Annotated in this window: 55 protein-coding genes and 1 tRNA gene (1 of these 56 only partly in view); 36 read left to right on the forward strand and 20 right to left on the reverse strand. The window is 71.6% G+C overall.

Going from position 1 to position 55,705, the window contains the following annotated elements; all coding sequences use genetic code 11:
* Positions 1-355, forward strand: the 3' end of a protein-coding gene (locus AC6EI4_RS14305; RefSeq protein ID WP_498421783.1) for a glutamate synthase subunit beta. The gene continues 1,112 nt to the left of window position 1, outside the view; 355 of the gene's 1,467 nt are visible here — the last part of the coding sequence; its start codon lies beyond the left edge, outside the window; its stop codon occupies positions 353-355.
* A 145-nt stretch (positions 356-500) separates the two neighbouring features.
* On the forward strand, positions 501-1,946 hold the full coding sequence (gene pyk / locus AC6EI4_RS14310) for a pyruvate kinase (RefSeq protein WP_498451849.1): 1,446 nt from the start codon (positions 501-503) through the stop codon (positions 1,944-1,946).
* A 68-nt stretch (positions 1,947-2,014) separates the two neighbouring features.
* Here the strand turns inward: pyk and AC6EI4_RS14315 are convergent.
* Positions 2,015-2,087: transfer RNA gene (locus AC6EI4_RS14315), tRNA-Leu, on the reverse strand.
* Between the two features lie 71 nt (positions 2,088-2,158).
* On the opposite strand from AC6EI4_RS14315, the gene AC6EI4_RS14320 reads away from it, so the two are divergent.
* Positions 2,159-2,794 (forward strand): ANTAR domain-containing response regulator, encoded by a 636-nt coding sequence (locus tag AC6EI4_RS14320; RefSeq protein ID WP_498421781.1) that lies wholly within the window; start codon positions 2,159-2,161, stop codon positions 2,792-2,794.
* Positions 2,795-2,982: 188 nt separating this feature from the next.
* Positions 2,983-4,257 carry an ABC transporter substrate-binding protein gene (locus AC6EI4_RS14325; RefSeq protein WP_498451850.1) on the forward strand — a complete coding sequence of 425 codons (1,275 nt, stop codon included), beginning with the start codon at positions 2,983-2,985 and terminating at the stop codon, positions 4,255-4,257.
* Positions 4,258-4,366: 109 nt separating this feature from the next.
* On the opposite strand, the gene AC6EI4_RS14330 is transcribed toward AC6EI4_RS14325, so the two are convergent.
* From AC6EI4_RS14330 to AC6EI4_RS14350, 5 genes are all read right to left on the reverse strand, one after another.
* Positions 4,367-5,200, reverse strand: a complete 834-nt coding sequence (locus tag AC6EI4_RS14330; protein ID WP_498451851.1) for an ABC transporter ATP-binding protein — start codon at positions 5,198-5,200, stop codon at positions 4,367-4,369.
* Positions 5,193-6,158, reverse strand: a complete 966-nt coding sequence (locus tag AC6EI4_RS14335; RefSeq protein WP_498451852.1) for an ABC transporter ATP-binding protein — start codon at positions 6,156-6,158, stop codon at positions 5,193-5,195. The genes AC6EI4_RS14330 and AC6EI4_RS14335 overlap by 8 nt, the downstream gene beginning before the upstream one ends.
* Positions 6,148-7,140, reverse strand: a complete 993-nt coding sequence (locus AC6EI4_RS14340; protein ID WP_498421777.1) for a branched-chain amino acid ABC transporter permease — start codon at positions 7,138-7,140, stop codon at positions 6,148-6,150. The genes AC6EI4_RS14335 and AC6EI4_RS14340 overlap by 11 nt, the downstream gene beginning before the upstream one ends.
* A 9-nt stretch (positions 7,141-7,149) precedes the next feature.
* The gene (locus AC6EI4_RS14345) at positions 7,150-8,547 is read right to left on the reverse strand and encodes a branched-chain amino acid ABC transporter permease (protein ID WP_498451853.1); all 1,398 of its coding nucleotides are present in this window, start codon (positions 8,545-8,547) and stop codon (positions 7,150-7,152) included.
* A 200-nt stretch (positions 8,548-8,747) separates the two neighbouring features.
* Positions 8,748-9,494, reverse strand: a complete 747-nt coding sequence (locus AC6EI4_RS14350; protein ID WP_498451854.1) for a DUF554 domain-containing protein — start codon at positions 9,492-9,494, stop codon at positions 8,748-8,750.
* Between the two features lie 139 nt (positions 9,495-9,633).
* Between AC6EI4_RS14350 and AC6EI4_RS14355 the strand changes: the two genes are divergently transcribed.
* Complete coding sequence (locus tag AC6EI4_RS14355) at positions 9,634-10,209, forward strand: GNAT family N-acetyltransferase (RefSeq protein ID WP_498421774.1); 576 nt, start codon at positions 9,634-9,636, stop codon at positions 10,207-10,209.
* A 57-nt stretch (positions 10,210-10,266) separates the two neighbouring features.
* On the opposite strand, the gene AC6EI4_RS14360 is transcribed toward AC6EI4_RS14355, so the two are convergent.
* A complete protein-coding gene (locus tag AC6EI4_RS14360; RefSeq protein WP_498421773.1) occupies positions 10,267-10,737 on the reverse strand; it encodes a hotdog fold thioesterase in 471 nt (156 codons plus the stop codon).
* Positions 10,738-10,801: 64 nt separating this feature from the next.
* Between AC6EI4_RS14360 and polA the strand changes: the two genes are divergently transcribed.
* Positions 10,802-13,513 (forward strand): DNA polymerase I, encoded by a 2,712-nt coding sequence (gene polA, locus AC6EI4_RS14365; RefSeq protein WP_498421772.1) that lies wholly within the window; start codon positions 10,802-10,804, stop codon positions 13,511-13,513.
* A 42-nt stretch (positions 13,514-13,555) separates the two neighbouring features.
* Here polA and AC6EI4_RS14370 read toward each other — a convergent pair whose 3' ends face one another.
* Complete coding sequence (locus AC6EI4_RS14370) at positions 13,556-14,800, reverse strand: lipopolysaccharide biosynthesis protein (protein WP_498451855.1); 1,245 nt, start codon at positions 14,798-14,800, stop codon at positions 13,556-13,558.
* Between the two features lie 89 nt (positions 14,801-14,889).
* On the opposite strand from AC6EI4_RS14370, the gene AC6EI4_RS14375 reads away from it, so the two are divergent.
* The 6 genes from AC6EI4_RS14375 (at position 14,890) to pgfA (ending at position 23,916) form a co-directional block, all read left to right on the forward strand.
* Entirely contained in the window at positions 14,890-18,945 is a 4,056-nt protein-coding gene (locus tag AC6EI4_RS14375) for an alpha-(1->3)-arabinofuranosyltransferase domain-containing protein (protein ID WP_498451856.1), read from the forward strand.
* On the forward strand, positions 18,929-20,599 hold the full coding sequence (locus tag AC6EI4_RS14380; RefSeq protein ID WP_498451857.1) for an MmpA family trehalose lipid delivery protein: 1,671 nt from the start codon (positions 18,929-18,931) through the stop codon (positions 20,597-20,599). The genes AC6EI4_RS14375 and AC6EI4_RS14380 overlap by 17 nt, the downstream gene beginning before the upstream one ends.
* Before the next feature lie 37 nt (positions 20,600-20,636).
* Positions 20,637-20,777, forward strand: coding sequence for a hypothetical protein (locus tag AC6EI4_RS14385; RefSeq protein ID WP_498421768.1), 141 nt, complete (start codon positions 20,637-20,639; stop codon positions 20,775-20,777).
* Between the two features lie 96 nt (positions 20,778-20,873).
* A complete protein-coding gene (locus tag AC6EI4_RS14390) occupies positions 20,874-21,653 on the forward strand; it encodes a glycosyltransferase (protein ID WP_498421767.1) in 780 nt (259 codons plus the stop codon).
* A gap of 8 nt (positions 21,654-21,661) precedes the next feature.
* Positions 21,662-22,816, forward strand: coding sequence for a glycosyltransferase family 4 protein (locus tag AC6EI4_RS14395; RefSeq protein ID WP_498421766.1), 1,155 nt, complete (start codon positions 21,662-21,664; stop codon positions 22,814-22,816).
* A 122-nt stretch (positions 22,817-22,938) separates the two neighbouring features.
* Complete coding sequence (gene pgfA, locus AC6EI4_RS14400) at positions 22,939-23,916, forward strand: cell envelope lipid trafficking protein PgfA (protein ID WP_498451858.1); 978 nt, start codon at positions 22,939-22,941, stop codon at positions 23,914-23,916.
* A gap of 39 nt (positions 23,917-23,955) precedes the next feature.
* Here the strand turns inward: pgfA and AC6EI4_RS14405 are convergent, their stop codons facing one another.
* The 3 genes from AC6EI4_RS14405 to AC6EI4_RS14415 are packed head-to-tail and all read right to left on the reverse strand — an operon-like array spanning position 23,956 to position 26,509.
* Positions 23,956-24,984 carry a hypothetical protein gene (locus AC6EI4_RS14405; protein ID WP_498451859.1) on the reverse strand — a complete coding sequence of 343 codons (1,029 nt, stop codon included), beginning with the start codon at positions 24,982-24,984 and terminating at the stop codon, positions 23,956-23,958.
* Entirely contained in the window at positions 24,981-25,814 is an 834-nt protein-coding gene (locus AC6EI4_RS14410; protein WP_498421763.1) for a class I SAM-dependent methyltransferase, read from the reverse strand. The genes AC6EI4_RS14405 and AC6EI4_RS14410 overlap by 4 nt, the downstream gene beginning before the upstream one ends.
* On the reverse strand, positions 25,811-26,509 hold the full coding sequence (locus AC6EI4_RS14415) for a class I SAM-dependent methyltransferase (RefSeq protein WP_498421762.1): 699 nt from the start codon (positions 26,507-26,509) through the stop codon (positions 25,811-25,813). The genes AC6EI4_RS14410 and AC6EI4_RS14415 overlap by 4 nt, the downstream gene beginning before the upstream one ends.
* 339 nt (positions 26,510-26,848) lie before the next feature.
* Here AC6EI4_RS14415 and rpsA point away from each other — a divergent pair, with 339 nt between their 5' ends.
* Entirely contained in the window at positions 26,849-28,321 is a 1,473-nt protein-coding gene (gene rpsA / locus AC6EI4_RS14420; RefSeq protein ID WP_498421761.1) for a 30S ribosomal protein S1, read from the forward strand.
* Positions 28,322-28,412: 91 nt separating this feature from the next.
* Here the strand turns inward: rpsA and AC6EI4_RS14425 are convergent, their stop codons facing one another.
* A complete protein-coding gene (locus tag AC6EI4_RS14425) occupies positions 28,413-29,654 on the reverse strand; it encodes a PucR family transcriptional regulator (RefSeq protein WP_498421760.1) in 1,242 nt (413 codons plus the stop codon).
* A 178-nt stretch (positions 29,655-29,832) separates the two neighbouring features.
* Between AC6EI4_RS14425 and AC6EI4_RS14430 the strand changes: the two genes are divergently transcribed.
* The 6 genes from AC6EI4_RS14430 to AC6EI4_RS14455 are packed head-to-tail and all read left to right on the forward strand — an operon-like array spanning position 29,833 to position 36,361.
* Positions 29,833-30,708, forward strand: a complete 876-nt coding sequence (locus AC6EI4_RS14430) for an ABC transporter ATP-binding protein (RefSeq protein WP_498421759.1) — start codon at positions 29,833-29,835, stop codon at positions 30,706-30,708.
* Positions 30,705-31,415: an ABC transporter ATP-binding protein gene (locus AC6EI4_RS14435; protein ID WP_498421758.1), complete on the forward strand. Its 711-nt coding sequence runs from the start codon at positions 30,705-30,707 to the stop codon at positions 31,413-31,415. Before AC6EI4_RS14430 ends, AC6EI4_RS14435 begins: the two co-directional genes overlap by 4 nt.
* A 12-nt stretch (positions 31,416-31,427) precedes the next feature.
* Positions 31,428-32,306 (forward strand): branched-chain amino acid ABC transporter permease, encoded by an 879-nt coding sequence (locus AC6EI4_RS14440; protein ID WP_498421757.1) that lies wholly within the window; start codon positions 31,428-31,430, stop codon positions 32,304-32,306.
* A gap of 2 nt (positions 32,307-32,308) precedes the next feature.
* A complete protein-coding gene (locus AC6EI4_RS14445; RefSeq protein ID WP_498451860.1) occupies positions 32,309-33,415 on the forward strand; it encodes a branched-chain amino acid ABC transporter permease in 1,107 nt (368 codons plus the stop codon).
* A 44-nt stretch (positions 33,416-33,459) separates the two neighbouring features.
* Complete coding sequence (locus AC6EI4_RS14450; RefSeq protein ID WP_498421755.1) at positions 33,460-34,809, forward strand: ABC transporter substrate-binding protein; 1,350 nt, start codon at positions 33,460-33,462, stop codon at positions 34,807-34,809.
* A 28-nt stretch (positions 34,810-34,837) separates the two neighbouring features.
* The gene (locus AC6EI4_RS14455) at positions 34,838-36,361 is read left to right on the forward strand and encodes a long-chain-fatty-acid--CoA ligase (RefSeq protein WP_498451861.1); all 1,524 of its coding nucleotides are present in this window, start codon (positions 34,838-34,840) and stop codon (positions 36,359-36,361) included.
* A gap of 9 nt (positions 36,362-36,370) precedes the next feature.
* Here AC6EI4_RS14455 and AC6EI4_RS14460 read toward each other — a convergent pair whose 3' ends face one another.
* On the reverse strand, positions 36,371-36,514 hold the full coding sequence (locus AC6EI4_RS14460) for a hypothetical protein (RefSeq protein WP_498421753.1): 144 nt from the start codon (positions 36,512-36,514) through the stop codon (positions 36,371-36,373).
* 93 nt (positions 36,515-36,607) lie between these two features.
* Between AC6EI4_RS14460 and AC6EI4_RS14465 the strand changes: the two genes are divergently transcribed.
* Both AC6EI4_RS14465 and AC6EI4_RS14470 read left to right on the forward strand, forming a co-directional pair.
* Positions 36,608-37,558 (forward strand): GlxA family transcriptional regulator, encoded by a 951-nt coding sequence (locus AC6EI4_RS14465; protein ID WP_498421752.1) that lies wholly within the window; start codon positions 36,608-36,610, stop codon positions 37,556-37,558.
* A gap of 31 nt (positions 37,559-37,589) precedes the next feature.
* A complete protein-coding gene (locus AC6EI4_RS14470) occupies positions 37,590-38,258 on the forward strand; it encodes an SIMPL domain-containing protein (protein ID WP_498451862.1) in 669 nt (222 codons plus the stop codon).
* Between the two features lie 226 nt (positions 38,259-38,484).
* Here the strand turns inward: AC6EI4_RS14470 and AC6EI4_RS14475 are convergent, their stop codons facing one another.
* Positions 38,485-39,837: a class I adenylate-forming enzyme family protein gene (locus AC6EI4_RS14475; protein WP_498451863.1), complete on the reverse strand. Its 1,353-nt coding sequence runs from the start codon at positions 39,835-39,837 to the stop codon at positions 38,485-38,487.
* A 68-nt stretch (positions 39,838-39,905) separates the two neighbouring features.
* Here AC6EI4_RS14475 and coaE point away from each other — a divergent pair, with 68 nt between their 5' ends.
* Positions 39,906-40,496 (forward strand): dephospho-CoA kinase, encoded by a 591-nt coding sequence (gene coaE, locus AC6EI4_RS14480; RefSeq protein ID WP_498451922.1) that lies wholly within the window; start codon positions 39,906-39,908, stop codon positions 40,494-40,496.
* Positions 40,497-40,519: 23 nt separating this feature from the next.
* Here the strand turns inward: coaE and AC6EI4_RS14485 are convergent, their stop codons facing one another.
* The 3 genes from AC6EI4_RS14485 to AC6EI4_RS14495 all read right to left on the reverse strand — a co-directional run bounded on the left by AC6EI4_RS14485 (position 40,520) and on the right by AC6EI4_RS14495 (position 45,313).
* Positions 40,520-41,482 carry a sigma-70 family RNA polymerase sigma factor gene (locus tag AC6EI4_RS14485; protein ID WP_498421749.1) on the reverse strand — a complete coding sequence of 321 codons (963 nt, stop codon included), beginning with the start codon at positions 41,480-41,482 and terminating at the stop codon, positions 40,520-40,522.
* 224 nt (positions 41,483-41,706) lie between these two features.
* Positions 41,707-43,917: a S9 family peptidase gene (locus tag AC6EI4_RS14490; RefSeq protein WP_498451864.1), complete on the reverse strand. Its 2,211-nt coding sequence runs from the start codon at positions 43,915-43,917 to the stop codon at positions 41,707-41,709.
* Between the two features lie 34 nt (positions 43,918-43,951).
* Positions 43,952-45,313, reverse strand: a complete 1,362-nt coding sequence (locus AC6EI4_RS14495) for a DNA polymerase IV (protein ID WP_498451865.1) — start codon at positions 45,311-45,313, stop codon at positions 43,952-43,954.
* Between the two features lie 148 nt (positions 45,314-45,461).
* Between AC6EI4_RS14495 and AC6EI4_RS14500 the strand changes: the two genes are divergently transcribed.
* Genes AC6EI4_RS14500 through AC6EI4_RS14510 form a run of 3 tightly spaced genes read left to right on the forward strand, consistent with a single transcriptional unit; the run spans position 45,462 to position 49,142 of the window.
* Entirely contained in the window at positions 45,462-46,487 is a 1,026-nt protein-coding gene (locus AC6EI4_RS14500) for a DUF4192 domain-containing protein (RefSeq protein WP_498451866.1), read from the forward strand.
* A 48-nt stretch (positions 46,488-46,535) separates the two neighbouring features.
* Positions 46,536-47,666 carry a carboxylate-amine ligase gene (locus AC6EI4_RS14505; RefSeq protein ID WP_498421745.1) on the forward strand — a complete coding sequence of 377 codons (1,131 nt, stop codon included), beginning with the start codon at positions 46,536-46,538 and terminating at the stop codon, positions 47,664-47,666.
* A gap of 9 nt (positions 47,667-47,675) precedes the next feature.
* Positions 47,676-49,142, forward strand: a complete 1,467-nt coding sequence (locus AC6EI4_RS14510) for a glutamate-cysteine ligase family protein (protein ID WP_498451867.1) — start codon at positions 47,676-47,678, stop codon at positions 49,140-49,142.
* 5 nt (positions 49,143-49,147) lie between these two features.
* Here AC6EI4_RS14510 and AC6EI4_RS14515 read toward each other — a convergent pair whose 3' ends face one another.
* Positions 49,148-49,624 carry a hypothetical protein gene (locus tag AC6EI4_RS14515; protein WP_498451868.1) on the reverse strand — a complete coding sequence of 159 codons (477 nt, stop codon included), beginning with the start codon at positions 49,622-49,624 and terminating at the stop codon, positions 49,148-49,150.
* A gap of 129 nt (positions 49,625-49,753) precedes the next feature.
* Between AC6EI4_RS14515 and AC6EI4_RS14520 the strand changes: the two genes are divergently transcribed.
* A complete protein-coding gene (locus AC6EI4_RS14520; RefSeq protein WP_498421742.1) occupies positions 49,754-50,155 on the forward strand; it encodes a universal stress protein in 402 nt (133 codons plus the stop codon).
* A gap of 31 nt (positions 50,156-50,186) precedes the next feature.
* Positions 50,187-50,756, forward strand: a complete 570-nt coding sequence (locus tag AC6EI4_RS14525; protein WP_498451869.1) for an HhH-GPD-type base excision DNA repair protein — start codon at positions 50,187-50,189, stop codon at positions 50,754-50,756.
* Positions 50,757-50,765: 9 nt separating this feature from the next.
* On the opposite strand, the gene AC6EI4_RS14530 is transcribed toward AC6EI4_RS14525, so the two are convergent.
* Together AC6EI4_RS14530 and AC6EI4_RS14535 are read right to left on the reverse strand one after the other, a co-directional pair.
* Complete coding sequence (locus AC6EI4_RS14530; protein WP_498451870.1) at positions 50,766-51,851, reverse strand: tyrosine-type recombinase/integrase; 1,086 nt, start codon at positions 51,849-51,851, stop codon at positions 50,766-50,768.
* Positions 51,844-52,584 (reverse strand): hypothetical protein, encoded by a 741-nt coding sequence (locus AC6EI4_RS14535; RefSeq protein WP_498451871.1) that lies wholly within the window; start codon positions 52,582-52,584, stop codon positions 51,844-51,846. The genes AC6EI4_RS14530 and AC6EI4_RS14535 overlap by 8 nt, the downstream gene beginning before the upstream one ends.
* Positions 52,585-52,692: 108 nt before the next feature.
* Between AC6EI4_RS14535 and AC6EI4_RS14540 the strand changes: the two genes are divergently transcribed.
* The 9 genes from AC6EI4_RS14540 to AC6EI4_RS14580 all read left to right on the forward strand — a co-directional run bounded on the left by AC6EI4_RS14540 (position 52,693) and on the right by AC6EI4_RS14580 (position 55,514).
* Positions 52,693-52,905, forward strand: a complete 213-nt coding sequence (locus AC6EI4_RS14540; protein ID WP_498451872.1) for a helix-turn-helix transcriptional regulator — start codon at positions 52,693-52,695, stop codon at positions 52,903-52,905.
* 121 nt (positions 52,906-53,026) lie between these two features.
* The gene (locus tag AC6EI4_RS14545) at positions 53,027-53,296 is read left to right on the forward strand and encodes a hypothetical protein (protein ID WP_498451873.1); all 270 of its coding nucleotides are present in this window, start codon (positions 53,027-53,029) and stop codon (positions 53,294-53,296) included.
* Positions 53,293-53,649, forward strand: coding sequence for a DUF2742 domain-containing protein (locus AC6EI4_RS14550; protein ID WP_498421735.1), 357 nt, complete (start codon positions 53,293-53,295; stop codon positions 53,647-53,649). Before AC6EI4_RS14545 ends, AC6EI4_RS14550 begins: the two co-directional genes overlap by 4 nt.
* Positions 53,646-54,032 (forward strand): hypothetical protein, encoded by a 387-nt coding sequence (locus tag AC6EI4_RS14555; protein ID WP_498451874.1) that lies wholly within the window; start codon positions 53,646-53,648, stop codon positions 54,030-54,032. The genes AC6EI4_RS14550 and AC6EI4_RS14555 overlap by 4 nt, the downstream gene beginning before the upstream one ends.
* A 164-nt stretch (positions 54,033-54,196) precedes the next feature.
* A complete protein-coding gene (locus AC6EI4_RS14560; RefSeq protein WP_498451875.1) occupies positions 54,197-54,337 on the forward strand; it encodes a hypothetical protein in 141 nt (46 codons plus the stop codon).
* On the forward strand, positions 54,337-54,471 hold the full coding sequence (locus AC6EI4_RS14565; RefSeq protein WP_498451876.1) for a hypothetical protein: 135 nt from the start codon (positions 54,337-54,339) through the stop codon (positions 54,469-54,471). The genes AC6EI4_RS14560 and AC6EI4_RS14565 overlap by 1 nt, the downstream gene beginning before the upstream one ends.
* Positions 54,468-54,671 carry a hypothetical protein gene (locus AC6EI4_RS14570; RefSeq protein ID WP_498451877.1) on the forward strand — a complete coding sequence of 68 codons (204 nt, stop codon included), beginning with the start codon at positions 54,468-54,470 and terminating at the stop codon, positions 54,669-54,671. Before AC6EI4_RS14565 ends, AC6EI4_RS14570 begins: the two co-directional genes overlap by 4 nt.
* A gap of 1 nt (position 54,672) precedes the next feature.
* Positions 54,673-54,843: a hypothetical protein gene (locus AC6EI4_RS14575; protein WP_498451878.1), complete on the forward strand. Its 171-nt coding sequence runs from the start codon at positions 54,673-54,675 to the stop codon at positions 54,841-54,843.
* Positions 54,840-55,514 (forward strand): hypothetical protein, encoded by a 675-nt coding sequence (locus AC6EI4_RS14580; protein ID WP_498451879.1) that lies wholly within the window; start codon positions 54,840-54,842, stop codon positions 55,512-55,514. Before AC6EI4_RS14575 ends, AC6EI4_RS14580 begins: the two co-directional genes overlap by 4 nt.
* Positions 55,515-55,705 lie beyond the last annotated feature (191 nt).

A 55,705-nucleotide genomic window follows, 5' to 3' on the forward strand; every position in this document is an offset into this window, starting at 1 on the left:
CCTGGTCGACGTCCGGTTCGAGGGCGGCAAGCTGGTCGAGCTCGAGGGCACCGAGCGGGAGATCCCGGCCGACCTGGTGCTCTTCGCGATGGGCTTCACCGGACCCGAGCAGGGCGGGCTCCTCGACCAGCTCGGCGTCGAGCTCGACGCCCGCGGCAACGTCCAGCGCGACGGGAGCTACATGTCGTCGGTGGACGGCGTGTTCGTGGCCGGTGACGCCGGCCGCGGTCAGTCGCTGATCGTCTGGGCGATCGCGGAGGGGCGCGCCGCCGCCGCCGCGGTCGACGAGTTCCTGACCGGAACCACGGCCCTGCCGGTTCCGATCCCGCCCACGGAGCGTCCGCTCGTCGTCTGATCGGGCCCGCTCCACACGGCGCAACCACCCTCTCGATCGAGAGGGTGGTTGCGTCTTTTCTGCTCCGGGACACGATCCGGTGACATTCGTTGGAACGTTCCAGAAGAAGCGCGTCCATGTGGCGGCGGCCAGTAAGGTCGAGGGTGTGAGGAAAGCGAAGATCGTCTGCACACTCGGCCCTGCCACCGCCAGCCCCGAGCGGATCCGTGAGCTCGTCCATGCGGGGATGGACGTCGCCCGCCTGAACATGAGTCACGGCTCCCGCGAGGACCACGCCACGTCGTACCGGCTGGTCCGGGAGGCCTCCGACCTCGAGGGACACGGCGTCGGCATCCTCGCCGACCTGCAGGGTCCCAAGATCCGGCTGGAGACCTTCGGCGACGGCCCGGTCCGGCTGGAGGCCGGCCAGCCCTGGACCATCACCACCCGCGACGTCTCCGGCGACGCCGAGATCTGCGGCACGACGTACAAGGGCCTCCCCGGTGACGTGAAGCCCGGCGACCCGATCCTGATCGACGACGGGCGGGTCCGGCTGCGGGTCACCGAGGTCCAGGGCAGCGAGGTCCGCACCGAGGTCGTCGTGGGCGGCAAGGTCTCCAACAACAAGGGCATCAACCTGCCCGGCGTGGCCGTGTCCGTCCCGGCCCTCTCGGAGAAGGACGTCGCGGACCTGCGCTTCGCCCTCCAACTCGGTGTCGACTTCGTGGCGCTGAGCTTCGTGCGCTCCGCGGCGGACGCCGCCGACGTACGCAAGATCATGGACGAGGAGGGCATCCACCTCCCGATCATCGCCAAGATCGAGAAGCCGCAGGCGATCGAGAACCTCGACGAGATCATCAAGGCCTTCGACGGCTTCATGGTCGCCCGCGGGGACCTCGGCGTGGAGTGCCCGCTCGAGGACGTGCCGTTCCTGCAGAAGCGGGTCGTCGAGAAGGCCCGACGCAACGCCAAGCCGGTCATCGTGGCCACCCAGATGCTCGAGTCGATGATCTCCTCGCCCTCGCCGACGCGGGCCGAGGCCTCCGACGTGGCCAACGCCGTGCTGGACGGGGCCGACGCGGTGATGCTCTCCGGCGAGACCAGCGTGGGGGAGTACCCCATCCAGACCGTCGAGACGATGGCCCGGATCATCAACTCCACCGAGACGCAGCGACTCAAGAGCATCTCGCACATCGAGTGGAACCCCCGCACGCCCGGCGGCGTGATCGCCAAGGCCGCCGAGGAGGTCGCCGAGCGGGTCGGCGCCAAGTACGTCGTGGCGTTCACCCAGAGCGGCGACTCCGCGCGCCGGATGTCGCGGCTGCGGGGCTCGATCCCGATCCTGGCCTTCACCCCCGAGGACGCCACCCGCTCGCAGCTCTCGCTGAGCTGGGGGGTCGAGACCTTCCGTACCGAGCCGGTCATCCACACCGACGAGATGGTCTACCAGGTCGACGAGGCGCTGCTGCGCATCGGGCGCGTCGAGGAGGGCGACCTGGTGGTGATCGTCGCCGGCGCGCCCCCCGGCATCCCGGGCACCACCAACGCGCTGCGCATCCACAAGATGGGCGCCGCGACCTTCGAGTTCGCCCGCAGGACGCACACCTCCTGAGCGGCGGCCTGCGTCCGGACGCCGCGGCGTCCGGACGCTGGCCCGCCTGCGGCGCTGCCGCGCGAGGGTGCCCCGGGTGGGATTCGAACCCACACTGAATGGTGTTTGAGACCATCGCCTCTGCCGTTGGGCTACCGGGGCCGGCGCCCCAAGGTACCGGATCGTGACTCCCGCTCTCACCGGGCCCGCCCGCTGCGGCTAGCCTGTCTCCCGTGAGTCAGCCCGCCGCCACCCGCAGCCGTCGCGTCGTGATCGCCGAGGACGAGGCGCTGATCCGGATGGACCTCGCCGAGATGCTCGCCGAGGAGGGCTACGACGTCGTCGGTCAGGCCGGCGACGGCGCCCGCGCGGTCGAGCTCGCCGAGCAGCTCCGCCCCGACCTGGTCATCCTCGACGTCAAGATGCCCGTCCTCGACGGGATCACCGCGGCCGAGCGGATCGCCGCCCAGCGGATCGCCCCGGTGGTGATCCTGACCGCCTTCTCCCAGCGCGACCTGGTGGAGCGGGCCCGCGACGCCGGCGCGATGGCGTACCTGGTCAAGCCTTTCTCCCGCAACGACCTGGTGCCGGCGATCGAGATGGCGGTGAGCCGGTTCACCGAGGTGCAGCTGCTGGAGAAGGAGGTCCTCGACCTCGCCGAGCGGCTCGAGACCCGCAAGTCGGTGGACCGCGCCAAGGGAGTGTTGCAGCAGCAGCTGGGGCTCTCCGAGCCGGACTCGTTCCGGTGGATCCAGAAGACCGCGATGGACCTGCGCCTGTCGATGCGCCAGGTCGCCGACGGCGTGGTCACCCACGGTCCCGGCATCGCCACCGCCGCGCCGGCGGAGCCGACCGAGCCGACCGGCTGAGCAGCGCTGGGGGAGCGGGTCGCGCCCGCGCGGTGCGACGCAGATCACGAATCGGCAACGAGAACACACATTTTCGCGCTGTCCTAAGGCCCTCGACCCCCTGGAGGGGCTAGGTTCACCTGCATCGAAAGTCGATGCCCCGGCGGTCCCGGCTGCCGGCAGGTGCAACATATCTCCACGGAGGCCCCATGATCCGCCAGAACCGTGCCATGCGCACCGCAGCGGCCCTGGCCGCAGCCGCGCTCTTCCTCAGCGCCTGCGGCGGCGAGGACAGCGACGACGAGACCCAGGGGTCCGACGACGCCTCGTCCGAGGCCGCCGCGCCCCAGGGCGACGGGTCGCTGACCATCGGCTCCCTGCTGCCCCAGACCGGCGACCTCGCCTACCTCGGCCCGCCGGAGTTCGCCGGCGTCGACCTCGCGGTCAAGGAGATCAACGCCGCGGGCGGCGTGATCGGCAAGCCGATCCAGAGCTTCAAGGCCGACTCGGGCGACGGCACCCCTGACATCGCCGGCGCCTCGGTCGACAGCCTGCTCGGCAAGAACGTCGACGTGATCATCGGCGCGGCCGCCTCGGGCGTCTCGCTCAGCGTCATCGACAAGATCACCGGCGCCGGCGTCGTGCAGTTCTCGCCGGCCAACACCTCGCCGGCCTTCGACGACTACGACGACAACGGGCTCTACTTCCGCACCGCGCCCTCGGACCGGCTCCAGGGCCAGGTCCTCGGCAACCTCGCGGTCGAGGACGGCTTTACCAACGTGGCCGTCGTGGCCCGTCAGGACTCCTACGGCGAGGGCCTCGCCCAGCAGGTCGTGGACACCCTCGAGGACAAGGGCGCCGACGTCGCGGAGCACATCCTCTACGCGGCCGACGCCCAGAACTTCACCGCCGAGGTCAACAAGGTGGCCGCCGCGAAGCCGGACGCGATCGTCCTGATCGGCTTCAACGAGACCACCAAGATCGTTCCGCAGCTGGTCTCCAAGGGCGTCGGCCCGCAGGACGTGCAGCTGTACTTCGTGGACGGCAACATGGCCGACTACTCCTCGGAGAACTTCGACCTGAGCGGCGTCAAGGGCACGTTCCCCGCCCCGGCCGAGGTGGACGAGAGCTTCAACAAGAAGCTGCTGTCGATCAACCCGAAGCTGAAGGACTTCACCTACGGTCCGCAGTCCTACGACGCCGTCATGCTGACCGCGCTCGCGGCGACCGCGGCTGAGAGCGACAACGGGGAGGCCATCGCCAAGGAGCTGGTCAACGTCTCCAAGGGTGGCACCAAGTGCACCACCTACGAGGAGTGCACCACGCTGATCGAGCAGGGCGAGGACATCGACTACGACGGCGTCTCGGGTCCGTGCGACCTGAACGACAACGGCAGCCCGAGCACCGCCACGATCGGCATCCAGCTCTACGACAAGGACAACAAGTACAAGCAGGTCGACGCGGTCTCCGGAACGCTGGAGTGACCTGCACCGCCTGAACCACGAAGGGCCCGGCTTCCTCTCGGAAGCCGGGCCCTTCTGTGTGCCGCCTGGATGCCTTCTGGGTGCCGTCTGGGGGCCGGCGCGGAGCGGATCAGGCCTTGGCCAGGGTCCCGAGGTAGAGCTCGATCACCTTGGGGTCGTTGCCCAGCTCCTTGCCGGTGCCGGTGTAGGCGTTGCGGCCCTGGTCGAGCACGTAGCCGCGGTCGCAGATCTGCAGACAGCGCCGGGCGTTCTGCTCGACCATCACCACCGAGACGCCGGCCCGGTTGATCCGCCGGGTCTGGACGAACACCTCGTCCTGCATCACCGGCGACAGGCCCGCGGAGGGCTCGTCGAGCAGGAGCACCGAGGGCTCCATCATCAGCGCCCGGCCCATCGCCACCATCTGGCGCTCCCCGCCGGAGAGGCTGCCCGCGCGCTGCGCGCGCCGGTCGACGAGCGCGGGGAACAGGTCGCCGACGAACTCGAAGCGCTTGCGGAACGTCGAGGGGCGCTGGTAGACGCCCATCTCGAGGTTCTCCTGGATGGTCAGCGACGGGAAGACGTTGTTGGTCTGGGGAACGAAGCCGATCCCCTTGCTGACCAGGGCGTCGGCCCGCAGGTTGGTGATGTCCTCGCCCTTGAGCTTGACCGTCCCGGTGCCCACCTTGACGAGTCCGAAGAGCGCCTTGAGCAGCGTGGACTTGCCGGCCCCGTTGGGCCCGATGATGCCCACCAGCTCGTTCTCGCGGCAGTAGAGGTCGGCGCCGTTGAGGATGTTCACCCCGGGGAGGTAGCCGGCGATGAGGTTGTCGGCGCGCAGCACGGCTCCCTCGGCCGCGGCCAGGTGCACGCGGCGTACCTCGTCGAAGTCGCCGGCGGCGTCGCTCGGGCGGGACCCGGCGGGCGGTTGCGCGGAGGAGGGCTTGGCGAACGGGTCAGTCATGGGGCGTCTCCCTGCTCTGCTGGGCCTGGTCGAGCTCGGTCTCCGCGGCGGCGAGGATGCGCTCCTCCTCCTCGAAGTCCAGGACGGTGTCGTGGTGGGCGCCGAGGTAGGCGTCGATCACGCGGGGGTCGCTCATCACCGAGTCGGGCGGGCCCTCGGCGATGATCCTGCCCTGGGCCATCACGATCACCCAGTCGGAGATGTCGCGGACCATGTCCATGTCGTGCTCCACGAAGAGGACCGTGCGGCCCTCGTCGCGCAGCGCCTTCACGTGACCCAGCAGCGACTGCTTGAGGGCCGGGTTCACCCCGGCCATCGGCTCGTCGAGCATCACCAGCTCGGGGTCCGCCATCAGGGCGCGGGCCATCTCCAGCAGCTTGCGCTGCCCACCGGAGAGCGAGCCGGCGAAGTCCTCGCGCTTCTTGATCAGCAGGAACCGCTCGAGCAGGGCGTCGGCCCGCTTCGTGTTGGCCTCCTCCTGCGAGCGCCAGAGCGGGGCGAACATCGCCTTGAACAGGTTCTCCCCGGACTGGCCGGTGGCGCCGACGCGCATGTTCTCGATCACCGTGAGCTTGGAGAGCACCTTGGTCAGCTGGAAGGTGCGCACCATCCCCAGCCGGGCCACCCGGTAGGCGGGCACCTTCGCCAGGCTCTTGCCGTTGAAGGCCCACTCGCCCGAGTCCGGCCGGTCGAAGCCGGTCAGCAGGTTGAAGAACGTGGTCTTCCCGGCGCCGTTCGGGCCGATCAGGGCGGTGATCGCGCCGCGCTGGATCTCGACGTGGTCGACGTCCACCGCGGTCAGGCCACCGAAGGTGCGGACCACGTGCGAGGCCGTGAGGATCGGGTCCGGCTTGGCCGCGCCCGGCTCGTGCTCGACCCCGACGAACATCTCGCGCGGCGTCAGCCTGCCGCCCGGGGGCACCGGGGCCCCGGCGTCCTTGGTCATGTCAGCGGCCATCGATCGCCAGCTCCCTTCGGTCCCCGAAGATCCCCTGGGGCCTGTAGATCATCAGCAGCATCAGTGCCAGGCCCATGAAGATGAAGCGCATCAGGCTGGCCTGGTTCTCGGTCATGATCCAGTCCGGGATCAGGTCGTTGCGGGTGGCCTGCTCGAAGAACACGTCGAGGAAGGTGAGCAGGAACCAGAAGATGATCGAGCCGACCACCGGTCCCAGCACCCGCGCCGCCCCGCCGAGCAGGAGCACGGTGTAGGCGAAGAACGTGATGTCGGTGGCGAAGAACGACGGGTTGATCGCCGCGCTGCGCAGGGCGGTGATGAAGCCGGCGAGAGCTCCGAAGAGTCCGCCGATCACCAGGGCCTGCATCTTGTACGCGTAGACGTTCTTGCCGAGGCTGCGTACGGCGTCCTCGTCCTCGCGCACCGACTTCAGCACGCGTCCCCAGGGACTGCGCATCAGCAGCCACACCACCAGGCAGGACAGGGCGACCAGGGTCCACCCGACCAGCATCACCCACGCGTCGTTGGCGCGCCAGGTGACCAGGCCGGGGATGCCGACCTCGTCGCTGAAGGGGTTCAGCGAGCGGAACGCCTGACTGAAGCCGGTCAGGCCGTCCTGGCCTCCGAAGTACTCCATCAGCGTCACCGAGCCGACCGTCTGGCGGATCATCTCCGCGGCGGCGATGGTGACGATGGCCAGGTAGTCGGCGCGCAGGCGCAGGGTGGGGATGCCGAGCAGGAGAGCCAGCAGGACCGTGAGCAGCAGGCCCACCACGATGCCGAGCCAGAACGGCAGGCCCCAGGTGGACACGATGGAGGCCATCGCATAGCCGCCGACGGCCATGAAGCCGGCCTGGCCGAAGTTGAGCAGTCCGGTGTAGCCGAAGTGCACGTTGAGGCCGATGGCGGCCAGGCAGTAGATGATCGCCGAGGGCCCCAGGCCCTGTTGGAGCGACCGGCTGATCAGGTCGAGTACGTCCACGGTGTGCTCCTAGCCGATTCGCTGTGCCCGGCCGAGGAGGCCTTGGGGACGGAACATCAAGACCACGATCAGGACGGCCATCGCGCCGACGAACTTCAGCTCGGCGGGGATGAACAGCGTCGAGACCTCGATGAAGATGCCGATGATGAACGCGCCGAGCATGGCTCCCCAGATGGTGCCCAGGCCGCCCAGCACGGTGGCCGCGAAGACCAGCAGCAGGATCTTGAAGCCGAGCTGATAGTCGAAGCCCTGGGTCAGCCCGAGCAGGGCGCCGGACAGCGCGGCCAGCGCCGCTCCGCCGGTCCAGACCACGGCGATCACGCGCTGCACGTTGATCCCCGAGGAGGCCGACAGCGCCGGGTTGTCGGCGACCGCCCGGGTCGCCTTGCCGGTGCGGGTGTACTGCAGCAGCAGCGAGACCGCGACGAGCACGAGGAGTCCGACGACCATCACGATCGCGTCCTTGGGCGTGAGCAGGATCGGACCGATCTCCCACGGCTGGACTGCGGAGAACTGCGAGTAGTTGTGGTTCTGGCCGCCCGCGAAGTACTGGAAGATGTTGCGCAGGAAGATCGACAGGCCGATGCTCACGATCATCATCGCGATCACGCCGGTGCCGCGCATCCGCAGCGGCTTCCACAGCGCCTTGTCGTTGAGCAGGCCGAAGAGGCCGCCGACCACGAACGCGGTGATCACCGCGACGACCACCGTCACGTCGGTGCCGAACACCCGGATCGCGCCGGGCAGCTGGTCCACGGCGTAGGCGACCAGCGCCCCGAACGTGATCAGCTCGCCGTGGGCGAAGTTCGTCAGGCCGGTGGTGCCGAAGATCATCGAGAGGCCGAGTGCGGCCATCGCCAGCAGTACCGAGAAGACGATTCCGCCGACGGCCAGCTGCAGGCCCTGGGTGAGCGTGCCCGCGTTCTCGGGCAGCGCGTCGCCCACCGGGAAGGCCACGTACACGTCCGAGTCGAGCTGGATCTGCTGCTCGAGCTCGACCTGGTCGGGGTCGCGCAGGTCCGAGCCCTCGGGGAGGGTGTCGGTGTCGATCTTGATGACGTAGGTCTGGCCCAGGTTGGTGATCGCCGTGCCGGGCAGGGCCACGTCGAAGATGCCGGACTCGTCGGTCGTGGTCTCACCCACCACGGTGCCCTCGCTGTCCTCGACGGTGATCGAGACGTCGGGGACCGGGCTCGCCGGCTGGTCGCGGGTGTCGGTGAGGCAGCCCTTGATGTGGATCGTGTCGTCGTCGCGCGGCGGGGGCTGGACGCAGGTCTTCGTGTCCTCGGCCTGGGCTGCGCCTGCCCCGGGCCCGAGGATCGCCAGCAGGGCGATCGCCAGTGCGCCGAGCACGGCCACCCACGGAGCGCGCGGCGCGGCCGTGAGGAGAGGTGAGCGGGGGTGCATGGGCCTCCTGTCGCAAGGACAGACTCGAACGTGGTGCGGTGACTCCGACGACTGCGTCGCTGGACCGACCGACTCACCGCACGGCCGGGTGGCCGGGGTTTGGGGGAACACAGTAGGGCCGCAGGGCCCGTCGTGGGGGTCCGCGCGGCAACAATGGGATTACAGATGTGCTCGCACTCCGCGCGCGACGCGCCGCGGCGTCAGCGCGCCAGCACCACCAGCTGGGTGAGCGCCGGTGCCAGCAGCAGCGCCGGCAGCAGGTCGGCGACCGGGATCTCGCGGATCCGCAGCAGGCGCAGCGCGACCCCCACCAGCAGCAGGCCGCCGACCGCGGAGATCGCGGCCAGGTGCGCGTCGGGGAGCACCTCGCCGATGCCGACGCCGGCGAGGGTGAGACCACCCTGGACGACGACGATCGTGACGATGCTGGCGCCCACCCCCCAGCCGAACGACGCCGCGAAGGCGAGGGCCGCGAAGCCGTCCAGGGCGGACTTGAGGAAGAGCTGGTCGGCGCCGTTGCCCAGCCCGTCGTTCAGCGAGCCCAGGATCGTCAACGGTCCGGTGCAGAAGAGCAGCGAGGCGGCCACGAACCCCTCGACGAAGCGCTGGCGCTCACCCGAGTCGCTGCTCGCCCGCAGCCGCCGCTGCAGCCAGCTGCCGAGCTGCTCGACACGCTGCTCCAGGCGCATCGCCGACCCCCAGATGCCGCCGGCGAGCAGTGCGGCGAGCACGATCAGCAGGGGAGCGTTGTCGCCGACCGCCGAGCTGAGGGCCCCGTCGAGCACGGCGAGGGCGGTGGTGGCGGCGATGAGCAGCGTGACCAGGCCGAGGCCGTCGGTGACCACGTCGCGGGTGCGGGCCGGCAGCCGGTTGCCGAGCAGGACCCCGAGCAGGGTCCCGAGCGCGACGGCGAGCACGTTGACCACGGTGCCGATTCCGACGAACACGGGACTCCTCTGTCAGCGAAGGTGGCCTGAGCGTAGTGTGATCGCCCGGACTGCACTCGGGGGAGGTTGGCGTGGTCTTATTTCCCTTGAGGCAGCAGACCGTGGTGTCTGCGCGGACCGAACCCCAGGAGGCGCTGCGATGACACGGTCGACCGTGATCCTGCGTGATGCGACACCGGCGGATGCAGTCGCGCTGGCCGAGCTGTGGGCCGACACCCTGCGCCGCGGCGAGCGCGTCGAGCGCGCCGCCGACCTCGACGTGCTGCTCGCCCGGGCGGCGGCCGACCCCGACTTGCGCATCGTCGTCGCGGAGTGCGAGGGGCACCTCGCCGGCGGCGTCCACCTGCAGGCCACCACGCTGTCGGCGCTGAACCTCGAGCCGGTCGTGCAGGCGCTCTCGCCCCAGGTGTTCCCCGAGTTCCGCCGCCGCGGCGTCGGCCGGGCGCTGATGGAGGCCGCGGTCGTCTTCGCCGAGGAGAAGGGGATCTCGCACATCGCCACCGCGTCGTTCAGCAGCTCGCGCGACGCCAACCGATTCATGGCCCGCCTCGCGTTCGCCCCCCAGGCGGTGCTGCGCATCGCCCCCACCGCCGCGGCCCGCGCCAAGCTGACCGCCCAGCGGCCGGCGTTCGCCCGGACCACGACGAACCGCCCGCTGGGCCAGCTGCTGGCCGCGCGACGCTCGATGCGCCGCTCCGAGGTCACCCAGGGCTGAGCGCCGCGCGCGAATCGGCGACGCGCTCGGCCGCCGACGTGCACAGCCGTGCCGGGCTCAGCCGTTGAGGCGCTCGGTCGGGATCAGCGCGCAGGTGATGCGCGAGGTGCAGATCCGCTTGCCGCGCTCGTCGCTGACCACGATCTCGTAGGCGGTGCTGGTCCGGCCCAGGTGGATCGCGGTGGCCACGGCGGTCACCGTCCCGGAGGTCGCGGAGCGGTGGTGGGTGGCGTTGATGTCGACGCCCACCGCCAGCCGGTCCGGGTACGCGTGGATGGCCGAGCCGATCGAGCCCAGGGTCTCGGCGAGCACCACCGAAGCGCCGCCGTGCAGCAGGCCGTACGGCTGGGTGTTGCCCTCGACGGGCATGGTGGCCACCACCCGCTCGGCGGAGACCTCCTGCAGCTCGATGCCCATCTTGTCGTTGAGGCCGCCCATGCCGTGCGGCATGGAGGCGAGGTAGGCGTGCACGTCGAGGTGGCCGTCGGCGTCGGGCGCGGGCTGGGCGGGGGGAGTGGCGTGGCTCATGGCCGCCATTGTGGCCGACCCCATCGTCGCCGGGAGCGGGGGTGGTCCCCGATAGAGTCGGCGGGTGCCCGAGATCGCCCCTTCGCCCGACGCCCCCGCCGACCGTCCGCGGCTGCTGCTGCTCGACGGCCACTCCCTGGCCTACCGCGCGTTCTTCGCGTTGCCGGTGGAGAACTTCTCCACCAGCACCGGCCAGCACACCAACGCGGTCTACGGCTTCACCTCGATGCTCATCAACGTGCTGCGCGACGAGGAGCCGACCCACGTCGGGGTCGCCTTCGACAAGTCGCGCCAGACCTTCCGCCTCGAGGAGTACCCGGAGTACAAGGCCAAGCGGAACAAGACCCCCGACGAGTTCAAGAGCCAGCTCCCGCTGATCCAGGAGGTGCTGGACGCGCTGCACATCCCGCACATGGAGCTCGACGGCTACGAGGCCGACGACATCATCGCGACGCTGACCACCCAGGCGGTGGCGCAGGGCTTCGAGGTGCTGATCCTCACCGGCGACCGCGACTCCCTGCAGCTGGTCGGACCGACCTCCACCGTGCTGTACCCGATGCGTGGCGTGAGCGAGCTGGCCCGGATGACGCCGGAGGCGGTCCAGGACAAGTACGGCCTGCCGCCGCACCGCTACCCCGAGCTGGCGGCGCTGGTCGGTGAGGACTCCGACAACCTGCCCGGGATCCCGGGCGTGGGCCCGAAGACGGCCGCGAAGTGGATCAACACCTACGACGGCCTCGACAACGTCATCGCCCGCGCCGACGAGGTCAAGGGCAAGGCCGGCGAGAGCCTGCGCGCCCACCTGGGCGACGTGATCCGCAACCGTCACCTCAACCGCCTGGTCTGCGACCTCGCCCTGCCGGCGTCGCCCACCGACCTGCTGCGTCGTCCCTGGGACCGTCAGCAGGTGCACACCCTCTTCGACGGCCTGGAGTTCCGGGTCCTGCGCGACCGGCTCTTCGAGACCCTCGAGTCCGAGGAGCTGGTCGAGGAGGGCGGCTTCGAGCTCGACGGCAGCAGGCTAGCCCCCGGCGAGGTGGCCGGCTGGCTCGAGGCGCACGGGCGCGCCACGGACGGGGCGCGGGTCGGCGTCGCCGTACAGGGCAGCTGGCGTGCCGGGACCGGGGAGATCTGGTCGGTGGCGCTGGCCGCCTCCGACGGCACGGCCGCCTGGGTGGACACCGCCGCGCTGAGCCCCGAGGACGACGCCGCGCTGGCGGCGTGGTTCGCCGACGCCGAGGTCGCGAAGGTCCTGCACGACGCCAAGGGGCCGATGCTCGCCCTGGCCGCACGCGGCTGGCCGCTGCGCGGCCTGGTCAGCGACACCGCGCTCGCGGCGTACCTGGTCCGCCCCGACCAGCGCTCCTACGATCTCGCCGACCTCACCCTGCGCTACCTGCGCCGCGAGCTGCGCCAGGAGTCCGCCGACAGCGGTCAGCTCAGCTTCGACAGCGTCGACGACACCGGCGCCTCCGACACCGCGATGCTGCACGCCCGGGCGGTGCTCGACCTGGCCGAGGCGCTGGACGAGGCCGTCGAGGAGCACGGCGGGACGCGCCTGCTCGCCGAGGTCGAGCTGCCCCTGGTCGACCGGCTCGCGGCGATGGAGCAGACCGGCATCGCCGTCGACGTCGAGCACCTGGAGAGCCTGGAGTCGCACTTCGGCGACGAGGTGCGCACGGCGGCGCAGGACGCCTACGACGTCATCGGCAAGGAGATCAACCTCGGCTCTCCCAAGCAGCTGCAGGTGGTGCTCTTCGACGAGCTGAACATGCCGAAGACCAAGCGCACGAAGACCGGCTACACCACCGACGCCGACGCGCTGCAGCAGCTGTTCGAGAAGACCGAGCACCCGTTCCTGCAGCACCTGCTGCGCCACCGCGACGTGATCCGGCTGCGCCAGACGGTGGAGGGGCTGCTCAAGACGGTGGCCTCGGACGGGCGCATCCACACCACGTTCAACCAGATGATCGCGGCCACCGGCCGGCTCTCCAGCACCGACCCGAACCTGCAGAACATCCCGGTGCGCACCGAGGAGGGGCGGCGCATCCGCGAGGCGTTCGTGGTCGGCGAGGGCTACGACTGCCTGCTGACGGCCGACTACAGCCAGATCGAGATGCGGATCATGGCGCACCTGTCCGAGGACGAGCTGCTCATCGAGGCGTTCCGCTCGGGTCAGGACTTCCACTCCATCACCGCCGCGCGGGTCTTCGACGTCGAGCCGGACGCGGTCGGGCCCGAGATGCGCGCCAAGATCAAGGCGATGAACTACGGCCTGGCCTACGGCCTCTCGGCCTACGGGCTGGCCCAGCAGCTGCGGATCCGGCCCGGCGAGGCCCAGGGCCTGATGGACGAGTACTTCGAGACCTTCGGCGGGGTGCGCGACTACCTCGGCGGCATCGTCGACGAGGCACGGCGCTCGGGCTTCACCGAGACGATCATGGGGCGCCGTCGCTACCTGCCCGACCTGACTAGCGACAACCGCCAGCGCCGCGAGATGGCCGAGCGGATGGCGCTCAACGCGCCGATCCAGGGCTCGGCCGCCGACCTGATCAAGGTCGCGATGCTCAACGTCGACGCCGCCCTCGCCGAGCAGGGGCTGCGCTCGCGGATGTTGCTGCAGGTCCACGACGAGCTCGTGCTCGAGGTGGCGCCCGGCGAGCGCGAGAGCCTGGAGGCGCTGGTGCGCGAGCAGATGGGCCGCGCCGCGGACCTGACCGTGCCGCTGGACGTGTCGGTGGGCACCGGACGCAGCTGGCACGAGGCGGCTCACTGAGCGGGGCGGCTCACTGAGAGGGTGGCTCAGTGAGCGCGCTGCTCACTGGGTGGGCGGCGCGTCAGCCGACTCCGGCGCGTTGCGGCGGCGCAGGTTGACGGCGAGGAGCATCGCCAGCAGCAGCACGTCGGCGCCGACCACCACCGCGAGCAGGGCGCCGAGACCGGTGGTGGACAGGCCGGCCGCGACCAGGACCGCCAGCGCCGCCCAGACCAGGTAGACCGAGCGCTGCCCCTGGCGGGCCAGCACGGCGTAGACGAGGAGCTGGAGCATGGACAGCACCGTGCCCAGCACCGAGAAGAGCCACAGCCGTGACTCGACGTCGGCGTAGTCCACCCCGCCGACGAAGACCATCGCCAGCCCGGGCAGGAGCGCGACAGCCAGCGTGCACAGGGCACCCAGCGCGGCCACCAGTCCCAGGCTGCGGGTCAGCGCCCGGCGACGCTCGTGCGGCGAGGACATCTCGGGGAAGGCCACCACCACGACGAACTGGGGCAGGAACAGCACGGCCTTGGTGAGGATCAGACCGCCGGCGTACAGGCCGGCGTCGTGGTCGTCGAGCACGTTGCGCGCCACCACCACGTCGATGTTGGACAGGGCGTAGAACGCCAGCAGCGCCTGGGAGTTGTGCACGGTCTCGCGCACCACCGCGCCGGCCGCGTGGAGGCTGCTGCGCCCGCCGGTCCGGCGACCGCGCAGGACGTACCAGCCGACCAGCACCGGGGCGACGGCCCCGAGGGTCACGCCGAGCATCGCGCTGGTCGCGCTCGGCTGCCACAGGATCAGGGCGATGCCGAGGAGCAGGCGCGGAACGCCGCTGGCGACGTACATCAGGGCCAGCGGGAACCAGCGCCGCTCGCCCTGGAGGATCCCGGCCTGGCCGCCCATCAGCGTGAGCGGTACCGCGGCCACCGCGACCAGCATCGCGGTGGGCAGGTGGTCCAGGCGCAGGACCAGGTTGACCACCGGTGAGAGCACCAGCATCACGACGCCGAGCGCGATCGCGCCGCGCACGGTCACCCGCATGATCACGTCCTCGATCTGCGCGACGTGCTCGGGGTCGGCGGAGATCCGGCGCGCGGCCGTGGCCTGCAGCCCGAGCTGGACCACGCTGACCACGAGCAGGGTGGCCATCAACCCGGCGAGCGCGCCGTAGGAACGGGGCCCGAGGAGGCGAGCGGCCAGCATCGTGAAGCCGTAGGTGGCGAGGTTCATCACCGCCATCGCGACGGCGATGGAGCCGCCGCTGCGCATGAACGCCCCCACATTGCGCCTGGTGTTCACCACGGGCCGGAGTGTGTCACAGGACCCCGGCGCCACCGCGTCCGGACGACTCCCAGCGGTGGCACGCCCGGCCCTCTACAGTGGGTCCCCACATGAGCGTCCGAAAGCCCTGGCACCCGAGTTCCTGGTGGTGCCTCTTCGTCTATGTCGTGCTCGGTCTCTCGATCTTCATCGAGCAGTTCGGCTCCACCACGTCGGACACCAGGCTCGACCTGACCGGCAACCCGAGCGGCTTCCTGCAGTCGAGCTTCTCGCTGTGGAATCCCCGGGTCTCGCTGGGCGAGCTGCAGAACCAGGCCTACGGCTACCTCTTCCCCCAGGGGCTGTACTTCGCGGGCCTCGACGCGCTGGGGCTTCCGGACTGGTTCTCCCAGCGGCTCTGGTCCCTGCTGGTGCTGGTCCTGGCCTGCGAGGGAATGCGCTGGCTGTGCCGCGCCATGTCGCTGCCGCCCGGCGCCGCGGCGCTGGCGGGCCTCTTCTACGGGCTGAGCCCGCGTATCGTCTCCGAGCTCGGGGTGCGCTCGGCAGAGATCCTGCCGACCGCGGTCGTGCCGTGGGCGATGCTTCCCGTGGTGCTGGTGGCCACCCACCGGATGGGGCCCAAGTCCGGTGCGATCCTCTCCGCGGCGGCGTTCGCCACCGCCGGCGGGGTCAACGGGACCGCGACCGCCGCCGTGCTGCCGGTGGTGGCGATCTTCGTGCTGTGGGCGGTGCTGCGCGGCCGCACCCGCTGGACCTTCCTGCTGTGGTGGGGAGGCGCGATCGCGGCGGTCAGCCTGTGGTGGGCCGTCTCCCTGCTCACCCTCGGGCAGTACAGCCCGGCCTTCTTCGACTACGTCGAGGACGCTCCGACCACGACGTCCACGGCAGGCTTCGCCTCCTCGCTGCGCGGGGGGAGCAACTGGGTCAACTACATCGTCGTCGCGGGACGTCCCTGGTGGCCGGCCGGCTGGGAGGTCTCCTTCAACCCCTGGATCGTGTTGGCGAGCGGGGCGCTGGCGGCACTGGGCCTGCTGGGGCTCAGCCGGTACCGGGGCGCCTATCGCATGCCCCTGGTGCTGTCCGCCGCGCTCGGACTGATCTGCCTGACCTTGGCGCACACCGGGACGGGGTCGGGCTGGCTGAACCCCGTCGTGCAGGACCTGCTCGACGGCGCGCTGGCCCCGCTGCGCAACGTCCACAAGGTGGACGCGGTGCTGCGTGTCCCGTTGGCCTTCGGCGTCGGGGTGATCGCCGGCGAGCTGATCGCGGCGCTTCCACGTCGACGACCCCGCCCCAGCACGGGGCGAACCGTGCTGGCAGGGGCCCTGTGCCTGGCCATGGTGGCGTCCCTGACCGCGATGGCGTGGCCGATCGTGCGCGGAGAGACCAGGACACCGGGCTGGCGCGCGGTCCCGTCGTACTGGACCGAGGCATCGGACTACCTCGATGAGCGTCGTGACCAGGGCGCGGCCTGGGTGGTGCCCGGGGCCGGCTTCGGTATCCAGTCGTGGGGCTGGACCATGGAGGAGCCTCTTCAGGTGCTGGGCACGGCGCCGTGGGTGACCCGATCTCAGGTCCCGCTCACCCCCGCCGCGTCCATCCGGATGATGACGTGGCTCGAGGAGCTGCTCGAGACCGGCACCGGCTCGCCGTACCTGGGCACCATCCTGCAGCGGGTCGGGATCGGGCGCATCGTCGTTCGCCACGACCTCGACCAGGAGCTGTCCGAGGCGCCGCTCTCGTCGATGGTGGCGATCGCGCTCGCACGCTCTCGTGGCATCACGCGTGCCGCGCACTTCGGTGCCGGCGACCTCGGACCGATGGTCGAGATCTTCGAGGTCGACGGCGGCGCCCCGGCGCGCTACCAGCTGCGCGACGCCGACGACGCGGTGACCGTGACCAGCAGCGTCGAGGACGCCCTGGCCGCAGTGGGCGCGGGCCTGGTGGACGACGACCAGGCGGTGATGGTGCAGGGCGACACCGGCTGGGACGAGCAGGCCGAGGTCGTGGCCGACGGCTATCGCCTCAGGGAGAGGAACTTCGGGCGGGTCCACGACGCGGAGAGCGCCGTGATGACCCCGCAGGACCCGGTCCAGATCGGCCGGGTCGTGGGCAACTATCCCGCCGCCGACGGGGCCGAGCCCGTGATCGCGCGCTACCGCGGCTTCGGCGGCATCGTCGCCTCGACCTCGAGCGGCTACGCCCAGGTGTTGGGCCCCGTCCGCCCCGAGGTGGCGCCGTTCGCGGCGCTGGACGGGGACCTCACCACCCAATGGCAGTCCGGGTACCTCGTGGAGGCGACCGACCAATGGCTGGAGCTCGACCTGGGGCGCAAGCGGACGGTGCCCTCGATCACGGTGACCTCGCCACTCGACGATCCCGCGTCCAACGCGGTCACCCGGTGGGGTGTCCGGGCCGGTGGCCGGGTGTTCTCCGCAGAGGCCGACCCGATCACCGGGATCACCCGCATCGACCTGGACGGCGTGCGGGCTCGGACCGTGCGCCTGGAGGTCGACGCCGTGGCCAGGCCCGACTCCAGTGCGCCGGTCGGGGTGGCGGAGATCGAGGTCCCGGGTGTGGTCTTCGACCGGACCCTCGAGATGCCGGCGGACCGGGCGCGGGGGGACGCGAGCTACCTGTTCAGGGCTCGTCCCGAGACCCGCTCCTGCATCACGACGCTGCTCAACGCGGACTGCTCGCTCTTCCGCGGGCGGGGCAGCGAGGAGTCCGGGGGGATCGACCGGACCTTCGTGGTGCCCGAGCGGGGCACCTGGGAGATCAACGGGCTGGCCGTGGCCAGGTCGCGCCGGGGCACCGCCAACCTGTTGGAGCCGATGACCGGCCTCTCGGGCACGGGGACGTCGTGGTTCGAGTTCGAGCCCGCGGTGTCACCGCGGATGGCCTACGACGGGGACGTGTCGACTGCGTGGCTTGCTTCGCCGGCCGACCGGACTCCCACCCTCACGCTGACCTGGCCCAAGGCCCGCACCTTCGACCGGATCTCGGTGGACGCACCGCCCGCGCCGGGGCGGGCGCCGACGAGCGTCACGATCCGTGGTGGCGGACAGCGTCGGGTCGTCGACCTGACCGAGTTCGCGATCTTCGAGCCCCTCACGGCGAAGCGGCTGGAGATCACCTTCTCGCGTCCCGACGACGAGTCCGCGATCGCGCTGGGCGCCTCGGAAGTGCGGTTGAGCGGCCCGGACGGTGCGCGGTCAGGTAGCGCGCCCGTCGACGGCGCGGTGCGCAGTGGTGCGGTCTGCGGCTGGGGACCGATCCTCGAGATCGACGGCCGGGAGTACCCGACCCAGGTCGACGGCTATCTGGGAGACGTCGTCTCGGGTGGGCAGCTCTCCGTGCAGCCGTGCGAGGGCCCGGTGCGGCTGACCCCGGGCGAGCACCGCGTCAAGCTGCGCTCGACCGAGCAGTTCCAACCGGTCTCCCTGCAGCTGCTGGCGCAGGATCGCAGGCGCACCGCGGTGTCGCCGACCAGGGATGTGGAGGTGCTGGACACCGGTTCGGTCCAGGACCGGATCAGGATCAGCGACGGACCCGAGGCGATCCTCTCCACCCCGAGGAACTTCAACGCGGGGTGGGTGGCGAGGGTCGACGGGCGAGAGCTGGAGCCCCTGCGGGTGGACGGCTGGTCGCAGGGCTGGCGTGTGCCCGAGGGCGTGCGTGGCGAGGTCGACATCACCTTCGCCCCCCAGCAGTCGTACCGGACGGGGCTCGTCGGCGGACTCGTGCTGTTGGCGGCCGTCCTCCTCGCAGCCCTGGTCGTACTCGTGCGGCACCTGGTGGCGCCCCGACCCGCGTCGGGCACGACGCGGCCGGGGCGCAGGAGGAGCAGCCGACGCCGCGGGCGCGGCAAGCGTGGCGGCGTCGCGGCCCTGGCGTGTGTGGCGATCGCAGCGGTGCTGGGCGGTCCGGCTGCACTGGGCGGTGCCCTGTTCGCGGTCGTCCTCGCCGGAGCCCCCCGCACGCGTCTGGCAGTGCTGGTGGCGGCCCTGTTCACGGGGGTCGTGATCGGGGCGGTCGCGGTGGCGAACGAGCCTGCCTACCCACCGGGCGTCGCTGACGTCTTCACCGGCTTCGGGGCGGCCCTCGCCCTCACCATCGCCGTGCTCCCGCTCGGATTCCGGCTTCGGCGTGCTCCCCTCGGCTAGGACCCTCGGCGGGCTCGTCACCGGCATCATCCTGGCGGTGGCGGTCCTGGGCCCGGTGCTGCTGCTCGAGGGCTACACCCTGCGCGGCGACATGGTCTTCGTCCCGCGCCAGCCGTGGAAGGACGCCTGGCTCGGGCTGGACGGCTCGGTGCCGCGTGCGGTGCCGATGGACGCGGTGATCTCGGTGCTGACCCAGGTGGTGCCGGGGTGGCTGGTGCAGCGGCTGCTGCTGGGGGGCGCTGTCGTGGCCGGGGTGCTCGGGGTGCACCGGATGCTCCCTGCGTATCCCTGGTACGCCCAGGCCGGGGCGAGCGTGCTCTTCGTGTGGAACCCCTGGGTGGCCGAGCGCCTGCTGATCGGCCAGTGGGCCACCGTGCTGGGCTACTGCCTGCTGCCGTGGGTGGTGCTGGCGGCCCTGGCGCTGCGTGAGGACGTACGGCGGGGGTGGCCCGCGCTGGCGCTGGCGCTGGCCCTCTCGGCCGTGGCGAGCCCGTCCTCGGGACTGATGGCCGGTCTCGTCGCCGGGGTGCTGCTTGCCGGTCGATGGGCCGCCTGCGCGGTGGCCGGTGGCCTCTGGCTGGCCACGAACCTGCCCTGGATCGTGCCGGGAGTGCTCGCGGTCTCGGCGGGTGCCGCCACCGGCGAGGGCTTCGAGGCGTTCGCCGCCCGTGGCGAGTCCTCGGCCGGGCTGCTCGCCAGCCTGCTCTCGCTCGGCGGCATCTGGAAGGGCTCGGTGCACCCGGTCGAGCGCACCAGCGCCCTGTTGGTGCTCATCTCGTGCGCGCTCACCGTGGTCGCCCTGCTCGGGCTGCGGCACGCGGCTCGCCGAGAGCCGCCCCGGGCGCTCGTAGCGCTGGGGGTCGTCGCGGCGGTGTCCTTCCTGGTGGCGCTGCTCGCGGCGGCTCCCGGGGGAGCGCAGCTGATGGGTCGGCTGGCCGAGTGGCTGCCCGGGCTGGCGATGCTGCGCGACTCGCACCGGTTCCTGGCTCCGGCGGTGCTGGTGCTGCTCCCCGGCCTCGCGGCGGCGCTGGTCTGGCTGCGCGAGCGCGCCGGACCCGGGAAGGAGGCGCTGCTGGGCGTCCTCGCCCTCATCGCCGTGCTCCCCGTGCTGCTGCTGCCGAGCCTGGCCTGGGGCGCCACCGGGGCCCTGGAGCCGGTGGACTACCCCCAGGAGTGGCACGACGTGGCGGCGATGCTGGAGCGGGAGGGGCCGGCCCGCACGGTGGTCCTGCCCTGGACCGGCAGCTACCGGGGGTTCGACTGGAACGAGCACCGCGCGGTGCTGGACCCCGCGCCGCGGTTCTTCCCCGGCGAGGTGCTGATCGACGACCGGGTGCTGCTCGGCGACGAGGTGATCGCCTCCGAGGACCCGGCGCTGGGGCGGATCGCCCAGGCTCTCGACGCCGCCGACCAGGCGGCCGCGCTGCGTGCGCAGGGCGTGCGCTGGGTGCTCATCGAGAAGGGGCACCGGATCGGGCGGCAGCCGGCGGGGGAGGTGGTCCACGACGGGCACGGACTCAGACTGATCGACCTCGGAAGACCGGAGCCGAATTCTCCGCCGGACTCTGCCCATCTGCCGGTCCTGGGCGCTATGTTACTCACTGGTCTGGTCGTTGGTGCGGCATTGGTCACACGACTGCGTCACACCAGGTAGTCTTCGGCCACTGAAATATGTTCTAGAGAGGATCCCCGTGATCAACAGTCTTATCGCCGCCGTCGCCGGCAGCGTCCTGGCCAGCGTCACGCTGGTCGGTGGAGTGAACCTCTACCAGTCCAGCGGCGAGAGCGAGCCCGTCTCCTCCTCCGAGCTCTACACCTACGCGGACGAGTAGACCTCCGCACCCGATGCGGGGCTTCGGCCCTCGCCCACCACACGACGCGACCGGGGGTCGCGCCGTCCCTGCTGCAACGGATGGGAGGGCCGTCACTTGCTGCAACTGATCATTCCTGCGTTCAACGAGGAGCACCGACTTCCGCGCACCCTGCGTGACCTGCGCAACTACGTGGCGGGCCGCAGCAGGATCCCGGGCGGGGTCGAGGTGATCGTCGTCGACAACGCCAGCACCGACGCCACGGCCGACCGGGCGCGTGCGGCGCACAGCCCCGCCCTGCCAGTGCGCGTGATCTCCTGCCCCACCCCGGGCAAGGGTGCCGCGGTGCGGGCGGGCGCCGCGGCCACCGACGCCGACCTCGTCGGCTTCATGGACGCCGACGGCGCCACCGCGCTCGAGGCCATCGACGAGGCCTGGCGCCTGCTGGCCGTGGGCGCGGACGTCGCCATCGGGTCGCGGGCGGTCAGCGGCTCGGTCACCCAGGCGCGTCACTCCTGGCTGCGTGAGCAGGGCGCCCTGGCCTATCGCCGGGTGGCGTCGCAGATCGTGCCGGGGGTGCAGGACACCCAGTGCGGCTTCAAGGTCATGCGCGGCGACCTCGCCCGCTCGGTGTTCTCCGAGGTGCGCACCACCGGCTTCTCCTTCGATGTCGAGCTTCTGGCCCGCGCCCGAGCCGGCGGGGCGAGGATCGCGGAGTTCCCGGTCGTGTGGACCGACGTACCCGGCTCCACCTTCGACCCGGCGCGAGACGGCGCGGGCTCGTTCCGCGACCTGGCGCTGATCGCCTGGCGTCTGCGCGACGTCCGCTCGGGTGCCCGGGTGGCCTCGCTCGTCCCGGCCGTCGCCGTCCCGGCGACCACCGCAGCCGAAGGCTGAGGTCCGAGGTGGTCACCGGCACCCGCGTCGCGGTCCTGAACTGGCGGGATCTGGGGCACGCCCTCGCGGGCGGCTCGGAGCGCTATGCCTGGGAGGCTGCTCGTGCGCTGCACGAGGAGGGCGCCCGGGTCGAGTTCGTGACCGCCCGCGAGCCGGGCGACCGCGCGGTCGAGGTCGTCGACGGCATCACGGTGCGCCGACGCGGTGGCCAGTTCACCTACTACTTCTGGGTGGTCTGGTACCTGCTCACCCGGCGACGCAGCCTGGACGTCGTCATCGACCCCGAGTGCGGGATCCCCTCCTTCGCGCCGCTGTTCGTGCGCCGCCGCACCGCGGTCGTGCTGGTCGTGCACCACGTCCATCTGCGTCAGTTCGACGCCTACTTCCCCCGACCGCTCGCACTCCTCGGCCGCTTCCTCGAGGGGTGGCTGATGCCGCGCGTCTACGCGCGCACCCGCACGGTGGCGGTCTCGGAGTCCACCCGCCAGGAGATGCGCGACCTGCTCGGCTTCCGCAGCGAGATCGAGATCCTCGCCAACGGCGCGAGCGTGCCCGCCGACGAGGCGGTCCATGTCGCGGACAAGGACCCGGACCGGCTCCTGGTGCTGGGCCGGCTGGTGCCGCACAAGCGGGTGGGGCTGGTGATCCGGGCCGTCCGGGCGCTGGCCCAGGAGCGGCCCGCCCTGCGCCTGGACATCTGCGGGCGCGGCCCCGAGGAGGAGTCGCTGCGCGCGCTGGTCGCCGAGCTCGGCCTCGAGGACCGGGTGACGCTGCACGGCTTCCTGCCCGAGGAGGAGAAGGCGACACTGCTGCGCCGCAGCGGGCTGCACGTGTGCGCCTCCGATCTCGAGGGCTGGGGGCAGGTCGTCGTCGAGGCGGCCGGGTACGGCGTGCCGACCGTGGCCCGCGACGTACCTGGACTGCGCGACTCGATCCGTCCCGGGCAGACCGGGTGGCTGGTCCCCGACATCCCGGGGGACTCCGATGCTCTGAGCCTCCGCATCACCGAGCAGCTGCGAGTGACCCTCGCCGAGCTCGACCAACCAGAGGTCCGCGCCCAGACGTTCAAGGCGTGCCGGGAGTGGGCCTCGACGTTCAGCTGGCACCGGATGCGTGCCGAGACCCGCCAGCTGGTCGCCGAGGAGCTCGCCCGGCGCCGCTGAGCGCCGCCACTGACCGTTCCCGGGCGTCGGACCCCGCCGCCCGCCATCTGACCACAACCAACGAAACGCCAAACGGCCCGCGAGTGGTTCGCGTGCCGCATGAGTGAGAGGGAACCACCCCCATGCGTCGAAAAATCGGCCCCATCCTCGTCGGATTGGGTGTCTTCCTCCTGGTGGCTGCCGCCCTGATGCGGTTCTACGCCTACCCGGCGCTCGCCGTCGCGCCGGACGACCAGAACTCCGTGACCAAGCTCGAGGCCGAGGGGGCCACGCTGTTCGACAGCGACCCCGAGGTGCTCGAGACGTTCACCACCGACCTCTCCGCCGTCAACCGCACGGTCAGCGACGCCGAGGCCACCAAGGACGCCCCCGAGGGCGTCCTGATCTACAGCGGCACGCAGTCGGTCTCCGACGGTGACGGCGTCGTCCGCTCGCGCAGCGCCGAGCGGGTCGCCTTCGACGAGGTCTCCGGGGCGGGCGTCGACTGCTGCGACACCTTCGAGGAGGCCGAGGAGGGCAAGGTCGAGGTCGTCACCCGCAAGGGCCAGGTGCTGAAGTTCCCCTTCGACACCCAGAAGGAGGACTACGACTTCTGGGACGGCGACCTCCGCGACGCCACCCCGGCCAAGTACGAGGGCGAGGAGGAGATCAAGGGCCTCAACACCTACAAGTTCGTCCAGACGATCCCCGAGACCGAGGTCGGCACCCGCTGGGTCCCGGGCTCGATCCTGAACTCCGACGAGGACACCGTCGAGGCGAACATCCTCTACCGCAACACCCGCACCATGTGGGTGGAGCCGGTGACCGGTGCCATCATCGACCGCACCGAGGACCAGCACAGCCAGCTCGAGTACGAGGGCGAGCTGCTCACCACCACCGAGGCCGTCCTGAACTACACCGACGACCAGGTGCAGGAGAACGTCGACGAGTACGGCAGCAAGGCGCTCCTGCTCGGCGGCATGCACGGCACGTTCCCGCTCGTGGCGCTGCTGCTCGGCCTGATCCTGATCGTCGCCGGCGTGCTCCTCGCCCGGCGCCAGGAGCAGGAGCCGGGGGAGAGCACCACCCACCGCGGAGACCCGGTCCCGCTCAACAAGTGATCCCGGGGCCGGTCCCGCAGGTCTGACCTGCGGGACCGGTCAGTCGGGCAGCGCGGCGTCGATGTGTGCGAGGAGCTCCTCGCACACGTCGGCGCCGTGTGTCTTTCCGCGCCCGCGCAGGGTGAGCGTGGTGCCGGCGTCGAGCACCGTCGCGCAGCCCAGCGAGATGCCCGATCCGCCGCCGGTGACCGGGTAGAACGCGAGGTCACGCACGCCGGGGGCCCGGATCTCGCCGAGGTGCGAGACCAGGACCGTGGAGCCCAGCCGTGCCGAGAGCAGGCGCAAGCCGAGACCCATCGCGCGGGCCAGCACAGGATGGCCGCCGCCCCCCGGCTCGGCCTCGGGCGCTGCTTCGCGCAGCCGTCGGCGTACCTCCTGGGGAGTGAGCCGCTCGACCTCGAGCAGGCGCAGCAGCGCGCTGCGATCGGCGATGACGAGGTCGTCGCCGGAGCGACGCGAGGCGCCCACCGCCACCGCGACGCGCCGCGTCGGCCTGCCCCGCTCGTCGTGGTACGCCGCCACGCCGGTGGCCGCGGCCACGACCAGGTCGGCGACCCGGGGTGAGCCGGGGCGTCGGCGCGCCACGCAGGTGTCGCCGGGGTGGCCCCGACGCCCGGAGCCGGGTGCGACCCGGGCCGGTGGGCGCACGGCCACCTCGGCGAGGCGGCGCAGGATCGCGGCCGCACCCCCCGGCGCCGCGGGACGCTCTCCGAGTCCCCGCGCGGAGCTGGTCATCTCGAGGCCGGTCAGCCGGTGCAGGAGGCCGAGCAGTCCCAGCCCGTCCACGTGCTGGTGGTGTGCCGCGACGACGATCGTGTCCTGGCTGACCCCGACCAGGGCGGGTCGAGCCGGCGCGGTGCTGAACCGGGCCACGAGCTCACCGGGATCCGCCGCCGTCTCCACGGGGGCGGGGCGCCAGCCGAGCTCGGCGGCGACGACCTCGAGCCGGGAGCGGACCTCGGCCACGTCCGGCGGGTCGACGAGGCGGGCGGCCAACACGACGTTCCACACCACGGTGGGATCGGCGACCCAGTGCGGGGGCTCCGGCGGTGGCTGGGGCGGCGTCATCGGGCGAGGTCGGCGATGTAGACGGCCGTGCCCGGGGTCAGCCGTCCGCGCACGCCCGACCAGCCGCCCCACACCCGCTCGTGCCCCTCGGGCCACTCCGGCTCGGCGATGTCGACGAGCACGAAACCGTGCCGGTGCAGGATCCGGACCCAGTCCCCGATGGTGCGGTGGTGCTCGACGTAGGAGACCCGCTCGGTCTCCGCGTCGACCTCGACGTAGGGGCGCCGGTCCCAGTAGGACTGCGAGGCGGTCAGGCCCGCCTCGCCGGGGTCGTCGGGGAACATCCAGCGGGTCGGGTGGGTGATGGAGAAGCTGAACCGGCCTCCCGGGCGCAGTACCCGGGCGACCTCGGCCACCGCGGTGTCGGCCTCGGCCACGAACTGCAGCGCACCGAAGGAGGAGAACACCACGTCGAAGGAGCCGGCGCGGAACGGCAGCGCCGTGGCGGTGCCGTGGATGTTGGCGACCGCGACACCACTGGACTCGTCGATGCGCCGGGAGTGCTGCAGTTGGCGGAAGGACAGGTCGAGCCCGACCGCCCAGGCCCCCTGGGCGATGGTCCACCGGGAGCACTGCCCGGCCCCGGAGCCGACCTCGAGCACGTCCTTGCCGGCCAGCGGGCCCAGGAACCCGGCCTCGTCCTCGGTGAGGCCCTCGGGGCCCCACACGAAGCCGACGTCGCCGAGGAACTCCCCGTGCGTGGACTGGTACTCGTCGGCGTAGGCGTCCCAGTCGCGCCGGTTGGCGCGCACCGAGTCGGACTCGGTGACGGGCTCGCGCTCCACCCGGATCGCCGGCTGCGGTGCCCAGGGGATCGGCCGGTCGCTCATCGGGGCTTCACGGCGCGGGCCACGATGCTGATCCCGGGCAGGTCGCGCACCGGCAGGAAGCGCTCGGTGGCGACCGCGAGGCGCAGCCCGGCGTTGACGAGGGGGTGCACCTCCTCCATCTCGCTGTCCCCGGTGTTGGAGCGGCGTCGTACCTGGGCGACGGGGCGCAGCAGCACGTTCCACGACATCACGTCGCGCACCTCGAACCCGGCCTTCTCCAGCAGCGCGGTCAGGTCGGCCTTCTCGTAGCGGCGCAGGTGACCCAGGGCGACGTCGTGGCCGCTCCACAGCTTCATGCTGCAGGGCACGGCGACCAGGGCCCGGCCTCCGGGGCGCAGCACCCGGAAGGTCTCGCGGGCCACGGCCTCGTCGTCGTCGACGTGCTCCCACATGTCGGTGGACATGACCAGGTCGACCGAGGCGTCGGCGAAGGGGAAGCGACGCGCGTCCGCGCGCACCACCGGCAGGTCGCGGGAGGCGGCGAGGGCGGCGGCGACGGGGGAGTACTCCAGGCCGGCCACCTGCCAGCCGAGGTCGCGCAGCACCGCGGTGTTGCCGCCCGAGCCGCAGCCGATGTCGAGGGCGCGCCCGGGGGGCAGCGGCGAGACCAGCCGCCGGACCAGCGCGCGTCGCTCGGCGTACCACCAGTGCCGCTCCTCGAGCGACGCCGACTTCCTGATCTCCTGCTCGTCCACCGTGCTCCTTCGCCGCGTCCGCCGGCGGCGGACGTCCTGGCGCAGACTTTACTGGCCCCGAAGGGGCGCCCGGTGGCGGTTGAGCGGAATCCGCTCCGCGCGCTCGCCGGGGCGTGTGAGGAGGGACGCGGCAATGCGCGCTCCGGGTTGGACGCGGCCCTCCCGCGCGCGTAGTCTCTAGCCTGCGCCGAGGTCTGCCTGGGTTCCAGACGGAGCGGACCCTCGCTCGCTATCAGCGCCGACGCCCTCCGGGGTGCCCGGCGCGTCACCGCGATAGTGAACAACTGACCTCATCAGCGCTCCCGCACGACCCCATCCATCCAAGGAAATCCTTCCCTTATGACGAGTAGCATCTCCATTCTTCCTGACTACGATGCGCCCCAGGTGGCCATCAACGACATCGGGTCGGAAGAAGACTTCCTCGCGGCGATCGACGCGACCATCAAGTACTTCAACGACGGTGACATCGTCGAGGGCACCATCGTGAAGGTCGACCGTGACGAGGTCCTCCTCGACATCGGTTACAAGACCGAAGGTGTCATCCCCTCCCGTGAGCTCTCGATCAAGCACGACGTCGACCCCTCCGAGGTCGTTTCCGTGGGCGACAAGGTCGAGGCCCTGGTCCTCCAGAAGGAGGACAAGGAGGGTCGCCTGATCCTGTCCAAGAAGCGCGCCCAGTACGAGCGCGCCTGGGGCACCATCGAGCAGGTCAAGGAGGAGGACGGCGTCGTCGAGGGCACCGTCATCGAGGTCGTCAAGGGCGGCCTCATCCTGGACATCGGCCTGCGCGGCTTCCTGCCCGCGTCGCTGGTGGAGATGCGCCGCGTCCGCGACCTGCAGCCCTACGTGGGCCAGACGCTCGAGGCGAAGATCATCGAGCTCGACAAGAACCGCAACAACGTCGTGCTCTCGCGTCGTGCGTGGCTCGAGCAGACCCAGTCCGAGGTTCGCCAGGGCTTCCTGACCCAGCTGCAGAAGGGCCAGATCCGCAAGGGCGTCGTGTCCTCGATCGTCAACTTCGGTGCGTTCGTGGACCTCGGCGGCGTCGACGGTCTGGTGCACGTCTCCGAGCTGTCCTGGAAGCACATCGACCACCCCTCCGAGGTCGTGGCCGTGGGCGACGAGGTCACCGTCGAGGTGCTCGACGTCGACATGGACCGCGAGCGTGTCTCCCTCTCGCTCAAGGCGACGCAGGAAGACCCGTGGCAGCACTTCGCCCGCACCCACCAGATCGGCCAGATCGTGCCGGGCAAGGTCACCAAGCTGGTGCCCTTCGGCTCGTTCGTCCGGGTCGAGGAGGGCATCGAGGGCCTGGTGCACATCTCCGAGCTCGCCGAGCGTCACGTCGAGATCCCCGAGCAGGTCGTGCAGGTCAACGACTCGGTCATGGTCAAGATCATCGACATCGACCTCGAGCGTCGCCGGATCTCGCTGTCGCTCAAGCAGGCCAACGAGACCGCAGCCGCGTCTGACTCCGAGGACTTCGACCCGACGCTCTACGGCATGACGGCGTCGTACGACGAGCAGGGCAACTACATCTACCCCGAGGGCTTCGACCCGGAGACCGGCGAGTGGCTCGAGGGCTACGACGAGCAGCGCGCCACGTGGGAAGAGCAGTACGCCAAGGCTCACGCCCGCTGGGAGGCCCACGTCAAGCAGCAGGCCGAGGCCAAGGTTGCCGAGGCGGAGGCCGGCGAGGCCACCTCGTACTCCAGTGGTTCCGAGGAGGTCGCCGAGGCCGAGACCGGCGGTTCGCTGGCTTCGGACGAGGCGCTCCAGGCGCTGCGCGAGAAGCTCACCGGCGGTCAGTGATCCACTGACCCCGGCCCGCGCCGTGACGGCGCGGACCTGAGCACGAGGGCGAGGGCCCCGTCCACCTCCGGGTGGGCGGGGCCCTCGTCCGTCAGCGGCCCAGGGCGGTCAGCGCCAGCCCGAGCAGGAGCCGGTCCCGGGCGTCGCCGAGGCTGCGTCCGGTCAGGCCCTCGATCTGGCGCATCCGGTAGATCACGGTGTTGCGGTGGCAGAACAGCGACTCCGCCGCGTGGGTCGGTGAGCCGTTGTGGGTCAGCAGTGCCGAGAGCGTCTCCAGCAGCACCTGCCCCTGCTGCGAGGGCAGCGCCAGGACCGGTCCCACGGTCTCGGCGACCAGCAGGTGGGCGACCTCCGGGCTGGCCCCCAGCAGGACCTCGGGCAGCCGCTCGGCGACCGAGACGACCCGCGCGGTGCCGCGGGGCAGCGTCCCCGAGGCCTTCTCGGCCAGCCGGTAGGCGGTGTGGATGCCGGCCAGCCCGTCCGGGCTCTGGGCCACGCCCACCCGCCCGGTGGCGCCGGGGGCGAGCAGGGCGACGAGGTCGCTGACCGTGAGCTCGCCCAGGGAGACGAGACCGAAGTTGATCTCGCCGCGAACCCGCCAGTACGACGTCAGGCCGCTGCGCTCGAGCCTGTCGTCGGCGGCGCGAAGGGGGCCGTCGAGCTGTCCGTCGAAGTGGCCGACCACGCAGGCGACGGCGTCGTCCGGGGTGAAGCCGAGCACCTCGCGCACCTCGGCCAGGAAGGCGGCGTCGTGGTTGCCTCCCTCGACGAGCCGCTCGAGGAGGTGCTCCTGGCGCCTGCGGTCCTGCCGCTCCAGGCGAGCGCTCTCCCGGCGGTAGGCGTCGATCAGCGTGGAGCTCTGCAGGTCCAGGGCCGACCAGATCCGCTGGCCGGCGGTGAGCAGCACGCTGTCGTCCTCGTCGAGCACGCCGCGGTCGCGCTGCTCGACCAGCGCCTCCCACAGGACCCGGGTGCCGAGCGTGTAGGCGTTGAGCACGTGCTCCAGGGGCACGCCCTGGGCCGCGCGCCGCCGGCCGGTGTCGCGCCACACGTGGATGGCGCCCTCGCCCGGCTCCGCGAGCCCGGCCATCGTCCGGATGCCGCGCCGCACGTGCTCACGGGTGCTGGCCCGGATGTCGGCACGCAGCTCCGGCTGGTCGGCGTACCAGTCCTTCTCCTTCTCCAGGAGCGTCAGGGTGATGTCGTCGGCGATCGCGTCCGCCCGATCCAGAAGCGTCGCCCAGGCGCTCTGGATCCGCTGCTTCAGGTCGGGCTCGCCTCCCCGGTGCCACGCGGGCAGCTGAGGGCGCGATGTGGCGGGCGTCACAGACATGGGCTTACGATTGCACGCTGCGCACAGGTCGCCAACCCCTCCTGGGGTGATTGGGGCGTCGCGCACGACGGATCTTGGGCGCTGAGCCCATATCGCCCGGTGGGCGCGGAGACCAAAGTGAGGGGCGTCACATTCGACGCCCCGCACGAGGTGCGGGGTTCTGCCCCAGGAGGCACCGATGGGAGCGAGCTCCTCGCCCGCGTCGCCGGTCCCGCCCACGTCCGTCCCTCCCGGCGAGCCGGTCTTCACCATGCGCGACGTGTCGGTGAACTTCGGCGGCGTGCACGCGCTGACCGGGGTCTCGCTCGAGGTGGCCGATCACCAGGTCCTCGGGGTGATCGGGCCCAACGGAGCGGGGAAGACCACCCTGTTCAACGTGGCGTGCGGGTTCGTGCGCCCCGACACCGGCCGGCTGGGCTGGCAGGGCCGGGACGTGACCGGGCTGCGTCCCCACCAGCTGGCCGGCCACGGGATCGCCCGGACCCTGCAGAGCCTCGGCCTCTTCGACCGGATGCCGGTGCTGGAGAACGTGATGGTCGGCGCCGGGCGGCACGCCCGCGGCGGGTTCTGGTCGGCCCTGGCCGGGGTGGGGCGGGGCCCGCGCGAGGACGCCGAGCTGGCCCACCACGCGATGGCGATCCTGACCGAGCTGGGCATCGCGGACTGCGCCTGGCGCTACCCCGCGAGCCTGCCCTACCCGGTGCGCAAGCGGGTCGCCCTGGCGCGTGCGCTGGTCACCCAGCCCCGCCTGCTGCTGCTCGACGAGCCGGCGAGCGGGCTCTCCCACGACGAGATGCAGGAGCTCGGCGAGCTGATCCGGGGGCTGACCGACCGGATGGCGGTGATGCTCGTGGAGCACCACATGGACCTGGTGATGAGCGTGTGCGACGACATCACCGTCCTGGACTTCGGCAAGGTCATCGCGCAGGGCGGGCCCGAGCAGGTTCGCCGCGATCCTGCGGTGCTCGCGGCGTACCTGGGCGACGAGGTGGCCCCCGACGAGGACGGCCCGGACCGCTCGGGCGACGCGACGGGCGAGGGGCGGGTCCGATGAGCGCCTTCGAGGTGCGTGGCCTGACCGCCCGCTACGGCGCGGTGACCGCGCTCGACGGGGTCTCCTTCGCGGCGCCGCAGGGCAAGATCACCGCCGTGCTCGGCGCCAACGGGGCGGGGAAGACGACGCTGCTGCGCGCCGCCTCGGGGCTGGTGCGCGCCGCGGGGGGCCAGGTGATCGTCGGCGGGGACGACGTGACCCGCAGGCCGGCCGAGCGGATGACCGACATCGGCGTCGCCCACGTGCCCGAGGGGCGCGGGGTGATCACCCAGCTGACCGTCGCCGAGAACCTGCGCCTGGGCGGCCTGCACCGGACCGAGGGCTCGGACCCGATCGAGGTGGAGCAGATCTACGAGCTGTTCCCGGTGCTGGGCGAGCGCCGCGGCGCGGTGGCCCACGTGCTCTCCGGAGGCGAGCGGCAGATGCTGGTGATCGGGCGGGCGATGATGGCCTCGCCGCGGGTGCTCCTGCTCGACGAGCCCTCGCTGGGCCTCGCGCCCCGCATCGTCGCCCAGATCTTCGCGCTGATCCGCGGCCTCGTCGAGAGCCAGGGGCTCACCGTCGTGCTGGTCGAGCAGAACGCGCGCAGCGCGCTGTCCATCGCCGATCGCGGCGTCATCCTCAACCTCGGCCGGGTCGTGGCCCACGACGATGCGGCCGTGCTGTCGGGTGACGAGCAGCTGCGCCACGCCTACCTCGGATTCTGAACGGGAGATCACGTGCAACAGCTCCTCACCACCTCGCTCACGGGCCTGACCCTGGGGGCGGTCTACGCCGCGTTCGCCCTGGCGCTGTGCCTGATCTGGCGCTCCACCCGGATCGTGAACTTCGCCCAGGCGCCGATGGCGATGGTCACCACCTACATCGCGCTGATGATCATCGACGCCGGCTACTCCTACTGGCTCGGCTTCGCCGCGGCCCTGGTCTGCGGGCTGGTCCTCGGTGCCGTCGTCGAGCGGGTGCTGGTGCGTCCGGTGGAGGGCAAGAACGAGATCAACGCGGTCATCCTCACCCTCGGCCTGTTCGTCGTGCTGCACTCGGGTGCGGCCCTGGTGTTCGGGTCGCGCTACCGGTCCTTCCCGGCGCCGTTCGGCATCCGCGGCTTCGAGGTCGGCGACACCACGCTGGCCATCACCGGGTTCGGCGTCTTCAGCATCGTCGCCGTCGCGGTGGTGCTGGTGCTGCTGGTGCTGCTCTTCCGCGGCACCGACCTCGGCCTGAAGATGCGGGCGTCCGCCTTCAACCCGGAGGTGGCACGGATCCTCGGGGTCAAGGTGGGGCAGATGCTCACCCTCGGCTGGGCCCTGGCCGCCGTCGTCGGCTCCCTCGCGGGACTGCTGATCGCCGGCGGGAGCCTGGTGCACCCGGCGTACATGGACTCCGTCGTGGTCTTCGGCTTCGTGGCTGCTGTCTTGGGCGGGCTGGACAGCCCGGTGGGCTCGGTCCTCGGCGGCATCCTGCTCGGCCTGTCGCTGAGCTTCGTCAGCGGGTACGCCGGCTCCGAGCTGGTGCCGCTGGCCGCCCTGATGATCCTGATCGCGGTGCTGCTGGTGCGCCCCGGTGGCCTCTTCTCCCACACCGTCGAGCGGAGGGTCTGACCATGACCGCCACCATCCCCGAGTCCACCAGCAAGCCGTCCAGCGCCCCGGCGCGCGACCGCCGGCTGCCGCGGCTGCGCGCCTGGTGGCGCCGCTCGGTGCTCGGTCGACACCTCGTCATCGCCGGGCTCGGCCTGCTCCTGGTGGTGGCCGTGCTGGAGAGCGTCGACCCGTTCCGGGCCGTCCAGCTGACCTCGATGGCCTACCTGGCCATCGCCGCCGGTGGGCTGACCGTGCTGACCGGCCTGAACGGCCAGCTCTCGCTGGGCCATGGCGCGTTCATGGCCATCGGCGCCTACACCGCCGCGCTGATGCTCAATGACGGCGAGCCGCCGGTTCCGCTGGTGGGAGTGCTGGTGGCCTCCACCCTGGTGGCGCTGCTCGTGGGCGCGGTGGTCGGCCTGGCCGCGGCCCGCCTGCACGGCCCCTACCTCGCCGGCGCCACCCTGGCCCTCGCGGTCGCCGTGCCCAGCACCGCGCTGTACTTCGACGACCTCGGTGGCGAGCAGGGGGTCACCGTGCTGGTGCCCCCGATCCCCGACTGGGTCCTGGACGCGTCCTTCTTCGTGCTCGGCACCGAGATCGACCGGACCCGCTACATCGCCTACATGGCCTGGGTCAGTCTGCTCGTCTGCTTCGTCCTGCTGGCCAACCTGAGCCGCAGCCGGGTCGGGCGCAGCTGGCGGGCGGTGCGCGACGACGACGTGGCCGCCGAGCTGGCCGGCATCCACCTGGGCCGGACCCGGGTCCTCGCCTTCCTGGTCAGCGCCGGGTGCGCGGGCCTAGCCGGCGCGGTGATGGCGATGGCCGTGCGCATCGCCGCGCCCAGCGGCTTCACGCTGACGCTGTCCCTGACCCTGCTCAGCGCGGTGGTGCTGGGCGGGCTCGGCAGCCTGACCGGGGCACTGATCGGCGCCGCGCTGATCACCTTCCTGCAGCCTCTGGTCACCGACCTCGGGCTGAGCGCGGGGCTGAGCGACGTCCGGGCCGCCGAGCTCGCCCCGTTGGTCTACGGCCTCACCACGATGGCCGTGATCCTCCTCGTCCCAGCCGGCATCGCCGGCACCGCCCGGATGGCCTGGCTGACCCGTCAGCAACGCCGTCCCTGAAGCCCCGACGCGCAGCTCCCATCACCCGAAGGAAGGCACCATCCATGAAGAGTCCGCACATCTCGAGGAACCGTGGCGCAGTGGCGCGCCGGAGTGTCCAGCTCGCCGCCGCGGTCACCGCCACCTCCCTGATCGCGGCCTGCGGCGCCGGCGGGCGTGAGGAGGGCGACGAGGGCAACGACGCCGGCTCGTCGGTCGGCGTCACCGCCGACACGATCAAGATCGGCGGGCACTACCCGCTGACCGGCGTGGCTGCCCCGGGCTACAGCGAGATCCCGACCGGTCACAAGGCCTACTACGACTTCGTCAACGCCAACGGCGGGATCAACGGCCGCCAGATCGAGTACCTGGTCAAGGACGACGCCTACAACCCCACCAACACCTCCACGGTCACCGACGAGCTGGTCCTGCAGGAGGAGATCTTCGGCATGGTGGCCGGCCTGGGCACGCCGACCCACAGCGCGGTGATCGACTTCCTCAACGGCGAGGAGGTGCCCGACCTGTTCGTCTCCAGCGGGTCGCTGGCCTGGGGTGACGACCCGGAGAAGTACCCGTGGAGCTTCGGCTGGCAGCCGGACTACGAGATCGAGGGCAAGATCATGGGGCAGTACGTCGCCGAGAACATGCCCGACGCCAAGGTGGGCCTGTTCCTCCAGGACGACGACTTCGGCGAGGACGGCGAGAAGGGCGCGCGCCAGTTCCTCGACGACCAGATCGTCGAGACCGTCTCCTACACGCCGGGCAACACCGACGTGGCTCCGCAGATCGCCAAGCTCAAGGCGGCCGGGGTCGACCTGGTGCTCGGCTTCAACGTGCCCTCCTACACCGCGCTGAGCCAGCTGGTGTCGATGAAGATCGGCTTCACGCCGACCTGGTTCTACAGCAACGTCGGCGCGGACCCGGCCCTGGTCGGCTCGCTGCTCGCGCGGTTCTCCGAGGGAGCGGTCAAGGACAGCGCCAGCCTGCTCGACGGCGTGATGACCACCGAGTACATCCCCGGCGTCGACGCCCCGGACGACCCGTGGATGCAGCTGTGGCAGAAGGTCTGGGACGAGCACGGCGAGGGTGAACTCACCAACTACGTGGTCTACGGCATGTCGCAGGCCTACACCTTCGTCCAGGCGCTCCAGGCGGCCGGGGACGACCTCACCCGCGAGCGCGTGGTGGAGGTCCTGGAGGAGGAGGGCGGCGACTTCGAGGGTCCGGCCCAGGCGCCCTTCCGCTACTCCGAGGACAGCCACCTCGGCATCTCCGGCATGGCCGTCGTCGAGCTCAAGGGCGGCAAGGCCGAGCCGCAGACGCCGGTGCTGGTCACCGACATCGGCGACGCCGAGATCACCGAGGACGAGTCGGCTGCCGGCGACGCGCCGCCGGAGAGCGGCCTGCCCGAGTAGTGCCGGCACCCGCGACCCGGGAGATCCTGTGACCCTGCTGAGCCTGGCCTCCGTCCTCGCCGAGCCGGCGCGCCGTACCCCGCACCACACCGCCGTGGTGGAGGGCGAGCTGCGTGTCGACTACGCGACGCTGTGGGAGGAGGCCAGGCGCAGCGCGGCCGCGCTGGTCGAGCGGGGCGTGGGGCCGGGCACCCGGGTCGCGCTGATGGCGCCGAACGTCGTCGACTTCGTGCGCACCTACTACGCCATCCTCGCCGCCGGGGGAGTCGTGGTCCCGATCCCGACCCTGCTCGGGCCCCAGGAGGCGACGTACCTGGTGCGACACAGTGGGGCCGGGCTGGTGCTCCATCACGCCTCCTTCGCGCAGATCGCCGAGCAGGCCGCGCACGAGGCCGGAGCGGTGGCCCTCGCGGTCGAGGGGCTCGGTGCCGGGTGCGAGCCGCTGCCGGCGGCCGCGCCGCGGGAGGCCGAGGACCCAGCGGTGATCTTCTACACCAGCGGCACCACCGGGCGACCCAAGGGCGCGGTGCTCACCCACCTGAACCTGGTGCTGAACGCGACCGCCAACGCCTTCGACGCCAACCCGTTCCTGCGCGAGGACGTGGTGATGGGCTGCCTGCCGTTGTTCCACACCTTCGGGCAGTCGGTGTCGATGAACTCGGCCTTCCGGGTCGGGGCCACGCTGCTGCTGCAGCCGCGCTTCGACGCGGCGAGCGCGATCGAGCTGATGGTGCGTGAGCGGGCCACGCTGTTCTTCGGGGTGCCGACGATGTACGTCCAGCTCCTGCAGGCCGCCCGCGAGCTGCTCGGTGCGGGCCCCGGGGCGCAGCTGCCCACCCTGCGCGACTGCGTCTCGGGCGGCGCCTCGCTGCCGGTGGCGGTCCTGGAGGAGTTCGAGAAGGTCTTCGCCACTCGGGTCTTCGAGGGCTACGGGCTCTCGGAGACGTCCCCGACGGCCACCGTCAACCAGCCCTGGTTCGGCACCCGACCGGGCACCGTGGGCCATCCGATCTGGGGGGTGGAGGTCGAGATCGCCGAGGCCGACGTGGAGGCGCGCATCGAGCTGGTCGAGACCGGCCGGCTGGGGGAGATCGTGGTGCGCGGACACAACGTCTTCGCCGGCTACCTCGACGATCCCGAGGCCACCGCGGCCGCGATCGTGGACGGCTGGTTCCGCACCGGCGACATCGGTCGCAAGGACGACGACGGGTTCGTGGAGGTCGTGGATCGCAAGAAGGACCTGATCATCCGCGGCGGGTTCAACGTCTATCCGCGCGAGGTCGAGGAGGTCCTGGCGCGCCACCCGGCGGTCGCCCAGGTGGCGGTCATCGGCCTGCCCGACCTCGAGCGCGGGGAGGAGGTCTGTGCGGTGGTCGTGGCGCTTCCCGGCGCCGCGCTGGACGCCGAGGAGCTGCGGGCCTGGTCGCGGGAGCGGCTCGCCGGCCACAAGTACCCGCGCCGGGTCGAGGTGGTCTCCGAGCTGCCGCTGGGGCCGAGCCACAAGGTGCTCAAGCGGGAGCTGCGCCGCCGGCTGAGCGACGCCGAGGGCTGAGCGACGCGGTCAGCGGCTGAGCCCTTCGCTGCGGGTCTCCACGCGATGCGAGCCGGGTGGCGGCAGCCCGCCGCGGCTGTCACGCCGTACGGCGTGGGCGGTGCCGAGAGCGGTCAGCAGGGACAGGATGATCAGGATCGCCAGGAAGGTCATGGCAGAAAGTCTGCGCTGCGTGGGTTCCTGCCACGAGTGGCAGGAATGACATTGCTCGTTGATTATCTGCCATCCCCGGGGCAGACTCTGCTCATGCGCAAGGTGGCGGTCCTGGTCCAGGACGGAGCCGAGCCGTTCGGGCTGGGCACGATCTGCGAGGTGTGGGCGGAGCCCTACCACCCCGAGGACGACAACCCCGTCTTCGAGTTCGTGGTGGCGGCGCCGCGCCCCGGGCGGGTCGCCGGCGCGTCGGGCTTCGACCTGTACGTGGAGAACGGGCTCGAGGCGGCCGCCGACGCCGACCTGGTCTGCGTGGTCCCGAAGCGGGACTTCCTCGCACCCTCCCCGGAGGTCGCCGAGGCCGTCGGCGCCGCGCACCGGCGCGGGGCGCTGGTGATGGCGCACTGCACCGGCACGTTCGTGCTGGGGGAGGCCGGGCTGCTGGACGGGCGGCGGTGCACGACGCACTGGCGCCACGTGGGCGCGCTCGTCGAGCGGCACCCGCTGGCCCGCGTCGACAAGGACGTCCTCTACGTCCAGGACGGGCGGGTCGTCACCGGAGCCGGGTCGGCCGCCGGGCTCGACGCCGCCCTGCACCTGATGCGCCAGCAGTTCGGCGCCCGCACCGCCGCCACGACGGCCCGCCGGATGGTGGTCCCGCCGCACCGCGACGGAGGCCAGGCCCAGTTCATCGCCTCGGCGGTGCCCGACTGCGACGCCGAGACCCTGGGGCCGCTGCTGAGCTGGATGGTGGAGCACCTCGCCGAGGACCTCAGCGTCGAGGCGCTGGCCCGCCGCTGCCACATGTCCGCGCGGACCTTCGCGCGCCGGTTCCGCGCCGAGACCGGCACCACCCCGCACAGCTGGGTGGTGGCGCGGCGCGTCCAGGCGGCCGAGGAGCTGCTCGAGGCCACCGACCATCCCGTGGACTGGGTGGCGGCCCAGGTCGGCTTCGGCAACGCCGCCGGGCTGCGCCACCACTTCACCCGGGTTCGCGGGCTGAGCCCACAGCGCTATCGCCGTTCGTTCCAGACCCCCGCCTGACCGGCTCTGCCGCCCCACCCGAGAGGGACCCATGCCCCAAACCCTGATCACCGTCCGCGGCAGCCACATCTCGCACCGGCCTCCCGAGCGGGCGACGGTCCGCCTGCGGGTCGGGCTCGAGGGGGCTGCCGCTCACCAGGTGTTCCAGGCGGTGGCCGACGCCTCGGCGGCGGTGTCCGCCGGGCTCGTCCGCCTGCACGACCCCGACGCCGGCCCCGTCACGTGGTGGTCCAGCGAACAGGTGCGGACCTGGGCGCAGCGCCCCTGGAACCAGGAGGGCAAGCAGCTGCCGATCGTCCACCATGCGCAGACCCACTTCCAGGCCAAGTTCCGCGACTTCGCCGCGCTCGGGCGCTGGGTGGGCGAGGTGGTCGAGATCGCCGGCGTGAGCGTGGCGGGCATCGACTGGGCCCTCACCGAGGCGCGCCGCGTCGAGCTGGCCGGCCGGGCCCGTGCCGCGGCGGTGCGCGACGCGGTCGACAAGGCGCAGTCCTACGCCGACGCGCTGGCCCTCGGCCCGGTGACGGTCGTCGCCATCGCCGATGCCGGCATGCTCGGCGAGGGGCTGCACCCGGTCTCGAGCGCCGGCGTCGCGATGAGCTCCCGGGCAGCGGCCGGGGGAGGCCCGGCGGACCTCAGCTTCACCCCCGAGGACATCGGCGTCTCGGCGGCGGTCGACGCGCGGTTCGTGGTGGGCTGAGGGGCCGGTACGACGGAGCGGGCGCGGCGGCGTACAGCGAGCGGTGCACCAGAGGCGCAGGTGACTGCAGAGACGGTGGGGGTAGTGCCGCCTGTCAACTACTGAACTTGTCGGGCGAAGTCTCGGCCGACAAGTTCAGCGTTCCCCGGTCGACCGGGGAAACCAGCCCCCGCGGCGTACGAAACCAGCACCCGGACGCACCCCACCAGCCCCCGCGGGCTACCGCTCAGCCCGGAGCCTGCGCGGCGTTCTCGGCCAGCTCGAGACGGCGCACCTTGCCGGTGGCGGTGCGGGGCAGGTCGGTGAGCAGGTGGTACTCCTTGGGGCGCTTGGCCGGGCCCAGCCGCTCACGCGCCCAGGCGTCCAGCTCGGCCACGGTGACCGAGCCGACGACGGCGGCGCAGACCCGGTGCCCCCAGACGTCGTCGGGTACGCCGTACACGGCGACGTCCTCGACGCCGGGCAGCTCGCGCAGCGCGTTCTCGACCTCCAGGGGGTAGACGTTGACCCCGCCGGTGATGACCAGGTCCTCGCGCCGGCCGTCCAGCCACAGGTAGCCGTCGTCGTCCATCCGGCCGAGATCGCCGACGGAGAAGGCGGGGCCGTGGGGGGTGGTGCGCCACGCGGCCGCGGTCTTCTCCGGGGCACCGAGGTAGCTGAACCGGGCGTGCTCGGGGACCACGCACCAGATCGTCCCGTCCGGGTCCACGGTGAGCAGGCGACCCGGCCGGGCCCGCCCCACGGTGCCGGGTCGCTCGAGCCACTCCTCGCTGCGGCACGCGGTGAACTGGCCCTCGGTCGAGCCGTAGAACTCCCAGGTCGAGCCGGCCGGGAACAGGTCGATCAGCCGGTGCTTGATCGCCGGCGGGCACGGCGCGCCGGCATGCGCGACGAGCCGGAAGCACGACAGGTCGGGGACGCCGACCTCCGCCCAGTGGGCGAAGAGCCGCTGCAGGTGCGCCGGGACGCAGAACATCGTGGTGGGGCGCTCGGTGCGGATCGCCTCGGTGACGGCGGCGGCGTCGAAGGGGCCGGGCACCACCAGCCGCCCGCCGGCCAGGCGGGTGCCCATCGCGAAGCGGATCGGCGCGGAGTGGTGCAGGGGACTGAGCACCAGGTTGACGTCGTCGGCGCGGAAGCCCCACAGGTCGCGCTCCTCGGCGACCAGCGCCGCGGCGCGCTCCTGGTCGAGCAGGCCCGAGTCGACCGCCTTGGGGGAGCCGGTGGTGCCGCTGGTGACGTGCATCGGGCGCCCCAGCGGCAACCCCGGCGCCCCGGCCGCCGAGCCGGCCGTCGAGCTGGGTGCCGAGCCGAGCAACGACTCGAGCAGCGGCGCGAGCTGGTCGGGGGAGTCGAGAACGACCGCCGGGTGCAGGTCGGCCAGCAGCCGTCGGCGCTCGTACGCCGTGAGTCGGGGATCGAGCGGCACCGGGAAGACCCCGGCCGCCAGCAGCGCGAGCACCAGCTCGACGTAGTCCGCCGAGCCGGGCACCAGGAGGGCCACCCTGTCCCCGGGCGCCAGGTGCGGCACCCCGCCCCCGGTCTCCAGCGTCTGCCCGCCCCCTGCGTCCTCGCTCACGGCGCCATCCTCTCAAACCGCGCCCCCTCACGACCGCGCCGGCGGGCTGGGATACTGCCCGCGTGACGATTCGAGTGGGGCTCACCGGCGGCATCGCGTCGGGCAAGAGCACGGTGTCGGCGATCCTGCGAGAGCTCGGAGCGGTGGTGATCGACGCCGACCAGCTGGCGCGCGAAGTGGTCGCCCCGGGGACCGAGGGGCTGGAGGAGATCGTGGCCGCCTTCGGCGAGCAGGTGCTGACCGCGGACGGCGAGCTGGACCGCCCCGCGATGGGCGCGCTCGTCTTCGCCGACGAGGACCGGCGTCGGGCCCTCGAGGCGATCATCCACCCGCGGGTGCGGGCGCGCAGCGCGGAGATCGAGGCCGCCGCGCCGCCCGACGCGGTGGTCGTGCACGACATCCCGCTGCTCGCCGAGAGCGCGATGGCGGGCACCTTCGACGCGGTCGTCGTGGTCGACGTACCGCAGGAGGTGCAGCTGGACCGGATGGTCTCCCTGCGCGCGATGTCGCCCGAGGATGCCCGGGCCCGGATCGCGGCGCAGGCCACCCGCGAGCAGCGCCGGGAGATCGCCACGCACCTGGTCGACAACACCGGAACACGCGAAGACCTCCGTCACCGGGTGACGGAGGTCTTCGAGAGCGTGCGTCGGATGAGCTGAGGAGGCCCGGCCCGGTGCCGCGGTCAGGCAGCCAGGTCGGGGTCGGCGAAGCCCCGCAGCTTCTGCAGCGCCTCGCGCTCGAGCTGGCGCACCCGCTCGGCGGAGATGCCGTGCCGCGCGCCGATGTCGGCGAGCTTGTGCTGGCGACCGTCGACCAGGCCGTAGCGCGAGCGGATGATGTCGGCGGCGCGCTCGTCGAGCAGCTCCACCAGCCGGTTCAACCGGTCGCGGGCCTCGGTGTCGAGCACCTCCAGGTCGGGGCTCGGCGTGGTCTCCTGGGCCATCAGGTCACCCAGCGAGGTGTCGCCGTCCTCGTCGACGGGAGTGTCCAGGCTGACGTGCTCGCGCCCCCACGCCATCAGGTCCAGGACACGGTCGACGTCCATGCCGAGCTCCTCGGCGATCTCGTGCGGCTCGGGGTCGCGGCCGAGCTGACGCTCGAGCGTGCGACGGGCGCCGCCCACCTGGTTGAGCTCCTCGACCACGTGGACGGGGAGCCGGACCACGCGCGCCTGCTGCGCGATGCCGCGGGTGATCGCCTGGCGCACCCACCAAGTGGCGTAGGTGGAGAACTTGTAGCCCTTGGCGTAGTCGAACTTCTCGACCGCGCGGATCAGGCCGGTGTTGCCCTCCTGGATCAGGTCGAGCATCGGCATCTGCGCGCGGCCGTACTTGCGGGCGATGGAGACGACGAGTCGCAGGTTGGCGGTGATGAAGGTCTGGACGGCACGCTGGCCCTCCTCGGCGAGCCACTCGAGCTCCGCCTGGGTGGCCGACATCGGGGCGCCGCCCTTGCGCCGACCCACCCGGCCCTCCTTGAGCAGGTGCTCGGCGAGCAGGCCGGCCTCGATCGTCTTGGACAGGTCGACCTCGGTGACCGCGTCGAGCAGCGGCGTGCGGGCGATCTCGTCCAGGTACAGACCGACGCTGTCGCGACCCTCGATCTCGCGCGCTCCGGTCGCCCGGGTTGCAGTGCTGGTAGCCATGAGCCCTCCTCATCAGGTGGGTACCCGTCCCGCGGGATACCCACACTTTCTGCAACTCATCCGTCACCGGGTCGATTCCCGGATTGGTGCTGCGTACACCCTGTAACGACGAGTGGGTTTGCCGAGGAGTTGCCGGCCAGGCTGGTTCTCAGGGACTTCTCAGGGCCGGCGCGCTCTTCTCAGGCCCGGACCACGGTTTTCGAGCATCGGTGCGAAGCGCGGGCTCAGCTGTCCGCGAGCCCCATCCGGTCCAGGATCCAGGCCAGCGAGAAGGCCCGGTCGTGCCAGGACTTATAGCGTCCCGAGACCCCGCCGTGGCCGGCGCTCATCTCGGTGCGCAGGCAGAAGTCGCGCCGTCCGGTCGCGGTGGCCCGCAGCCTGGCGATCCACTTGGCCGGCTCGACGTAGAGGACGCGGGTGTCGTTGAGCGAGGTCTCGGCCAGGATCGGCGGGTAGTCGACCGCGGCCACGTTGTCGTACGGCGCGTAGCCGCGCATGTAGGCGTAGACCTCCGGGTCGGCCTCGGGGTTGCCCCACTCGTCGTACTCGGTGACGGTCAGCGGGAGCGTCGCGTCGAGCATGCTGGTGAGCGCGTCGACGAAGGGCACGCTGGCGACGACGCCGCCGAAGAGCTCCGGGGCCTGGTTGACGACCGCCCCCATCAGCAGCCCGCCGGCGCTGCCGCCCTCGGCGACCAGCCGCTGCGGCGTCGTCCAGCCGGTGTCGACCAGGTGGCGGGCGCAGGCGATGAAGTCGCCGAAGGTGTTCTGCTTGTGCAGCAGCTTGCCCTCGTCGTACCAGCCGCGTCCCATCTCCCCGCCTCCGCGCACGTGCGCGATCGCGAACGCCGCGCCTCGGTCCAGCAGGGAGAGCCGGCCGATCGAGAAGTAGGGGTCGACCGAGTGCTCGTAGGCGCCGTAGCCGTAGAGCAGCACCGGGACGGGACCGTCGGCGCGGGCCCCGCGGCGGCAGACCAGCGAGATCGGCACCCGGGCGCCGTCCTCGGCCTCGGCCCACAGCCGGTGCTCCTCGTAGTCGTCGGGGTCGTAGCCGCCGAGCACGGGGGTACGACGCAGCAGCGTGAGGCTGCGCTCGCGCACGTCGTAGTCGTAGACCGAGGGCGGCACGGCCATCGTCGTGTAGCCCAGTCGCACGGTGGGCTGCGCGAAGTTGGGGTTGCCCCCCGCCCCGACGGTGTAGACCGCCTCGTCGAAGCCGATCAGGTAGTCCTCGCCCAGCCCCTGCTCGGCGGTGTCGTCGAGCTCGATGATGCGCAGCTGGGTGAGCCCCTCGCTGCGCTGGTGGACGACCAGGTGGCCGGCGAAGGCGTCGACGTCCTCGAGCCGGGTGGCCGGGTCGTGGGCGATCAGCGGGACCCAGGACTCCGCCGGGGTGGGACGGATCGGGGCGCGGCCCAGCTCGAAGTCGGGGCCGGTGGCGTTGTGCATCACCAGGAAGACGTCCTCCCCGCCGATCACCGCATGCTCCAGGGAGTACTCCAGGCCCTCGCGCCGCTCGCAGAAGACCTCGAAGCCGCGCTCGGGGTGCTCGGTGTCGAGGAAGCGGTACTCCGAGGTGGTCTTGGAGCCCGAGGCGATCATCAGGAACCGGTCGGTGCGGGTGCGGCCGACCCCGACCCAGAACCGCCCGTCGGTCTCGTGGTGCACCAGCTCGTCGTCGGCCTGGGTGGTGCCCAGGCGGTGGCGCCAGATCTTGTCGGCGCGCCAGGTCTCGTCGACGGTCGTGTAGTAGAGCTCGCTCCCGTCGCGCGACCAGGTGACGCCGCCGAGGACGCCGGTGATCTCGTCGGGCAGCAGCTCACCGGTGGCGATCTCCTTGACCCGCACCGTGTAGCGCTCATCGCCCACGGTGTCGCTCGACCAGGCGATCAGCGTGTCGTCGGGGCTGACCGCCGAGCCGCCGAGGGAGAAGAACTCGTGGCCCTCGGCCAGCTCGTTGAGGTCCAGCAGGCGCTCCTCGCCCGGCAGGGCCGGCTGGTCGGCGGCGCAGTCCTCGACCGGCTGGGGCGGGGTCCAGTCGTCCTCGGCGACGACCGGAACCCGGCACGACGCGCCGTACTCCTTGCCCTCGAACGAGCGGCCGTAGTACCAGTAGCCACGCCGGCGGGTGGGCACCGACAGGTCGGTCTCCAGGGTGCGGGAGCGGATCTCCTCGAAGATCGTCTCCCGCAGGCCCGCCAGGTGGGCGGTACGGCGCTCGGTCCAGGCGTTCTCGGCCTCGAGGTAGGCGGTGACCTCGGGGGAGTCCTTCTCGCGCAGCCACTCGTAGTCGTCGACGCGGGTGTCGCCGTGCACCGTGGTCTCGACCGGCCGGCGCTCGGCGAGGGGAGCGGAGTCGGCTCCGCTCGCCGCGCCGCCCGGCGATCCGTGGACCGGTGCGGCGGGCGGGTGCTGTTCGGTGCGGGAGGACTCCATGGCGCAGACGATAACGACGTGGCCCTGATCGCCCTCAGCTGCCGTCGTCGGTGCCCGGGGGTGCGAGGCCGGCCGGGTCATCGTCGGTCGACTCCGCCGTGGGTCGTTGCGCCGTCAGCTCGGGGTCGTCGGCGCGGAAGGAGCGCACCGGCCCGGGCCCGGTCTCGGCGGTCTCGAAGCGGACGGTGACCACCCCGCGTCCCGAGCCCCACACCCAGCCGGGGCCGTGCACGGCGTGCACGACGTCCATCCCCGGAGCCCAGGTCTGCTGCCGGGAGGTCTCGGGCAGCACGATCTCCTGCTCGGGCTCCTCCTCCTGGCCGACCTCCCCGAAGAGGTCCTCCTGCACCCAGTCGGCCAGCCCCGAGACCCCCACGCCGAGCAGGCGGACGCCGTCGGAGACGTCGAGGCCGGCGAGCAGCGCACGGACGGTGCGGGCCAGGACCACGGGGTTGTCGGTGGGGGAGGCCAGGGTCGAGGAGCGGCTGAGCGTGGTGAAGTCGTGCAGGCGCACCTTCAGCGACACCGTGCGCCCCGAGAGGCCGTTCTTGCGCAGCCGGGCGGCCACGTCGCCGGCCTGGCGGGTGAGCAGCCCCTCCATCAGCCGGCGATCGGTGAGGTCGGTGTCGTAGGTGCCCTCGACGCTCACCGACTTGGCCTCGCGGTCGGCCGTCACCGGGCGGTCGTCGCGGGCCCGGGCCATCGCGTACAGGCCGTGGCCGTGTGCGTTGCCGACCAGCCGGACCAGCTCGTCGAGGGGGAGCTGCTCCAGCTCGGCGACGGTGTTCACCCCGACTCGCCGCAGCCGCTCGACGGTGGCCGGGCCGACCCCGGGCAGCACCCGCACGTGCATGGGCCGCAGCAGCTCCTGCTCGGTGCCCGGAGGCACGACCACGAGCCCGTCGGGCTTGTCGAGGTCGCTGGCGATCTTGGCGAGCAGCTTGGAGGTGGCCACGCCGACGGAGGCGGTGATGCCTCCGGTCGCCTCCCGGACCCGCTCGCGGAGCTCCTCGGCGAGCTCGGTCACCGTGGCCACGGAGCAGTCGGACAGCCCGGCCTGCTCGAGGTCGACGAACGCCTCGTCCAGCGAGAGCGGCTCGACCAGGGGGGAGACCGCGCGCAGCAGCGCCATCACGGTGTCGCTGGTGGCGCGGTAGGCGTGGAAGCGGCCGCTGAGGTAGGCGGCGTGCGGGCACCGGGACCGGGCCTCCCGGGTGCTCATCGCCGAGCGCACCCCGAAGCGCCGCGCCTCGTAGGAGGCGGTGGACACCACCCCGCGCCCGCCCACGCCCCCCACCACGACGGGCTTGCCGCGCAGTGAGGGCTTGTCGCGCTGCTCGACCGAGGCGAAGAACGCGTCGAGGTCGAGGTGCAGGACGGAGGCCTCCTGACGCATCACGAGCTCCGGTCACCGGCCATGGGCGGCAAACTACCTGGCGCCGCCCCCAGCCCGGTCAGCGTGCACAGGGTCTGACTCCACGGCGCTTCTCCACAGGCGGGACGGGGCCGGGTGAGGAGTCGGAGCCCCGGGGCAGGAGGCAGCCATGACCTCCTCGACCCGCTACACCGCGCAGACGCCCGACGACCTGCTCGCCCTGGTCCCCGTCGTCCTCGGCTTCGTCCCCCACGGCTCGGTGGTGATGCTGACCTTCGCGGCCTCGAGCGCCGAGCGTGCGCGGCCCGCGAGCGCCGCTCAGCCCACCCACCCCTTCCACGCGCGGATCGACCTGCCCGACGCGCAGGACCCGGGGCAGGTCGACGAGGTGGTCGCCGCCCTGCTCGACCCGGTGCTGCGCCACCGGTTGGCACGCGTCGCGTTCGTGCTCTACACCGACGCCGCCGGTGACGCCGCCCGGGTCGCCGACGCGCTGTGCGTCCGCTTCGCCTCGGCCGGCATCGAGGTGCTGGAGGTGCTGCGCGCGGACGGCCGGCGCTGGTTCCCGATGCTGCCGGGCCGGCCGCCGGCCACCTACGCGGGCATCCCCTACGACGTCTCGGCGCACCCGTTCCTGGTGCGCTCGGTGCTCCAGGGGCAGGTGACCCACGCCTCCCGGGCGGAGCTGGCCGACACCCTCGCGCCCGCGCAGGTGCTCGACCCCGGAGCCCTGGCGCCGGCGCTGGCGACCCTCGAGCGGCTGGGGGAGCCGGGCCAGCTCGCCGCCGAGGCCGCCTGGCTGCGGGCGACGTTGCGCCGCCACCTCGAGCAGCGCTCGACCCCCGACGACGCGGAGGCCGCCCGGATCCTCGCCGGGGTCCGCGAGATCGAGCTGCGCGACGTGGCCTGGTCGCTGATGGACCAGCGCGGCGCCACGCGCCACGTCGAGCTGTGGACGGGGCTGCTGCGCCGCGCTCCCGAGGCGCTCGCGGCGCCGGCCGGCGGATTGCTGGCCTTCGCGGCATGGCTGTCGGGGCACGGCGCGCTCGCCTGGTGCGCGGTCGACCGCTGCACCGCGGTCGAGCCGGACTACCGGCTGGCCGGGTACGTGGCGCAGGCGCTCATCCACGCCGTACCGCCCTCGGCCTGGGAGCCGCCGGCGGCCGTGGGGCTGGCCGCCTTCGACCCTGTGTGACGGCACACCTCCGCGGTTGGCGGCCGTCAGGGTGGGTACGACGTGCGCATGACACGCACCCTGGGCATCGAGGAGGAGCTGCTGCTGGTGGACCCGGAGACGCGGGAGGTCACCGCCCGCTCGCACCGGGTGATGAAGCACCGGCGCGAGCACCCGGAGCACCCGCTGGTCCCCGCCGCGGCGACGGCCACCGGCGACCTCGACCAGGAGCTGTTCCTGCACCAGGTCGAGACCCACACCGATCCCGTCGTCGAGCTGGACCGGGCCCTGGAGCAGGTGGTCGCCGCCCGGCGTACCGCAGGTCGCGCCGCGCGCGCCGCGCAGGCGGTCGCGGTGGCGGCCGGCACGCTGCCCTTCAGCGCCGGGCCGTCCCGGGTCACGCCCGAGGACCGCTACCGCTCGATCGTGGACACCTTCGGCGCGGTGGGACGCACCGGCGGCACCTGCGGCATGCACGTCCACGTGGCGGTGGACTCCGACGAGGAGGGCGTCGCGGTCCTGGACCGGATCCGGCCGTGGCTGCCGGTGCTGCTCGCGGTGAGCGCCAACTCGCCCTACGCCGACGGCGCGGACAGCGGCTACGCCTCGTGGCGGGCCCAGGTCTGGGGACGGTGGCCGACCGCCGGGCCCGCGGAGCCGTTCGGCAGCGCCGCGCGCTACCGGGAGGTCACCGCCCGGCTCCAGGCCTACGGCGCCGCGCTCGACCCGGGGATGCTCTACTTCGACGCCCGGCTCAGCGCGGCGCACCCGACGGTCGAGATCCGGGTCGCCGACGTGTGCACCGACCCCCTCGACACGGGGCTGGTCGCCGCCTTGGCCCGCGCCCTGGTGGAGACCGCGGCCCGGGAGTGGCACGAGCAGCGCCCGGCGCCGTCGTGGCGCAGCGACCTGCTGAGAGCCGCACACTGGCGGGCCTCGCGCGACGGGACCGCCGGCTCGCTGGTGCATCCGCTCCAGGGCGTGCTGGCACCCGCCCGGGAGGTGCTCGAGTCGCTGGCCGAGGCGGTCGCCCCGGCCCTGGCCGAGGCGGGCGACGCGTCGTTCGTGGCGACCGGGATCGAGCGGGTCCTCGCCGTGGGCGGCGCGGCGCGCCAGCGGGCGGCGTTCGAGCGCGCGGGCGACCTGGCAGCCGTGGTCGACGACCTCGTCGCACGCACCGAGTCCTCGTGGTCTGACTAAGGTTCGCTCATGGGTGAAGAGGTCGAAGCACAGGAGTTCTCCCGCACCGACCGCACGCGGTACCGGGAGAAGGTGCGGCGCTGTCTGGACGTCTTCGCGCGGATGCTGCGCGAGGAGCGCTTCGACACCGACGACCCGATGACCGGGCTGGAGGTGGAGCTCAACCTCGTCGACGAGGCCGGGGACCCGGCGATGAAGAACGCCGAGGCGCTCGCGGTGATCGCCGACCCCGACTTCCAGACCGAGCTCGGGCAGTTCAACGTCGAGATCAACGTGCCGCCGGCCCGCCTGCGCGAGGGGGGCCTGGCCACCTTCGAGTCCCACCTGCGCAGCAGCCTCAACGCGGCCGAGAGCCGGTCGTCCTCGGTGGGGGCCCACCTGGTGATGATCGGGATCCTGCCCACCCTGGCCGAGGGGCACATGGGCCCCGGCGCGTTGAGCGCGAACCCTCGCTACCGGCTGCTGAGCGACCAGATCCTGCACGCCCGCGGGGAGGACATCGAGATCTCGATCGCCGGCGCCGAGCGGCTGCGCACGACGTCGGAGACGATCATGCCGGAGGCGGCCTGCACGAGCACCCAGTTCCACGTGCAGACGTCTCCCGACCAGTTCGCGGCCTACTGGAACGCCTCGCAGGCGATCGCCTCGGTGCAGCTCGCGATCGGCGCCAACTCGCCGTACCTGCTGGGCAAGGAGCTGTGGCGCGAGACCCGGATCCCGCTCTTCGAGCAGGCCACCGAGACCCGCAGCGACGAGCTCAAGGCCCAGGGGGTCCGGCCGCGGGTCTGGTTCGGGGAGCGCTGGATCACCTCGGTCTTCGACCTCTTCGAGGAGAACGTGCGGTTCTTCCCCGCGCTGCTGCCGATCACCGCGCCCGAGGACCCGCTGGAGGTCCTGGAGCAGGGCGGCGTGCCCCACCTGGGCGAGCTGCGGCTGCACAACGGGACCGTCTACCGCTGGAACCGCCCGGTCTACGACGTGGCCAACGGGGTCCCCCACCTGCGCGTCGAGAACCGCGTGCTGGCGGCCGGGCCCACGATCGCGGACACGATGGCCAACGCGGCGTTCTACTTCGGTCTGGTCCGCGCGCTGGCCGAGGGGGAGCGGCCGCTGTGGTCGCAGATGTCGTTCAGCGCGGCGGAGGAGAACTTCCACGTCGCCGCCCGGCAGGGCATCGAGGCGCAGCTCTACTGGCCCGGGGTGGGCCAGGTGGGGGCCGCCGAGCTGACCCTGCGCCGACTGCTGCCGCTAGCCGACCACGGGCTCCAGGCGTGGGGAGTGGAGGCCGCCGAGCGCGACCGGCTGCTGGGGATCATCGAGCAGCGCTGCCTGCTCGGCAGCAACGGAGCGGAGTGGTTCGTGCGGCGGATGCGGCAGGAGGGCCCGCGCATCGACCGGTACGACGCCCTGCGCTCGTCCCTGCGCGACTACCGCGAGCGGATGCACACCAACGACCCGGTGCACACCTGGGAGTAGCCGCCTCAGCGCTGACGGAGCCGGACCCACTCGCGCCGCACGCCGGTGCGCGCGTCGCGCCACCCCCGCCGGGTGACGATCACCAGCGGCAGCGTGAGCCCGCACTCGAGCGCCGCCCCCTCGGTGGCGCCCAGCCAGGCGGCGTCCTCGTCGTGCACCGTCAGCTCGCCGCACCGGGTGAGCCAGAGCGCGGGGGCCGAGCCGTGGCGCAGCGCGCGGTCGAGCAGGGCCACCACCAGGTCCGTGCGCAGCGCCGCGTCGAGCTCGGGGGTGGGCGGGGCGACCAGGGACTCCCGGGCCCCGCCGGGCGTGCCCGCGTGCAGGGCGGGCGCGAACTGCCGCCGCCCGCGGGTGAGCACGTTCAGCTCCGCCACGGCCGCGCGCCAGCGAGCCCGCTCGCCGGCGGGCACCGGCTCGTGCAGGGCGCCGTCCGCCCGGACCGTGTCTGCCGCCAGGGGGTGGGGGAGCGGCGGCGGGTCCACCCGTGCAGCCTGCCGCAACCCGGGGTGTCGCGCTCAGAGTCCTCCACAACCCATGCCCTCCTGCACGGGATCGGCTACGGTGCCAACGACGCCCGGTTCGCGGCGTCGTGTCTCGTACGAGGAGGGTCCATGGGGACCGTGGTGGTGGGTTACGTGCCCAAGCCGGAGGGCGAGGCCGCTCTGGAGAAGGCGATCGCCGAGGCCGAGTTGCGGGGCCTCAAGCTCGTCGTCGTCAACTCGCACCGCGGCGGGCACGAGTTCGACCGGGAGGCGCCGCAGGTCGAGACCGAGCTCGCGTCGGTGCGCGCGCGCCTGGACGACTCCGGCGTCGAGTACGACCTGCGCCAGCTGGTGCGTGGCTTCGAGCCGGCCGAGGACCTGATCAGCATCGCGGAGGCCAGCTCCGCCGAGCTCATCGTCATCGGACTGCGCCGGCGCTCGCCGGTCGGCAAGCTGATCCTCGGCAGCAACGCCCAGCGGGTGCTGCTCGACGCGCACTGCCCGGTGCTGGCGGTGAAGGCCGACGCCTGACCCGCCGGGGTCGGTGCGCGATACTCACGCCATGGCTTTCCACATCACTGGCGAGTCCAGCAGCGACGCCGTGCTGGACGAGTATCCGTTCGCGCTGCTGGCCGGGATGATGCTCGACCAGCAGTACCCGATGGAGCACGCGTTCCGCGGACCGGCGAAGGTGCTGGAGCGGTTCGGGTCGCTCGATCCGGGGCGCATCGCCGGCGCCGACCCCGAGGAGTTCGCCGCGCTGTGCGCGACCCCGCCCGCCGTACACCGCTTCCCGGGGTCGATGGCGGCTCGGCTGCAGGCGCTCGCCGCGCTGGTCGAGGAGCGCTACGACGGCGACGCCGCCCGGCTGTGGACCGAGGCCACCTCCGGCAAGGACCTGCTCAAGCGGGTGATGGAGCTTCCCGGCTTCGGCAAGCAGAAGGCGCAGATCTTCGTGGCGCTGCTGGCCAAGCAGTGCGACGTGCGCCCCGAGGGGTGGGAGCAGGCGGTCGGCGACTACGCGCTGGAGGGGTTCCGCTCGGTCGCCGACGTCGTCGATCCCGACTCGCTGCAGCGCGTCCGTGACTTCAAGAAGCAGAAGAAGGCCGCCGCGAAGGCGCAGACGGGCTGACCTGCGGCGTTACGCATTCTCGGCCACCTCAGTCCGCAGAGAGTCCGCAAGCGGACTGAGGGCCGCGTCCATGACGTCCCGAGTGCGGTCGTCGTCGCCGGGCCAGAGGTGCGCGTAGGTCTTCAACGTGATGACCGCGGACGCGTGCCCGAGGACTGTCTGAACCTGCTTGACCGAGGCGCCGCCCGAGATGAGCGCCGAGGCGAAGAAGTGCCGCAGTCCATGGGTGGTGAAGTCCACGCCGGCCACCTTGGCTGCGTGCGTCCACAGCGTCTTCCAGCGGCGGTAGGCGAGCGGCTCGCCGAGCTCGTCGACGAAAAGCGCGTCATCGCTCGGGTACGCCGCCAGGTGAGCGGCGAGCGCGTCGATCACTACCTGGCCCACCGGGACCGTGCGCCGAGATGACGCCGACTTCACCGGGGCAACCTGACCCGACTGCATGCGCTGGCGCTCGACGCGGATAGTTCGCCGAAGGAAGTCAACGTCCGAGACCTGTAGGCCCAGCAACTCTCCTATGCGCAGTCCGGACCCGGCCAGCGTGATGACGACGGCGCGCCATCTGTCGCCGATCGCGTCCGCCGTTGCCATCACCTGCTTGAGCGTGGGCGGTACAACCTCGCCCCCCTCGCCCTTCGGCAGACGGATCTTGCGACATGGTGAAGACGCGATGAGCCGGTCGTCCACCGCGGCCGAGAAGACTTGGGAGGTGACGTGGTAGATCACGCGCACCGAACCAGCGGACAGGCCCTTGCTCTCGAGACCCTTCACAAAGCCCTGCACCGCAGAGGGGCGCACGCTTGCGATCGGGTGCTGCCCAAGGGCGGGGTAGAGGTGCAGGCGCAGGGCGTTGTCCACGATGCGCTTGGTGCCCTCGCTAGAGACCTGCACGGCCTCCCAGGCGGCTCCGTAGTCGCGCACGGTGACCTTGCCGGCCTTGGGGTCCACGTAGTCCCCACGAACCACGGAGGCGGTCACCTGGTCGATCCAGCGCTGGGCGTCCGTCTTGCGATCGAAGTGGCGCGCGTGTTCCTTGCCTGCAACGTCGCGGTAGCGGGCCCTCCACTTGCCGTTGTCGCGCTTCTGGATGCTAGCCACCGTGCGCACGCATCCGCTCGGCCCAGTCTTCAACGCGAGCGATGAAGCGTTCTCGGACCACTTCGTAGGGCGGGTCTGGTGAGGGGTCGGCACTCCATTCGGAGACCCACTGCTTCAATTCGGCCTGAGTCGGCCCGTCGCCGCGTTCCTGGGCGTTCAGAGTCTCCATGTACATGAGACTCACTGATGAAACTGCATGCCAGGTGCGTGAAGCAATGTCCGTCAAGAGGTACACCAACACGTCGAGGGCGCCGTCTTCCGGCTCGTCGGTTCTGGGCGCGCTGCCCTCGATCGACCCAAGGGGGCTCTGCTTGAAGTAGCCCATGACGTAGGTGTAGATGTCCTCGTCTCGATCCCAGACGTCGGCGAGGTCTACGAAGTCATTGAACATCTCGCCGACGAGGCGCGCCAGTTGCTGATTGCGCCCCTGCAGTTTCGCCAACAGTTCGCCCGCCCGCTCCAGTTCCACCTCTTCAACTGAACGGAGCATCTTGGGGACGTCTCCGTCCTCGAAGACCGCGGCTAAGGCGTATAGCTCGTCCACGCTGATCGTCCGCGGCGGCGAGCCGTCCTCGATCCGCCTGATAGCGGTCCCTCGAATCGGACAGCCGGCCTCGCTCATCAACTTGGCGAGTGCGTCGACCCCAAGACTTCGGCGCTGGCGTTCGTACTTCACGCGCTCAGCAAGTGCCTTCTCGCGTCCGATGGTGCGGGCCTGATTCTGACGTGGCATCTTCGCCCCTCTCACTTAGGAAGTGATCCTAGTTGCTAAGGCATGCTCCGGTCAACCATGGTTATTCCTAAGAGTTCACGAGGACTCTCAGGATGACAGGAGCAGCAGATGCAGACGATCTCCTCGGTCACGGCCACATCAGCCCAGGTAAATCTGACCGTTGAAGAACTGGCGGCCGAGTGCCGCACAAGCGTCGACACGGTCCACTACTGGGTCAAGGAATCCAAGGCGCCCAAGAGCTTCAAGGTGGGCAGGCGTCGACTGTTCGCCCGCTCGGACGTGGATGCATGGCTGGATGCGGCGAAGCAGGTGTCGGCGTGACGGAGCCCCCGGCAAAGCAAAACCGCCTCGAGCTGGCACTCGAGGCGGCTAGTAGTCACTGGCTGGCGACTACAGATGAGTTTACGCAGGCCGCCGTCAACCTGTCACGCGGTGACGGCCGATGAAGAGCATCAGTGTCACCCTCGGCCCGAGCTATGCCAACGTCGCCGGCTTCATGGCGCGGGAGCTGATCGTCCAGGCAGGGTGCGCCTCCCCAATGTGGTTGCCGCGACTCAAGGTCTGGAACTGCTCCCGCCGCAGGGGCCTGGACGTCATCGCCGCTGCGGAGCGCCGGGGCTACGTGGTCACGGTGTCGGAAGAGGTGCCGCCCAAGCCGAAGCCGGGGCCTGTCTCGCTCGGTGAGGCGATCGAGGAACTGGCTCTCTGGTGAGCGCCGAGCGCAGGCAGTGGGCGGCACGCATGATGGCGGCGGCCGAAGGTCATCCGATCCCTTACGGGTCTCCGGAGTGGCTGGCGCTGCCTGATGCCGACCGTCGCAAGGTGGCTTCGGTGGTCCGCGCCGCTGAGAGCTGGGCTCGTGATGGAGACGAGCTCGAAGTGCGGTTGCTAGCGGAAGTCCTGGCCGGCAGCCGTGCCCACAAGGCTCTTGATGACGCGGAGTTCTTCGCCCGCCGTGACGAGCACCGAGAGTCATGGACGGGCCGTGGCTTCAAGCCTGACCCTCGCACGCTCGAGGACATTGCTCGCGAGTGGGAGCAGTGGGCCGCGGGGGAGCAGGCATGAAGCGCCCCAACAAGCACCTCGAGAGCGTCGCGTGGGCACGCCACTACCAAGACGTCTGGCACGAGCGATCGGGGAACCACCGACTGCCGCGCTGGCTGCGTGTGGTGGCGCTGGCCTACGGCTGCCACGACAACGACGGGCACGCCCGGTTCAAGCGCGGCGAGATCGCACTCGTCCTCGGCACCGTCGACCACGAGACCGGGGCCGTCGTGCCCCTGACTCGCCAGCGCGTCTCAGAGGCTGTCAAGCAGGCCGTGGACCTGGGCTTCCTCGGCGTCGGGTCCATCCCCATGTGCCTGATCGTGCCGGCCCACGACGTGAAGAAGGGGCCACTCGACACCCCGTCGAAGCCCTGTCCCATCCACATCAGGAGAGCGGCGTGACCGCCGAAACGTCACGGAAAAACCGTGACGTTAGGTCCGAAACGTCTCGGACAAACCGTGACGTTTCGACCGAATGTCACACCTCAAACGTGACGTTTCAGCCTGAGCCTTCTCTTTCTTTCTGCACCACCCACCGACCTCTCACGGAAGGCAACACCGACCCCATGAACACCTCGTCCTACTGGCTCGACTGCGCGCATCCCGGATGCAGCCGCGGGACCTACGCCGACCCTCGCCACCTGACCAACATCGCTGCCTCTGGCGGCTGGTACTGCCACCAGCACGACGCCGAGGAGGTGGCCTGATGCCGCGGCGCACCTACGGCCCGAACCGGCCTCGCATCCGCGCCAACGACGGCGCAGCCCTCAGGCGCCTGGCCGACGAGATGGACCGTCTGGCGACCTGGCGCAACCGCTCGCGACAGGAGAGCCGCCGATGAACGCCCAGCAGCTAGAAGCGATCCCCGACGCCCTGCTCGCGCACCGCGACACCGACCAGCTACGCGACTTCCTGGCCGTGCGTGGGTGGCACATGAGCCTGCTCGAGCTCGCCACTGAGCGCCAGCGCCGCGGGCTGATCGGCAGCACCGGCAAGGCCAAGCGTCGCCGCCCCCAGCACACCACCACCGAAGGAGCCTGACATGCCCGAACCACTCGCACGCCCCGCCTGGATCGCCAACCACGAGTTCGCGAAGGCCCTCGACCAGAAGCTCGACGAGGACCGAGCCAGCAAGCAGCAGACATCCGACGCCGAGGGGCTGGGCAGCGCCCTGTCCGACATCGCGCAGACCGAGAGGAACAAGAACGCATGAGCACCGAGACGAACAACACCAACGACCGTCACAAGGTCTGGGCAGAGTGGTACCTCGCCACCCTCGACAACGAGCTGGCCGACGCCCGAACGGCCGAGCGAGCCGCACACCGCCGCCTGCGCGACAGCCTGGCTGAGCAGCCATGGGTGACGGCCCTGATCGAGTACGCCACGGCCCAGCAGCGGACCGCTGTCATCTACGGACTCGAGGGAGAGGCGCACGAGGCTCTCGCTACGCCGAGCTCGCAGCGGCCCACGCGATCCATCCCGTTCAACTCGGTGGCGAGCTGGCGCGATGGATCGCCCACGCCTGACTTCCTCATCCGCCCGCTGATCGCCGTCATCGACGAGGCCGCGGCCGAGCGGCTCGAGACGGAGCAGGCAGACGCTGCGCGCAAGGTTCAGAACGCGGTGAACCACAAGGGCAAGAGCGATCCCGTGGACGTCTACCGCCAGTCGCTGACCGTTCGGCAGGCAGACAGCCCCACGCCCGGTCTGGCGGCCAATCCTGACGCCGTGGAGGTCACCACGATCGACACGCCGGAGGGCCAGCCCATCACCCGTCACCGCAACGTCCGGACCGGGGAGGCCGTCTACTTCGACGAGGCCGGCAAGCCGTACACCCCGCCCACGCCCCCGCCGGTCACCGGTTCCCCCTCGGAGTTCCAGTGAGTACCGCGACCCGCACGGCTCCCCCCACCGGGTGGGGCCGGACCCCTGGGGCACGTGGACCGCGGGTGAGCGCCGTCGAACCTTTGGATAGTTCAAACATTTCGCTTGTACCGCGCAAACAAAACTCAGGTCCTCGCACAGCGAGGGACCTCTCCCGCGGTACTCGGCACCCCCTGGCTCGCCCCACCCCC

It is taken from the genome of Nocardioides sp. Z43_10, assembly GCF_059766615.1.

Coding starts and splice junctions, on each gene's coding strand:
- AC6EI4_RS14485 (WP_498421749.1), bottom strand. CDS start 41,482: ATGGCTACCAGCACTGCAACCCGGGCGACCGGAGCGCGCGAGATCGAG.
- AC6EI4_RS14335 (WP_498451852.1), bottom strand. CDS start 6,158: ATGGCCGCTGACATGACCAAGGACGCCGGGGCCCCGGTGCCCCCGGGC.
- AC6EI4_RS14510 (WP_498451867.1), top strand. CDS start 47,676: ATGGGTGAAGAGGTCGAAGCACAGGAGTTCTCCCGCACCGACCGCACG.
- AC6EI4_RS14410 (WP_498421763.1), bottom strand. CDS start 25,814: ATGAGCGACCGGCCGATCCCCTGGGCACCGCAGCCGGCGATCCGGGTG.
- AC6EI4_RS14520 (WP_498421742.1), top strand. CDS start 49,754: ATGGGGACCGTGGTGGTGGGTTACGTGCCCAAGCCGGAGGGCGAGGCC.
- AC6EI4_RS14580 (WP_498451879.1), top strand. CDS start 54,840: ATGAGCACCGAGACGAACAACACCAACGACCGTCACAAGGTCTGGGCA.
- AC6EI4_RS14490 (WP_498451864.1), bottom strand. CDS start 43,917: ATGGAGTCCTCCCGCACCGAACAGCACCCGCCCGCCGCACCGGTCCAC.
- AC6EI4_RS14575 (WP_498451878.1), top strand. CDS start 54,673: ATGCCCGAACCACTCGCACGCCCCGCCTGGATCGCCAACCACGAGTTC.
- AC6EI4_RS14330 (WP_498451851.1), bottom strand. CDS start 5,200: ATGACTGACCCGTTCGCCAAGCCCTCCTCCGCGCAACCGCCCGCCGGG.
- AC6EI4_RS14355 (WP_498421774.1), top strand. CDS start 9,634: ATGACACGGTCGACCGTGATCCTGCGTGATGCGACACCGGCGGATGCA.
- AC6EI4_RS14450 (WP_498421755.1), top strand. CDS start 33,460: ATGAAGAGTCCGCACATCTCGAGGAACCGTGGCGCAGTGGCGCGCCGG.
- pgfA (WP_498451858.1), top strand. CDS start 22,939: ATGCGTCGAAAAATCGGCCCCATCCTCGTCGGATTGGGTGTCTTCCTC.
- AC6EI4_RS14495 (WP_498451865.1), bottom strand. CDS start 45,313: ATGCGTCAGGAGGCCTCCGTCCTGCACCTCGACCTCGACGCGTTCTTC.
- AC6EI4_RS14560 (WP_498451875.1), top strand. CDS start 54,197: ATGAACACCTCGTCCTACTGGCTCGACTGCGCGCATCCCGGATGCAGC.
- AC6EI4_RS14465 (WP_498421752.1), top strand. CDS start 36,608: ATGCGCAAGGTGGCGGTCCTGGTCCAGGACGGAGCCGAGCCGTTCGGG.
- AC6EI4_RS14565 (WP_498451876.1), top strand. CDS start 54,337: ATGCCGCGGCGCACCTACGGCCCGAACCGGCCTCGCATCCGCGCCAAC.
- AC6EI4_RS14325 (WP_498451850.1), top strand. CDS start 2,983: ATGATCCGCCAGAACCGTGCCATGCGCACCGCAGCGGCCCTGGCCGCA.
- AC6EI4_RS14375 (WP_498451856.1), top strand. CDS start 14,890: ATGAGCGTCCGAAAGCCCTGGCACCCGAGTTCCTGGTGGTGCCTCTTC.
- AC6EI4_RS14405 (WP_498451859.1), bottom strand. CDS start 24,984: ATGACGCCGCCCCAGCCACCGCCGGAGCCCCCGCACTGGGTCGCCGAT.
- AC6EI4_RS14345 (WP_498451853.1), bottom strand. CDS start 8,547: ATGCACCCCCGCTCACCTCTCCTCACGGCCGCGCCGCGCGCTCCGTGG.
- AC6EI4_RS14525 (WP_498451869.1), top strand. CDS start 50,187: ATGGCTTTCCACATCACTGGCGAGTCCAGCAGCGACGCCGTGCTGGAC.
- AC6EI4_RS14430 (WP_498421759.1), top strand. CDS start 29,833: ATGGGAGCGAGCTCCTCGCCCGCGTCGCCGGTCCCGCCCACGTCCGTC.
- AC6EI4_RS14425 (WP_498421760.1), bottom strand. CDS start 29,654: ATGTCTGTGACGCCCGCCACATCGCGCCCTCAGCTGCCCGCGTGGCAC.
- AC6EI4_RS14445 (WP_498451860.1), top strand. CDS start 32,309: ATGACCGCCACCATCCCCGAGTCCACCAGCAAGCCGTCCAGCGCCCCG.
- AC6EI4_RS14570 (WP_498451877.1), top strand. CDS start 54,468: ATGAACGCCCAGCAGCTAGAAGCGATCCCCGACGCCCTGCTCGCGCAC.
- AC6EI4_RS14540 (WP_498451872.1), top strand. CDS start 52,693: ATGCAGACGATCTCCTCGGTCACGGCCACATCAGCCCAGGTAAATCTG.
- AC6EI4_RS14555 (WP_498451874.1), top strand. CDS start 53,646: ATGAAGCGCCCCAACAAGCACCTCGAGAGCGTCGCGTGGGCACGCCAC.
- AC6EI4_RS14460 (WP_498421753.1), bottom strand. CDS start 36,514: ATGACCTTCCTGGCGATCCTGATCATCCTGTCCCTGCTGACCGCTCTC.
- AC6EI4_RS14435 (WP_498421758.1), top strand. CDS start 30,705: ATGAGCGCCTTCGAGGTGCGTGGCCTGACCGCCCGCTACGGCGCGGTG.
- rpsA (WP_498421761.1), top strand. CDS start 26,849: ATGACGAGTAGCATCTCCATTCTTCCTGACTACGATGCGCCCCAGGTG.
- AC6EI4_RS14500 (WP_498451866.1), top strand. CDS start 45,462: ATGACCTCCTCGACCCGCTACACCGCGCAGACGCCCGACGACCTGCTC.
- AC6EI4_RS14505 (WP_498421745.1), top strand. CDS start 46,536: ATGACACGCACCCTGGGCATCGAGGAGGAGCTGCTGCTGGTGGACCCG.
- AC6EI4_RS14360 (WP_498421773.1), bottom strand. CDS start 10,737: ATGAGCCACGCCACTCCCCCCGCCCAGCCCGCGCCCGACGCCGACGGC.
- AC6EI4_RS14545 (WP_498451873.1), top strand. CDS start 53,027: ATGAAGAGCATCAGTGTCACCCTCGGCCCGAGCTATGCCAACGTCGCC.
- AC6EI4_RS14470 (WP_498451862.1), top strand. CDS start 37,590: ATGCCCCAAACCCTGATCACCGTCCGCGGCAGCCACATCTCGCACCGG.
- AC6EI4_RS14535 (WP_498451871.1), bottom strand. CDS start 52,584: ATGCCACGTCAGAATCAGGCCCGCACCATCGGACGCGAGAAGGCACTT.